The sequence below is a fragment of the Priestia sp. YIM B13490 genome (assembly GCF_042787735.1).
Lineage (GTDB): Bacteria > Bacillota > Bacilli > Bacillales > Bacillaceae_H > Priestia > Priestia megaterium.
In genome coordinates this window covers 1-57,671 of the sequence record NZ_JBHZOT010000010.1, presented here as the reverse complement: position 1 = coordinate 57,671, position 57,671 = coordinate 1, and the positions used below count along the sequence as shown (strand labels likewise).

Genomic DNA, 57,671 nt, shown 5'->3' with positions numbered 1-57,671 from the left:
TTACTCATCATCTCATTACCATTATTGGAAATTTAATTGATAATGCAATTGATTCAGTTTGTCATCAAGCCTCTAAAAAAGTGTCCGTTATGCTTGTTTATAAAAACAATAAACTTACGATTCAAGTCACGGATACAGGCTGCGGCATTCCTTCCGATACAATGAATCAGATTTTCAAGAAAGGTTTTTCTACAAAAGGCACGAGCAGAGGGTTTGGACTGCATTTAGTGAAGCAAACGATTGATGAACTAGGTGGCCAAATCGTCATTGACTCATTTATAAATAGCGGTACCACATTCTATATTGATATTCCGTACGAAACAAGGAGAGATCAAGTTGATTAAAGTATTAATTGTTGAAGATGACCCAATGGTTGCTCAGTTTAATCAAAAGTACATTGAAGAGATAGAGGGGTTTACAGTGGTCGCTGTTGCTCATTCGGGTCATGAAGCCTTGGTGAAGGTAAATGAATATCAAGTTGATTTAGTGCTGCTTGATGTCTTTATGCCTGGGCAAAATGGTTTGAAAGTTTTACAAGAGATTCGAACAAAACAAGAGGAAATAGATGTCATTTTTATCACCGCTGCTTCGGATGCCCAAACGATTCAGCAAGCTCTACGCTACGGAGCAATTGATTATTTGATTAAGCCTTTTACATTTGAACGCTTTTATCAAGCACTTTCGGCTTACAAACAAACATTTCGTACGTTAAAACAGCAACCTCAGCTTAACCAACAGGAATTAGACGGGCTGCTGTCTAATAAAAAAATAAAAGAAGCTCGGGTAGAGCCGTTGCCTAAGGGTTTAACGACAGGAACATTAGAAGTTATCGTAGAAGCCATTGAGCATCTTAAAGATCACCCTTTTTCGACTGATGATGTAGCTGAAAAAACGGGAATTTCAAGAGTATCTATTCGGAAATATTTAAAATTTCTAACAGATATAGGTCTTCTTGGGGAAAGAATGACTTACGGCACAATAGGACGACCTGTGTATGCGTACTTATACAATGAACAAAACCGTCACTTGCTGCATCACTACCTCGTTGACTTTGAAAAATAAAGAGATTGACCTGTTAGAGACGTCCGGTGCTATTTTGTCAGTGTGAGAATATTTTACTGTAGAGTGCGGGTGAGTTAAGTGGTATGGTTGATAATAACAAAGGAAAAAACAAGTCGTTTGACTGAAAAAGAGGTGGTTTCTTGATTGAAAGCATAGAACGCTTGACTGAATTACTGTTATCAGGGAATCAAGATGAAGCTTGGAATATTGTGTGGAAAAAAAGACAGCAGGGTTTCGATACATTTTATATTTTTCAGCAATTCATTTCAGTGTCGATGGCTCAAATCGGTATGATGTGGGAAGAAGATGAAATTTCAGTGGCTGATGAACATTTAGCTACTACTACCTGTGACTATGTTTTGTCACGCTATCAATTGTGTATAGAAAAAGAAGTTATTAAAAATGAAAAAAAAGGTCTGTTTTTGTGTATAGAAAATGAACAGCATTTTTTAGGTTTAAAAATGATTTCCATTCTCTTTGAAGAGCACGGCTGGCAGACGAAACTTTTAGGAGCAGATTCTCCGCTTTTACATGCAACGCACACTGTTGAACAATGGAAACCTGATTTAGTAGGAATCTCGTTCAGTTTAACTCATCATATAGAAAAAGCAAACGAATATATAGAAGGATTACAAAAGACAAAACATCAGCCGCTTATTTTAGTTGGAGGTCGAGTAGTTTCAAGCTATAAGTTTCCTCTTGCTCAAACAAATCAAGTTCGGTTTATTGCACAGTTAGAGGAGTTGAAAGAGTTTTTTCATTATCAATCGATTAGGGGGATTAAGGTTGTCGACTATTAAATATGCTCCGCTTCCTGTTTTTATTATGGATGAGGAAATGAATATTCTAGCGCAATCTGATGAAGCAGCCGCTTTATTTGGAGAGGTTCAACATTTTTTAGAAATTGTTGACGAAGATAGTCAGATCAAAGCTAGAAAACGATTAGGGCAGAAGAAAAAAATAAAAACAGAATTAGTCATGCATTCGCACAAAGCTAAGATGTCTCTTTATACCGTGAATTGCAAATGGGAGCAAGATAAGGCGCATGTGATATGTGTAGAGGAAGATTCTCAAATTAGAATTCTTTCAGAAAAAATCCAACAACATACAGCGCGTTTATCTGAAACAGACTTAGAACTGCTGCTGCAAAAAGAACGATTAGAAAAAGCAATGAACCGAGTTATAGAACTGTCGGGACCGTTTATTCATTTATCGAACAACATGGTGCTTATACCTCTGTTTGGCGATTTATTTGAGGAAGTCATCATGAAAAATGAACATCGGCTGCTCAGACAAATAGATGAGGAAACGGTTGATCGAGTTATCATTGACTTTAATGGAATAGGTCAAATTGATGAACGAGGTGTTGCAGCCCTAGAACATTTAATATGGGAATTTCAGCTAATGGGTGTACAGATTTATTTAACAGGTGTGACACCCGATCATAGTCAATGGCTTCACCAGTATCATTTTCAAGCAAATGTAAAATCTATTAGTAACTTAGGTCAGGCCATTCATCAATTTTTTACAACGGCATGAAATGGCTACAAAAAGTGAACACTTCATATAAAGACAATAAGACAGGGGATCAATATTGATAAACAGGTGATTAAAATTTGGTGAAACACGCGCGTAAAGTAGCTTTAAGAATTTCAATTATATATATCATTATTGGCGCTGTATGGATCTTGATATCTGATAATATATCTAGAACATTAGCGCAAGGTCGTTTTGAAGTATATATTTTTTTTCAACAATACAAAGGTTGGCTTTTTATTTTAGCTACGGGGATTATTTTGTATGGGTTGGTATATAGGAGAGCTTATAAACTAGTGGAGTCCCAGCAAGAGCTCGTAGTGAAAGAACACGAACTTCAAACGAGCAATCAGCACTATCAATCTTTATTCAAACATAATCCCGATGGCGTTTTTGAAATAAGTAAAACGGGTGAAGTTCTTCTTGCTAATCCAGAAGGTGAAGGAATCGTTGGATACTCCAGTGAAGAATTACGAAAAATGAAACCTTCAGCTCTTATCGCAGCTGAAGAGTTTGATATGTGTAAAGAGTATTTTAAAGAAGTGCTGAATGGAAAAGGTGCTAAGTTCGAAATGAATGTGATCAATAGAAAGCGAGAAAGACGGCTGCTTAGGTGTTCATTGCTTCCCATCATCGTTCATAAGCAGGTAGTAGGTGTATTTATGATTGCACGTGATATTACTACATACCGTCAAGATGAAGAGCTTATGATAACCTCGGAAAAAATGTCCGTTATTGGACAAATGGCAGGTGCCGTCGCACATGAAATTAGAAACCCGCTTACTTCTTTAAAAGGCTTTGTACAGGTTATGCAAGCCTCTAAGGAAACAAATGACACATATTTAGATATTATGATGTCTGAAATCGACCGCATCAACTTAATCTCCAGTGAAATGCTCATTCTTGGAAAAAAGCAGCATGTATCTTTTGAAAAGACCAATTTATGCGAGATTTTAAAACAAGTTATTACGCTAATGGAAGCGCAGGCCAATTTAAATAATGTTTCTATTTTATTGAAAGAAACAGCCAAAAGGCCTATTTATGTTTCGGCTGATGCAAATCAATTGAAACAAGTGTTCATCAACGTGATCAAAAACGGTGTAGAAGCTATTATGGAGAAAGGTCATATTACAATAACAGTTGAAGAAAAAGGTACACGAGCATTGATTCACTTTGAAGACAATGGAATCGGAATGAGTCAAGAGAGGATTGAACAAGTAGGAACGCCGTTTTATTCTACAAAAGAAGCTGGCACTGGCTTAGGGCTGGCCGTATGTTACAAAATCATGGAGCGTCATCAAGGTACCATGCATTTTAAAAGCGGTAAAGGAAAAGGGACAACTGTTATTATTGATATGCCAATTATAGAACGAAACAGCCGCCTCTCGTAGCTCAGAGAGGCGGCTGTTTTCTTGAAAAAGAGGAAGTAAGCAGCTGAGCCCTTTGCATCTTAATCCATATAGGACATAAAACCTCCTTCTTATACAAGTTTTCGTCCATAATAAAGAGGATCATATTGTTTTCTATAGAAGCAATAGTGTATCATAGTTGAAGCTATGTTTATTGATGTAGAAAAGTTAAGGTAACAACCGATTTTTCTACTGACGGATTGACAGGGTCCCTTGGGATAAGAAAGGTTTATTTATAAATAGAAATTAAGGTCAGTATTAACGCACATGGCCACTGATACATTCGTTTAATTGAAATGAAAAAAATCGTTTATAATATCGAGAAAAGCATGGAAAAGGAGATAGATATGAGTCAGTTTATAGAGACTTTACAGCCTTTTTTACAAGAGGCGTGGAAAAAAGCAGGGTTCAATGAGCCTACTGCCATTCAAACGAAAGCTATTTCAGAGATTTTAGCTAATAAAGATGTAATAGGAGAATCCCCAACGGGAACAGGAAAGACGCTGGCATATCTGTTGCCTGTCTTACATCGCATTCAGCCGGGACCATCTCATATTCAAGCTGTTATTTTAGCATCTTCCCATGAATTGGTTATGCAAATTCACGGTGAAATTCAAACTTGGTCGCAGGGAAGCGGTATTTCAAGCGCTGCGTTTATTGGCGGAGCAAATATGAAACGGCAATTAGAAAAACTTAAAAAACGTCCCAATATCATTGTTGGTACCCCAGGACGTTTGAACGAGCTAATTAAAATGAAGAAATTAAAGATGCACGAAGTCAAAACAATTGTGATTGATGAAGCGGATCAATTGTTTGTACCTGAGCATGTTCAAACGGTTCAACAGATTGTAAAAATGGCGTTAAGTGATCGTCAAATCCTAGTCTTCTCAGCTACTGTATCAGAACGTACCAAATCGCTAGCGAAAGATATGATGAACTACCCTCTTGAAATAGAGGTAGGAAGAGATGAACTTCCGGCTTCGAAGGTAGAGCATGTATACATCAAAAGTGAAGCTAGAGATAAAGTGGACGTGCTTAGAAAACTAGTTCGTCAAGAACAAATGAAAGCTTTAGCCTTTTTTAAAGGAATTGATACTCTAATCGAGTTTGAAGAAAAATTAACATTTAAGCGTGTAGAAGCAGGTTCTTTACACAGTGAAACGAAAAAAGAAGATCGTGCTACGACGATTAAAGGGTTTCGAAAAGGAGATTTCCCTGTCTTATTAGCAACGGATGTCGCAGCTAGAGGATTAGACATTAAGGGATTGACGCATGTAATTCACATCGATGTTCCTCAAGATGCAGATCAATACGTCCATCGCTCAGGTAGAACAGGCAGATCGGGAGCAGAAGGTACAGTCATTTCTCTTGTGACTGAACGTGAAGAGCGAAATTTAAAACAAATCGCACGTGAACTTCAACTTTCATTAGTGAAAAAAGAGCTTTATATGGGTGAAATAGTGGATGAAGGAACAAAAGAGCAGTCCCGTACAGCTAAAAAACCTTCAAAAAAGCCATTTAACAAGAAAAAGAAACAAAAAGGTCGAATGTAAACTAGGTATTCTTCCTTTTATAACAGCAGTGTCACAACCTAAAAAGCAACGTCTACTGCTTTATTACAGCAGCCTGGCGTTGTTTACTTTCTCTATTTCACCTGTATAAATAAGTAAAAAGAGAGAAATGTAGATATTTTTTCCTAGGTATGAAAATAGTTTGAATGATGGATTTTGTTTTTTGTAACCTTATTTTAACATTACTTTAAGAGACTTCTAATAAAAGAGGAAGAAGGACGTGGGGACATTTTATGGATGCAATTGATGATCTCTTTGACGACATAGAGCGAAGAAGAAAAAGTAAAGAATATAGTCGAGATGCAGATCAATTAGAATCATATTTACATGAAGTTCAACGTATCATGGAATTTCTTGAAGAGGGTATCTATCTGTTTCAAAATTCGCACCAACAATATGCGTCAGATTGGTCAGGGCGTTCTAAGAGCTCATATGAGGATATTTATAATGATATTACGCAATCTACTTTTCATCTGTACGACGTAAGGGATGAATTGTTTCAAACTTTACGCTTAGAAATTTCACGATTAAGAGAGTTAGCATCGGCGTAATAAATAACATTATCGACTCACTCCTTTAGAAAGTGAGTCTTTCCGTATAGGCTTAAAAAATGTTTGGATGATGACTGAAGGCTTACAAGAGATAGGGGGACGGACATACATGGAGATAAAAGTAAATCCAGAGGTGCTGCAGACGTTTGCAGAGCGAATTCAGCACTCTCATTCACAGACGGCTGATGCACTTCAAAAACTAAGCTGGGAAGCTACAAATCTACATTTCTTGTCTGTTGCAGATATTGATAAAGTGCTGGACTTGCAGGAAGAGTTACAGCATATGATTCGCAAACTTGATTCGCTAACGGAAAACGCACATTTATTAGTAAAAGACACTGCAGAACAAATGAGAAAAGCAGATGGAGAGCTAGAAGGCTCTTCAGGCTGGACGGAGTTTTGGTCGAGCGTGTGGAGCGATGGGGGCACCCATTCACAAGATACGTGGAATGACATAAAGAACTTAAAAGAATGGAATACGTATGACAATATGCATAGAACGATTGAAAAACCTTTAGGTACTCTTAATGTTATGTGGAATTCGCTTTCTATGTCTTGGGAAGAAAAAGTAGTGAATGGTTCTACATGCAGTCGAACGGAATTTTTTACTTATGGCGTTATTCAAATGGGGTTGGGCATTTTAAGTCAGGAAATGAATCCTTCAAACATTATGTTTAGTGACAGCACAGAGGAAGTGAAGAGAGAATGAATGAAGTATATGATGGCGCTGGAAGTGAAATGGTACAGTTCCTTACAGGGTTGTCTCGGCAATGAAATATACATTTAACTTATTAGAAAAATCGTTAATTGAAGCAATGAAAGATAATAAGAAAATTGCTCAATTTTATAAAACTTTAATGAATAGCAATTTATGGCTAGTTGTTAGTTCAGAGCATGGAGCATCAGATATATTGATTGCAGAGCACTACGTTCAGACGATGAAAAGCGCAGCGTACCGATATTTACCTGTTTTTTCGTCAAAATATCCGATTGAACAGATGCTGAAAGATGAAAAGACCGTATGCGTATCATTTAAGGATATGCTGCCTGTATTAAATGAAGAAATAGCGATATTACTTAACCCTGACACGCCTCTCTCAAAATTATTCATCCCCGAAGAAATAAGGATGTTAAAAGAAGATCAAAATTATTTTAAGCAGTAGCCAAAAAATAAAAAGCGCATGTGCTTTTTCAAAACATGTCTGAATCTTAAATAAATAGAAGATATATAAAGAGGCAGGGCCTTAAATAGGCTGCTGCTTTTTTATTACTAGTAAATAGTTTTATAGATAATGAACAAAAATGTAATTTAATAGTCTTATAGTTTTTATTTTCCTTTAAATAGGTACCTATAGATCAGATGGAAAAGGTTTAAATGAGAACAAAATCTTGGTTTTTTAGGTTTTATTTGCATTTTTTAGGGGTATTTGTAGATACATATTCTCATTTTTGGAGGCTTTTGCAAGTAACCTTTGACCTTATCACTAGAGTTTCTTACAATAATAGTAAATATATAAACCGAAGGAGAGATATGTATGTCAGGAATTATTCGCGTAACACCAGCAGAGCTTCGCGACATGGCGGGTCGTTATACTAACGAAAGCGGTCAAGTTCAAGAATTAGTAAGTCGTCTTGATACAATGAAAAATCAACTTCAAGACATGTGGGAAGGTGCTTCAAGCGAAGCGTTTGCTGCTCAATACGAAGAATTAAAGCCTTCTTTCGTTGAAATGTCTAACCTACTTACAAAGATTGCTAAGCAATTAGATGACTCTGCAAACGTTCTTGAAGATACAGATAACCAAATCGCTAGCCAAATCCGCGGTTAACTTCATCTAATAATCTAAGTGAAGTAATAAAAGGAGCGCCCTATTCTCAAAAGATGAAGGCGCTTTTTCTATGTTTTGAGGTGATGAAACCCTATGTATATAGAAGTAACAGTAGACTTAAAGCACTATACAGGTGATCGGTTCGATTTGCGACTATCAAACTATCATTCACTCAAAAAAGTAGTCGAGATCGTTTGGCAAGCTAAAAAGATTACTCAATCACCAAAGGACGGTGCGTGGATACGTGTTTCAAATAAAAATCTTATTTTCTCGGGAAATGAGACGATGATTAACTGCGGAATTACCACAGGTGATTGTATCGAAATTCTCTAAAGGAGTCTATTAGAATGTCAGAGAAGAAACCGACTTACTTAGAAGAACAGCTCGAAGCTGTAATGACACGTCATAATAATGAATATACATTTGTTTTTCAAAAAGAAAAAATTCGACTTAATCGTTCTGTTGAAATTGAAATGTTAAAGGATGTAAACACGAATTTTCAAAAAGAAATCATGATGAGCGATGATGAACTTAAAATAACAATTAAGCCTATCTCTGAATTTCAACCTTTTTCAGCATTAAGAGGAAGAGAAGAACAGCAAAAGTGGCTGTTTGCAGATCAGCTTATCAAACAGGTAAAGCAGCATTCTTTTTCAAGGCTGCATTTGTTGATTTGTCCAGAGAATATCATTTTTGATAAAAGTTTAAGTCCGGCTTTTTTACATTATGGAGTGAAAGAAAGTTTACCTCCTTATGAGTCTAACGGGGAACAAAGTTTTCAAGAGTTAAAGGCTACGATAGCAGCAGCCGTTGACTCATCGCATACATTTGAACAGTATTTTAAGTTATATGAGACCTTGCAATTAAAAGAAGACGCTAAAAAAATAATGCATATCAGCAATGAGGAAGAGTTGAGTCAATTTGTTCAGCATAAGCTAACCCAAATTGAAAAGCATCAAAAGACACTTGTTCAACTTCCTCAAAAACGCTGGACCATTTTTAAGTTTTCATCTGTGGGTATACTTGTCTTATTAATTCCAGCTCTTATTTATACTTTTTACTCTTATTTTTTTGCTCAGCCGAAACAAGAAGCATTTGTAGAAAGCAACGAATACTTTCTTGAAAAAAACTACAGCAAAGTAGTCGATACACTTGAAGATTATGACATTGAAAGCATGCCTAAAATTGTGCAGTACGAAATAGCAACTTCCTATCTTGTTAATGAAAAGTTAGGTGAGGAGCAAAAAGCAAATGCTTTAAAGACTATTACGCTTCAGTCAGATCCTCAGTATTTTGCCTATTGGTTTTACATTGGCCGAGGAGACAACAAAAAAGCGCTAGAAGTCAGCAGGTTGTTAGAAGAACGTTCGTTAATTATCTATGCACTAATGAAATACGAAGGTCAGCTAAAGACAGACAACGATTTAGCGGCTGATAAAAAGCAAGAGGAGCTTGATAAAGTAGCGAACGAACTTGAAGAATTTAAGAAAGAAAATGATCAGCAAGAAGCGGAAGCAGCCAAGCAGCAAGAAGAGAAACAAGCTGAGGAGGCACAGGCGGCCAAGCAGCAGGAAGAAGAACAGAAAGCTGCAGAAGCCGAGAAAAAGAAACAAGAAGAGCAGAAAAAACAGCAGGAAGATCAATCGAAGTAGGGAGGTAGTTGTATGAATATGCTTTGGGTAGTTAGTGGGCAAACGTATCAGCAGCTGCCTGTAGATTTTAAAACCTTTCGCCAAGCAACGGTAGGAAACACTCAGCATCAAACTTTTACATTTTCCTATCCGTTTGAGAAAGGGCAAATGACGCTGTCATCTGAAAAAAACGGCCGGCTCTTGATTTCCTACGGAGAAAAAAGGATAGCAGAGCTATCTGTTTCTCAGTCGTTTGTATGGCGAGAACAAGGACATGCTTTAACCTTTGTCCTTACAGACACGGCTGTTAAAGAAGCTGTCTATTATATTGATTACGGCTCAGAAGTCTCGTTTTCCACAAGTGATGAAACAGCTGATGTGTATCAGCAGAAAGAAAAGTGTGTAGTAGAGCCAAAAGAAGGATTTTACTTATCAAAGATAAATGGAAAGTGGAAGGTCTTTTATAACCAAGAACCGCTTTATCTTAACGGACACCGACTAGAAGAGAATACGAACCTTCAGCCCGGAGATCTCATTTTATGGTCTTCTATGACGATTCAATTGATCGAAAAAGATTTGCTGAAGATTCAAAGCTGCTATGATTATGCATCTAAGCTTCCAACTACGGCACAGCCTATTTCTGAAATGAAAAAGAAGTACCCGGTTTATAGACGGACACCGCGCATGATATATGATTTGCCTAATGATAAGGTGAGCTTGTCCTTTCCATCTCAAGACAATGATGAAAATAACCGAAGCTTGTGGCTTACTATTTTACCGCCATTAGTCATGCTTTTAGTCATGGGTACGGTCTCGATTATTCAGCCTAGGGGAATTTTTATTATTATATCTGTCATGATGTTTACGACCACGCTGATTGTATCTACCGTTCAATATTTCAAAGATAAAAAACAGCGCAAGAAGCGGCAGGAGCGTCGTCGTCGAATTTATACCAAGTATTTAGAGAACAAGCGCGAGGAATTACAAGAACTAGTATCAGTTCAACGAGATGTATTATCTTATCATTTTCCGACGTTTGAACGCATGAAATATTTAACAGAACAGATTTCTGATCGAATTTGGGAACGAACTGTAGAAAGCAGTGATTTTTTACAGGTGCGCCTTGGAACAGGAACAGTTCCGGGAAGCTACCAAATTTCTTTGAATAGCGGAGATATGGCTAATCGAGAAATTGATGATTTGCTTGAGCAGTCTCAGCACATGGAAAAGGTCTATCGAGAAGTGAAAAATGCCCCTGTTACCGCTCATTTAGGTTTAGGCTCTATCGGTCTGGTAGGAAAGATGAAAACGGTGAAGAATGAACTGCATCAGCTTGTAGGACAGCTGGCATTTTCCCACAGTTATCATGACGTAAGATTCGTATTCATTTTTGATGAAGAAGAATATAAAGAGTGGGAATGGATGAAATGGCTTCCTCATTTTCAGCTTCCGCATTCTTTTGCGAAAGGTTTCATCTATAATGAACAAACGAGAGATCAGCTTTTATCTTCTATTTATGAAATGCTGAGAGAACGCGATTTAGATGAAGCAAAAGGAGAAGGTGTCTTCTTGCCTCACTTTGTTTTTATTATTACGAATCAGCAGTTAATTGCAGATCACGTTATCTTAGAGTATTTAGAAGGATATCACCCTCACCTTGGGTTTTCTGCGATATTTGGGGCAGAGACAAAGGAAAGCTTAACGGAGCATGTTCATACACTCGTCCGTTATATTAACGAATCCGAGGGGGATATATTAATTCAAAAGCAAAAAGCTGTGAATATTCCATTTCAGCTTGATAAACACACGCTTGATTATAATGAAAGATTTGCAAGGGTGCTGCGGACATTGGATCACCAAGTTGGTATGACCAACTCAATTCCAAATAGCGTTTCATTCTTAGAATTATTTAAAGCAAGAGAAATTGGTGAGTTGGATATCGTGCAAAGGTGGCAAAGCAATGAATCAGCTAAGTCGCTAGCAGTTCCCATTGGTTTAAAAGGAAAAGAAGATATTGTTGAACTAAATCTTCATGAAAAAGCTCACGGCCCTCATGGATTACTTGCAGGTACGACGGGGTCAGGGAAAAGTGAATTCTTACAAACGTACATTCTTTCTCTAGCGGTGAATTTCCACCCCCATGAAGTCGCGTTTTTATTGATTGACTATAAGGGCGGAGGAATGGCTCAGCCGTTTAAAAACATGCCTCATCTGCTTGGAACCATTACAAACATTGAAGGAAGTAAGAATTTTAGTACAAGAGCCCTAGCTTCTATTAAAAGTGAATTAAAGCGACGCCAGCGCTTGTTTGATAGATATGAAGTCAATCACATTAATGATTATACAGATTTATATAAGCAAGGTATGGCAGAAGAACCTCTGCCTCATTTATTCTTAATCTCGGATGAATTTGCCGAGTTAAAAAGTGAAGAACCAGAGTTCATTCGGGAATTAGTCAGCGCGGCGCGCATTGGACGTAGTCTGGGCGTTCATTTAATTTTAGCGACGCAAAAGCCAGGCGGTGTTATTGACGATCAAATTTGGAGTAATGCACGCTTTAAAGTAGCTTTAAAAGTCCAAGATGCCGCTGACAGTAAAGAAATCTTAAAAAATGCGGACGCTGCTTCTATTACGGTGACGGGTCGAGGCTATCTGCAGGTTGGAAATAATGAAGTGTATGAACTGTTTCAGTCAGCTTGGAGCGGTGCCCCGTACATGGAAGATACGTATGGGGCTGAAGATGAAGTCGCCATTGTCACAGATCTTGGGTTGATTCCTTTATCTGATGTATCTACTCAGCAGACGTCATCTAAACAAGCGGAAGCAGAAATTGATGTTGTGGTGCAAAAAATTGAAAAAACGCAGCAGGAACTAGCTATCAAAAAATTAAATAGTCCATGGCTGCCGCCTCTTAAAGAAAGATTGCTTCGCAGTGAGTACAAAGAGAAGCGAGACGGCGTATTCCCAATTGGCTTGATTGATGAACCGGAAAAGCAAAGCCAAACGGTATATAACTATCAGCTGATGGACGATGGAAACATTGGTATATTTGGTTCGTCAGGATACGGTAAATCGTTTACAGTCATGATGTTGCTTCTTAGTCTAGCTGAAAGAAAGAGCCCGGAGCAGCTTCATTATTACATTTTTGACTTTGGAAACGGCACGCTGCTGCCGCTTCGTCAGCTGCCTCATACGGCGGATTATTTCTTAATGGATCAAATGCGTAAAATTGAAAAATTCATGACGATTATCAAACAAGAAATCGCAAGGCGAAAGCAGTTATTTCAACAGCGGGAAGTTAGCAATATCAAAATGTATAATGCTCTAAGTTCAGAAGAGCTTCCTCTAATTTTTATCACGATTGATAATTTTGATCTTGTCAAAGAAGAAATGCAAGATCTAGAAATGCAGTTCACACAGCTCGTGCGTGACGGTCAGTCTTTAGGAATTTATATGATCTTTACCGCGACGCGGGTGAATTCTATTCGTCAGTCGCTTATGAATAATTTGAAAACGAAGGTTGTTCATTATTTAATGGATCATTCAGAAGCGTATTCTATTTTAGGACGTACGCCGTATGCGCTAGAGTCTATTCCAGGCCGGGCTATTATCAAAACGGATCAACCTTATTTTGCGCAGCTGTTTTTACCTGCGGAAGGAAAAGATGATTTTGAAATTTTTGATACAGTTAAGCTGCACATTCAACGATTAAAGAATCAATATGCTGATGCTATTGTTCCGGAGCCTGTACCAATGCTGTCATCAAAACTTGTACTTGCCGAGTTTATAACGGACAGAAGGGTTATTAGGGAAAAAGGAGTCATTCCTCTTGGATTAGATGAAGAGTTTGTTCGACCGGTGCATATGAACTTTAAGAAAAATAAGCATTGCATCGTCATGGGGCAGACGCAAAAAGGAAAGACAAATGTAGTGAAGGTCATACTGCAAACAGCGCTTGAACAAGGCGTGAAGCAAATCGGACTATTTGATTCGGTTGACCGCGGTTTATCAAGTTATGCAGCTGAAGAGCAAGTTGTTTACATGGAAACAAAAGAACAGATTATCGACTGGCTTGATTTAACTGAAGAACGATTGCAGCGACGTGAAAATAAGTATTTGGAAGCAGTGCAGGAAGGAACGGTACACAGTCTTTCATTTTCCCCGATCATGCTTGTAGTAGATGGATTTGTACGATTCCAGCAAAACTTAGACAGCGTCCTGCAGGATCGTATTACAAAATTGATGAAAAATTACAGTCACCTGGGCTTTAACTTGATTGTTGCAGGGAACAACAATGAGTTTTCAAAAGGATTTGACGCCTTAACAACAGAAGTGAAGCAAATTAGCCAAGCCGTGCTGTTGATGAAGAAAACAGAGCAAAGCTTATTTACACTTCCTTATGACCGAAAAGAAGCTGACGTTAACCCTGGCTTCGGTTATTATATTAAAAGTGGAAAAGAAACAAGAATTCAAATCCCGCTATGTGTAAGTGAAAGGAAGATCTTAACATGACCGAACAGCGTAAGTATACACTTAAAGTCATATTAGCTGTTGTTTTAATTTTGGCTCTTCCTTCTTTCTTTTTCCAGTATATTGGAGACAACCCACTGCAAGTCACAGAAAACTCAACAAGAACGATTGCGGTGGTTAACGAAGATAATGGAGTAAAAGAAAATAGTGAAAAAGCGATAGAGTTTGGAGAAAAAGTGACTCCTCTTTTACAGGAGGGGTCGGATTATCAATGGACCGTGCTTGGACGAAGCGCAGCTACAAGCGGTTTACAGAATGGAAAATATGATGCGGTTATCTATATTCCCTCGACCTTCTCACAAAATATTTTATCGTATCAGGAAAAAAAGCCAGAAAAAGCTACTTTGGAATACAAAGTTCAAAGTCAGCTTAACGCAGTTAATAAGGAAAAAGTAGTAGGGGAATTAGAAGATGCTACTACAAAGGTTAATAATGAAATGTCCTCTTTGTACTGGAGTTATGTATCACAGGAAGTGGATAAGGTACGAGGACAGTTCGATAAAATTCTAAATAAAGAAATCGCCTTTCAAAAAACAATGGTCGCTTTTTATAAACCGAATTCAAAAGATTTAGCAGGTGAATTAAATGATCAAAAGAAAATTCTTCAGCAAATCCAAGATAATGTAAATAAAGCAGAAAAAGGTTCGAGTGACAGACAAGGCGACGTAGAACAGGTTGAAAAGAATTTAAACAGCTTTATTGGATATGTAAATCAATATCAAACATATCAAGAAACACAGAAACAAATGCTTGAAAAAACGCAGGCTCAAAGCGTCACTGCGATTCAAGAAGGGCTGTCTTCCCTTGAATCTAATCAGCCAAGCTCTAAGCAAAATTTTAATGAGCAGGCCAATCAAGTGTTTAGTGGCTTATCTTCCATTCAACAGCAGTTGGATCAAAATCAAAAAGCCGTCGGAGAACTTGGAGACCAACAAGCGGATAACGTCAGTGAACAAGAAAAAGCTCTGCAAGATTTGAACGGCCAAATAGTCAGTTCATATAAACAGCAGTCTGAGCAAACAACCCTAAATCAAATTGAAAGTAAGCTAAAGCCGCTTCGTGCGCAGCTAGAGACAGCTTCATCAAATGAGGGTGGCGGAGGCTCAACGGATCCAGGAGAAGACGGCGAAACTCAGCCAGATCCGAATCAAGGCGGAGAGACGCCAACGGACCCTGGGGAAGGTGACGGAACTCAGCCAGATCCGAATCAAGGTGGAGAGACGCCAACGGATCCTGGAGAAGATGATGGAACTCAGCCAGATTCCGGTCAAGGCGAAGGAACGTCAGAACCAATTAAAGTGGATTTATCTCAGCAAACAGCAAAGCTTGATGATATATCAAAAGGCCTTGAAGACTTAGAACAGCAGCTCCAAGGAATGGTGAACGAAACACCTGAAGCACCTGAAGCACCTGAGACATCTGAGGGAACGGAAACGCCTGAAACGCCTGAAACGCCTGAAACATCGGACACATCGGATGCATCAGGTACATCCAATGCTGTGAAAAGTGCGCTTGAAAAAGTGGCTAATCTGAAAACACAGGTACAAGCAGTCAAAGATGAGCTGCAAAATGTAACAGTTCAGCCGGAAGCTTCAGGAGAAAATACGGATGAGCTGAAGCGGAAAATTGCCAGTTTGGAAGCAGACGTTAAGTCTTTGACAGCACAGAAAAACAAAGCAGAGAAAGACTTAGAAGAAGCGACCAAGTCGTCGAGCAGTCAAATTGCTAAGCTTCAAGAAGAAAATGAACGATTAAAAAAAGAGAATGAAAAGTTGAAAGAAGACGGCAAAAAGCCTTCTAAAGGTAGTGTGAATGTAGACAATCTCATTACGATGATTACAAACAAAGAAGATAAAATTTTATCTTCTCCAAACCTTTCAGCTTCTCGCAAGGAAAAGTTGAGCAATACATTCTCAGGTAAGATTCAAAGCAGCAGTGCAGAAGATCTGCTAAAGTACTACGGTGATTTATCGCAGTATGATTTGACTTTAGCTCAGGTAGGAAATACAGACATACAGAACAGCGTCCTTAACAATGACTCTATTAAAGGAAGTTTGCAGCAGGCGTTAGCTGGTACCGTCTCTTCTCAAGATGCACGTAAGCAAATCCAACAAAACCTGTCTCTAACAAAAGAAGAGTTAGCACAGTTCCAAAGTTCAGTGCAAGATTTTGCTGATCAATATGGACAAACAGTTGATGCTGAACAAGCATCTATTATGGAAGAGCTATCAGCTATTCAAGAAAAAGCAAATGCAATGAATCAAGAGCTTCAATCTAGCGCAGGTGAAGATCAAGCATTAGAAAAGAAAGAAGCTCCGGACGTAACGGGCTTAATGACGCTGCAGCAAAGCATGGGTCAAGAGTTGAAGGGAATGAACGAACTCATTTCATCTTTAGGTGAAAGACAAGCAAATGTTGTCACATACACAGATGAATTGCAGAAGCGTGTAAATGAAGTCCAGGATAAAGCTGACACGCTTAACAGCAAGTGGGCCCAAAACGTGGATTCAACGAAGTTGGTTCGCGGCCAGGTATACCGTTTGTTAAATAATACATTAGTAGATGGACAGAATAATGATTACGTTTATCATTATTTAGCCAATCCTCTTCAAGTAAGCGGTGAAGTGCCGGCTGAAAAAGTAAAAGAGGTTCCACCAGTTGTCATTTTGGTTATTATCTTAATCAGCAGCTTACTAATTGGCTATTTCAGTCAATACTACCGACATGCACCTATGCTTGTGAAAGGTACGCTGTTTGGGTTATTGAATTTGATTGTAGGGTTAATGGTAAGTATCTTTAGCCTTAATATTTATTCGTTATCGGGAGACCGGGCAATGGAATGGTCAATCTTTACGATCGTCTTATTGCTTGCTACATCTACACTCGTACGTATTGCTTTCTTATTAGGAAGCTTCGCTGGATGGGTTACGACAGTAGGGTTGATTTTATTTTATATTACCCCGCTTCTTAACTTATCTATGCCAAACTTTAATTACGAAGATCCAGTATCTAAAGTATATATGTCAATTCAATATGATACGCAGTCTCTGTTTGGACAGGCGCTTATTGTATTACTGGGAATGACTGCCGTTTTAAGTGTTCTGCCATCTATTATTCGTGCTTTAAAGACGACTAAAGAGGTTGAAAATGATGAAACCTATAGTGCTTAATAAGAAGATTGGAAGTATTGTTCTTATTTTTTCACTTCTTTGTTTCCCTATAGCAGCAGCGGCTGAAGCTGATGACGGAAACGTTGAAGAGATTAAACCAAATGTATATAAGGATGATCCGATTAACTTGGACCCCGAATCTTTGCTAGAAAATAAAAAAGAAGTAGGAAATATTCCGGAGGAAATAAAGGATCTTACATTTGAAAAAGAGGAAGATGTAGAGAAAGAGAGCTTAAAAGAAAGTCTTTTTGCGAACGCATCAGCTGAAGATAATACGATTTCTGCGAAAGCAAAAGAATATAACTTGTTTTCTTCTAAAAACACTTCCTACAAGAAAGATCGAACAGAACAAACTGCTTCTGAAAAGTCATCAGACCTACAATGGTTTTATTTATTATTGATTGGTGTGGGGGTTGTTGTATTATTTGCGGTTTTAATACCGCGCATTAGCCCTCAACCTTCTGTGAAAAAATGAAAAAACCTCGCTGTTAATCAACAGCGAGGTTTTTGCGTATAGACGCAAGCTTATAGGCGGCGGAAGCCTTCTTCAAACAAATAATCTTCTGCTTCTTCGTAAGATAGAAATGCTGCCTCTAAATTCAAGCCAGAATAAACATTCCACAGATCATCTTCATGAACAAGTAAAAGCGTTGCATTGTCTGGGCCGTTCCAGCGCTGTTCATTTCCATTCCCTACAATAGCTTCTTCTCTAGCTGTATCAGGAAGGGTTGACAAAGATTCAATAGAAGCTTCAATAATTGAGCGGAGCTCTTCTTCTGTATAATCACGGATATTTACAAGACCTTTGTCATTTGTTTCATATCCTTTTAAAAACCCTCCATATACAAATCCATTTCCATTAGGATGCAGATGATGCACAACAACCGTTTTATCGTACACGCTTTCTTCATAATGAAAATTCACGCGTCCTAAAGATACATCTTTTCGATGCAGCTCTGGAAACGATGAAATAATAGCTAATTTTTCGTCAAAACTAAGCATACACAATCCTCATTTCTATTTAAATCATTTCATTTTCTGAAATGGTATAAGCTCTTTTACGATTCGGTTGATTATACCATATATAAAGAAAGACACATAATGCTTTTTCCAATGTGGACTTTTAAAAATATAACCCTTCGCATAAAGTGGCCGTCACTGTAAAGAAGAATACATCTTTTTCACTATAAAACTTAACAAAAAAGAGGCAGGGAATTCACAGTGAAAAAATAATATAAAGAGGTGGAAGAAAACTAGTTTTCAAACCTATCATATAGGAGGAATAAAAAAGTGAAATTATACGCTCTGTGTAAAAAAACATGGGCAATATCCCTGCTTGTTTTTGTTCTTTTAGTGAGCTTAACTCCTGTTAGTCAAGCAGCCGCATTTTTATCTGTTGCACAAGCTCTTGAGAATCAAAACAATAGTGTACAAACGGTTAAAGGATATGTAGTAGGTCAACCTACAGGCACATCTACAGTTATTACGAGCAATTACCCAAGCGATTATGCACTTGCTCTTGCTGACAGTTCAAATGAAACCAATACAGACAAGATGGTGTACGTTCAAATTCCTTCAAATTTGCGAAGTACATTTGGACTTCAAAGTCACTCGGAGTTAAGAGGGAAAAATCTTACTGTTACGGGCACACTCACTCCTTATTTTTCACACCCAGGAATAAAATCAGTTACTTCTATCAGTACAGAAACAGGAGGAACTGATCCGGCTCCAGATCCCACAGAGCCAACCGTTCCAGTAGAAGACTACTATCGTACTGCAGCTAAAAAAACAGGAAACAGCTTAAAGACAGAGCTTCATAACATTATTGATCATCACACAGAACTGTCGTATTCAGCCGTATGGGAAGCTTTAAAGAAAACGGATGAAGATCCAGCTAACGCAAATAACGTTATTTTGCTCTACACAGGGCGTTCACAGGCTAAGAGTACAAATGGAGGCGGAGTGGACGATTGGAACCGTGAGCACGTCTGGGCAAAGTCTCACGGGGATTTTGGAACAGCTATGGGACCTGGAACAGATCTTCATCACTTACGTCCAACCGATGTATCTGTAAACAGTACGAGAGGAAACTTAGATTTTGATAACGGAGGGACGGAACATAGCGAAGCACTCGGAAATTATTTTGACAGTGATTCATGGGAACCTCGAGATGAAGTAAAAGGCGACGTGGCTCGTATGTTGTTTTATATGGCCGTGCGCTATGAAGGCGATGTAAGTGATGAGCCTGACTTAGAACTTAATAACACAGTGAATAATGGTACTGCTCCTTATCACGGGAAATTATCTGTGCTTCTTCAATGGAATACCCAAGACCCAGTAGATGATCGAGAACGACGTAGAAATGACATTATTTATTCAGACTATCAGCATAACCGCAATCCTTTTATTGACCATCCTGAATGGGTGAATGAGATTTGGAACTAATGAAGAAGGCGTCCTGGCGGGGCGTCTTTTTTTTTATAAAAGAAAAAGGAAAAAACTAAAATCCGCCGAATACCTATAGGTGATTTTGAAAAATGGAGGGAAGATATGAAACAGCTATGTAAAAAAGGGTTGGCTTTCGTTTTGATGTTTATTTTTGTTAACGCTTTCATTTTAAGTCCAATTAACGGAGCGGCTGCCGTAGATGGAAAATCAATGAATCCAGGTTACAAAACCTATTTAATGGCGCCTTTAAAAAAGGTAACAGACTATACAACATGGGAAGCGTTTGAGAACGATTTACGCAAAGCGAAACAAAATGGATTTTATGCAGTGACAGTAGACTTCTGGTGGGGAGATATGGAGAAAAACGGCGATCAGCAGTTCGATTTTTCCTATGCGCAGCGCTTTGCTCAAGCAGCTCGTAATGCAGGTATAAAGATCGTTCCTATTATTTCTACTCATCAGTGCGGAGGCAATGTAGGAGATGATTGTAACGTTCCGCTTCCATCTTGGGTATGGAACTTAAAAAGTGATGACAGCCTTTACTTTAAATCTGAAACAGGTACGACAAATAAAGAAACGCTAAGCCCGCTTGCAACGGACGTTATTTCTAAGCAATACGGAGAGCTCTACACGGCATTTGCGCAAGCGTTAGCACCTTATAAAGACGTGATTGCTAAAATCTATTTATCAGGAGGCCCTGCAGGTGAAATTCGTTATCCGTCTTATACAGCAGCAGACGGAACCGGCTATCCGTCTAGAGGGAAATTTCAAGTGTATACATCCTTCGCCAAGAGCAAGTTTCAATCATATGCTTTGACTAAATACGGTTCACTCGCTGGCATTAATCAAGCATGGGGAACCAATTTAACGTCTGCATCGCAAATTTTACCGCCATCAGATGGCTATCAGTTCTTAAAAGATGGTTATTCAACAGCTTATGGAAAAGATTTCTTAGCATGGTATCAAGGAGCTTTGGAAGATCATACAAAACGTATTGGACAGTTAGCTCATCAGGCTTTTGATTCCACCTTTAACGTACCAATCGGTGCAAAAGTGGCAGGAATTCATTGGCAGTATAACAATCCCACGATTCCTCATGCTGCAGAAAAACCTGCTGGATATAATGATTACAACGCGCTTTTAGATGCGTTTAAAACAGCTAAGCTAGATATAACGTTTACGTGCTTAGAAATGACGGACAGCGGAAATTATCCGGAATATTCTATGCCAAAGACGCTTGTACGCCAGGTAGCGGGTATTGCGAATGCAAAAGGAGTTGTTTTAAACGGGGAAAATGCTTTAACTATAGGCAGTGAAGATCAATATAAAAAAGCAGCTGAAATGGCCTTTAACTATAATTTTGCAGGATTTACTTTGCTTCGTTTCTACGATGTTATCAACAATGATACGCTGATGGGGCAATTTAAAAATACGTTGGGCGTTACACCACTTGCGCAAACGGTTGTAGTAAAAAATGCGCCAACTGCATTAGGAGAAACGGTTTATATTGTTGGAGACAGAGCTGAGCTAGGTCAGTGGGATACGTCCATTTATCCAATTAAATTAACATATAATTCATCTACAGCTGATTGGAGAGGCACCGTCTATTTTCCTGCGAGTCAAAATGTTCAATTTAAAGCAATTGTGAAGAGAGCTGATGGATCGTTAAAAGCATGGCAGCCTTCGCAGCAATATTGGAGCGTGCCGTCAACAACAACGACTTATACAGATAATTGGTAAAACAAAACCGCATAGCGTTTGCTATGCGGCTTTATTTTGAACACAAGAATTATTTCCAGTTCGTTTGAATAAATTCATCTCGACCAGACTTAGCGCGGTCTTCTTTATAATGCTTTGGATTTTTCTTGTGAAAATCTTGGTGATACTCTTCGGCTTCATAAAACGTAGAGGCAGGAAGAATGCTTGTTACGATGGGTTTTTTAAAACGTCCGCTTTCTGCGACCTCTAGCTTCGTCTCTTCAGCTGCTTGTTTTTGGTTGTCGTTATGGTAAAAAATTGCTGTTCGATATTGCGAGCCGCGATCTTGAAATTGACCTCCGTCATCTGTTGGATCAATTTGCGGCCAATAAAGATCTAGTAAACGTTTATACGGAAACACTTCGGGGTCAAATGTGATTTGAACCACTTCGTAGTAACCGCTTGTTCCAGATTTTACTTGCTCATAAGTAGGGTTATCCACAGTTCCCCCCATATATCCTGATACAATGCCGTGAATACCTTCTAGCTCTTCAAAAGGTGTAACCATACACCAGAAACATCCACCTGCAAATGTAGCTTTTTCCATACGTAATCCCTCACTTAATCCGTTGTTATGAAGGGTATTATAACAAATTTATATTGAAACAGCTAGAAAAGGGTTTGTAGTCTGTGTAAAAGCTGTGGATAAAGGTGAATATCCACAGCTTTTACACAATAAACTCGACTGTTTTGAAGATTGAAAAATGAAGGAGAGAATAAAGAAAAAATGATAGAATAGATAAGATGTATATATCGTTTTAGAAGAAATTGCACAACAGAAGTACAATCTACGGACTGGACTTTGGGGTGCTGATGGCATCTAGATAAATAAAGTTAGTACGTTAGTAACAAGAGGTAAGAAACAGCATATTCGCGCTGTTAAATAAATATACAAAGATAATAGGAGAGTTGAATATGTTACAAGATAATCTCATCCTAGAGCACTATGGATTAAACGAATTAAATTTTGATACGATCAAAAGCTATCGGGATCGGTTTGCTGAAGTAAAACCAGCTCATCCTTGGAATGCGCTTGAAACAAAGGAGTTTTTATACAAAGTAGGAGCTTGGGGAAAGGTTAGAGATACCCATAAAGAAGGAGTCACACTCGCAGGCCTGCTTTTATTCAGTGAAGAACGGATTATCACAGAAGTTTTACCACAATATTTTTTAGAATACCGGGAAAGTAAAGGGAACGAAGAATGGACAGAGCGCTTTACCTCTCAAGACGGGACGTGGTCAGGAAATATTTTTGATTTTTATTTTCATATTCATGAAATTGTTCGTAATAGCGAACCTCAGCCGTCAATCGCTTCCTCTTTAACAGAAGTTTTGATTAATATGCTTATTCATGCAGATTATAATGGGGAGGGCGGCGTTATTTTAGAAAAGCAACCTTCTCATTACGTTTTTTCTAATCCAGGCCTTTTGTTAGTACCTACAGATTCAGTCTTTAGCAATACCGTTAGTCAGCTTCGAAACCCAAATATCGTTAAGCTATTCAGTTTACTAGGGCTATGTGAACGTTCGGGCTCTGGTTTGAAAAAAGTAAAGCAAAATTGGAGCCTGCATCATTATAAAACGCCAGCTATTGATCAAGATGTTTCTATGCATCGTACAGTGGTCACGTTATCTTTGTCCACTCAAGAAAGACAGGTAAGTTCTTCTGAAAAAGACACTTACAATACGTCCATAACCGATTCGGGAAATAATTTTAAGGATGTCGAAAAATATCAAAATACACCTGAAAACAATGTCGAAATCGACTCATATAATAAAAATAAGTACTCCTATAATAAAGGATTAATAGAGGAGTTTAAGTCATATAATAACGATAATAACTCCTTAAATAAGGAAGATAACTACTATAATAACGAGAGTAACTTATATAATAACGATGATAACTCCTGTAATAATAACCATAACTCCTATAATAATGAGCAAGAAGAGGATTCTTCTAATTTGGTAAATGTAGAGAATATTGATACGAAGCTATGGGATATTGCAGCGTTGGCTCGTGAAAAAAAACGGCTTTCGCCGAATCAGATGGAACATATTATTCTTGAGTTATGTAAAGAAAAACCGCTCATGCTTAAAGAGTTTGCTTATTTACTAGAAAGAACGCCGGATGGAGTACGTAATAATTATTTAACAAAGCTATTACGAAAAGGACAATTACAGTTGAAATATCCAAATCAGCCAAACCATCCAAAACAGGCATATTTATTTAATAAGAAAGATATAGAGAAATAAATCAAGCAACCGATAGAACATATAGAGATTCAGCTGCAAAAAATTGATAAGGAGGAGTTTGCTAAAAGCTACAGATTTAAGGAGGAAATTCACCATAAAGTTGTGCCAAGCTGTCAGACTCTCTTTATATGAGTTCTGGCTCGTATAAAGGAGGAAAAAGAGTGTGAAAAGCAAGTGCGTTCTTATTTTTCTGGTGGTTGTATGGCTGTTTAATATGGGGAAAGGAATAGGATGTGGATCAAAGGTGAATGCAGAGATAAATATACCGCTGTCGACGTGGGTGTGGGATACAAAGAAATGGATGCTGAACCAAGAAGCTATCCTCGAAAAGCTTCAAGAAAAAAAGGTGACAAACGTTTATTTACAAATTGATACTCATCTTTCACCTTCCGTATATCGGCATTTTATCCAACAAGCACAAGCCCAGGGCATAAGTGTTTACGCACTTGACGGCGCTCCTTATTGGATAGGGCCTTCTGGTATAGAAGAGCAGGAAGCATTTTTTAATTGGATAACAGCTTACCAAGCACAAGCAGACGAGCCACAGCAATTTTCAGGGGTTCATTTGGATGTAGAGCCTTATTTGTATAAAAGTTGGGAAAATAATCGAGCGAAAAGTATTCTGCAGTATCAATATGTTATTTCTCAAGCCGCTGTACAGTCACATGAGTTACACTTGCCGCTTGCTGTAGATATCCCGTTTTGGTTTGACGAAGTTCCATTCAAAAATAGCAATGGTTCCGGTTCGCTGGGGCGGTGGATTATTCAGTACGCTGATGAAGTCACAATTATGGCGTACCGGAACCACGCAGATAAAGAAAACGGTATTGCTGAAATAACAGAAAATGAACGCAAGTGGGGACGTGTACTATCCACTCCGATTGAAATAGGGGTAGAAACGATGGCTTCAGATGAAGGAGAATACATTTCTTTTTCTGCTAAAGGAGAAGAAAAGATGATGCAAGAGCTGGGTATGTTGCTTACAAAGTGTCAAGCTGAAAATCCTCCAAGCAGTATAGCTGTTCATTATTTTGATAGCTGGCTTCAGATGAAGCAATGACAACGAAAAGACCGCTGCATCGCTGCAGCGGCCCTTTTGGGTTTAGGGAGTATAGATACAATATAGCCATTTTCTTAAAGGACTATACATAAAAAAAGTAACCATTTAAAAAATGGCTACTCACACAAAGGGGGGGAACTTAATCTTATCATTCCCACTTTTTCTAAAAGATATGCCTCTTTTAACCCGTTTTTTAAAATAATTTAGTCGTCCAAGATTCACAGTTCCACACGTCTGTGACAACATCTTGATAAAATTCAGGTTCGTGGCAAATAATTAAGATACTTCCTTTGTATTCTTTTAAAGCTCGTTTTAATTCATCTTTCGCATCTACATCTAAGTGGTTTGTAGGCTCATCCAGTACAAGAATGTTGGTTTCATTGTTAATTAGCTTACATAGACGAACTTTTGCTTTTTCTCCACCGCTGAGAACTTCTACTTTACTTTCAATATGTTTTGTTGTTAAGCCGCATTTAGCTAAAGCTGCACGAATCTCGTATTGGGTAAAGTGAGGAAACTCATTCCATACTTCTTCAATACACGTATTGTAATTAGCCGTTTTGATTTCTTGTTCAAAATAGCCAATATGCTGGTAATCTCCTTTTTCTACAGAGCCTGAAATCGGTTTGATTTCTCCTAAAATACTTTTTAAAAGAGTTGTTTTCCCGATTCCATTTGCTCCTACAAGGGCAATCTTTTGACCTCGCTCCATTTTTAAATTCAGTGGCTTAGAAAGCGGCTCTTCGTATCCAATGACTAAATCAGATGTTTCAAAAATTAATTTGCTTGAAGTACGAGCACCCTTAAAGTTAAACTCTGGTTTTGGACGCTCCTGAGCTAGTTCAATTACTTCCATTTTATCGAGCTTTTTTTGACGGGACATGGCCATATTTCGTGTCGACACACGGGCTTTGTTTCTCGCTACGAAATCTTTTAAATCTGCCATTTCTTGCTGTTGTTTTTTATAAGCTGCTTCAAGCTGCTGTTTTTTCATCTCATATACTTTCATAAAATCGTCGTAGTCTCCTACATAGCGATTTAACTCTTGGTTTTCCATATGATAAATTAAATTGATCACGCTATTTAAAAATGGAAGATCGTGAGAAATTAAAATAAAGGCATTTTCATATTCTTGCAAGTAGCGTCGCAACCACTCAATATGCTGTTCATCCAAGTAGTTTGTAGGCTCATCCAGTAAAAGAATTTCTGGTTTTTCAAGCAGCAGTTTGGCTAATAATACTTTCGTACGCTGTCCGCCGCTTAAATCCTGTACATCGCGATCTAAGCCGATATCTTCTAATCCTAATCCGCGTGCAATTTCTTCGACTTTCGCATCGATAACATAAAAGTCATTGTTTGTTAAGAGGTCTTGAAGCGTACCGACTTCTTCTAATAGTTTTTCGAGTTCTTCTGGTGATACCTCCGCCATTTTCTCGTAGAGGCCATTCATTTGAGCTTCTAAATCAAATAAGTATTGAAAAGCACTTTTTAGTACATCACGAATAGAAAGGCCGCGCTCTAATGCTGTGTGCTGATCTAAATAGCCAACGCGCACTTTTTTAGACCATTCTACTTTTCCAGCATCCGGTTCTAGCTTGCCTGTAATGATGTTCATAAATGTTGATTTACCTTCGCCGTTTGCTCCAATTAAGCCGACGTGTTCACCTTTTAACAATCGAAATGATACATCGTTAAAAATCGCACGGTCACCAAAACCATGGCTTAGATTTTTTACGTTTAATACACTCATGCTGACACACCTTTTCTTTTAAAATATCTATCGTACGTTTCGTTATAAACAAATTGATTCATAACGATTATAGCGAACTTATATACATAAATCCATATGAGTTTTCCAGCCTTGAAAGTCATATAAAATTCACTCGCGTCTTCCTTTCACTTCATTCATACTATATATATCAATGTAGAAAATCCTTCATGACGAAGGAACGGTTATATCGAATCATTCAAATAGAGTATACAAAAGAATAAAAAGGCAGGGGGAAAAGAAATGAACATTCATACGATACTAGTGGCAGGAAGAATGCATAAAGAGCTGGAGGAGATAATCAAACAAAAGCAGCTGTCTCAGACGTTTCGATTTATGGAAGAGCAAGACGTTACAATTGAAGATTTAAACTGGGCTGACGCGCTTTTATCCTTCGGTCCAACGAATTGCTTTGAAGATCATAGCCTTAAATGGGTTCATTCTCTCGGCGCAGGAGTCGATCGGTTCTTAGAAAGCGGTAATTGGAAAAAGAGTGTGATGTTAACACGTACGGTTTGTTCATTCGGTCAGCGAATCAGTGAATATTGTCTTAGCTATATGCTAGCTGAACTTCAGCACCACGCACAGTTTCAGCAACAGCAAAAACAAAAGCAGTGGAAAGTGGTAGAGCCTAAGCAGCTTTCTACTCAAACGGTCATAATTTACGGAACAGGTGAAATCGGCGGGCGTCTTGCAGCCGTTTTAAAATCTTTTGGTGTACGAGTAATAGGTGTATCTAAAAGTGGAAATGAAAAGCCGTCATTTGATCAAGTGGTCTCGATTTCGAAGGAAAAAGAATTGCTAAAAGAAGCCGAATGGATTATTAGTACAATGCCGCTAACACATGAAACAAAAAGCTACTTTGATCCCAAATGGATGAATGTAGTTGAAAATGCATACTTTATAAATGTTGGACGAGGAGCAACTGTAGATGAAAATGCGTTAGTAGAGGCTATTGAGCAAAAACGTATTCGAAAAGCATACATAGACGTGTTTGAGCATGAGCCGTTAACGAAAGAATCTTCTTGGTGGGATTATTCAAACATCATCATAACACCTCATATTTCAGCGGTGACTACGGCTGAAGAAGCCATTGAGTGCTTTGTTGAAACGCTGCAAAAAGTTGAGCAAGGCGAATTGCCTTCTAACTTGGTTAATATTGAAAGAGGCTATTAAAGCATTATGATGCGCGTTTCCGCTATGAGAATGGTATACTGAAACTTGCTTTTCTTGAACGAAAAGAATGAAATCTGTTCTTCTAGGGGGGAACAAACGTTGAAGCAAGAAGAACTATTTGAACAAGCACGTGTATTTATAGAGACGTGTTACGCTGAACTTGAAAAAAGCGAAGCGGATAAAAACAAGCGGTTAAAAGAAATCCATCAGCAAATTATGTCACTCGGACATTATGATCATACATTTGAAGAGTTAGAGCACGGAGCTCGTATGGCTTGGAGAAACAGCAATAAATGTATTGGACGATTATTTTGGCAATCGCTCAATGTATTTGATAAGCGAGATGCGAACACAGTTGAAGAGGTAAGAGACGCCCTTTTTCACCATATTGAATATGCAACAAATGACGGGAAAATCCGGCCTACTATTACGGTGTTTAAACCGAAAATGAAAGCAAAAGAGCCGGTTAGAATATGGAATCATCAGCTAATCCGCTATGCGGGATATGAGACGGAATATGGTATGGTAGGAGATCCTGATTCTATTGCGTTTACGGAGGTTTGCCAAAATTTAGGATGGGAAGGTGAGAGAACTCACTTTGATGTTCTTCCTCTTGTACTGCAAGTTAATGAAGAGTCACCTCGATGTTTTGAGATTCCCAAACATTTAGTGAAAGAAGTAGCTATTACGCATCCAGAACTTCCTGAATTTGAAGACTTACAGTTAAAATGGTACGCTGTCCCGATGATTTCAGATATGAAGCTAGAAATTGGAGGGATTGATTACGTCGCGGCACCATTTAATGGATGGTACATGGGGACTGAGATTGGGGCGCGAAATTTAGCGGATACGTATCGCTATAATCAACTTCCAAAAATAGCTTCTATGATGGGATTGAACATGGATTACAACGCGACGCTTTGGAAGGATAAAGCTCTTGTTGAATTAAATGTTGCAGTGCTTTCTTCTTTTAAACGAGAAGGAGTTAGCATTGTAGACCATCACACCGCTGCTCAGCAATTTCACTTGTTTGAAGAAAGAGAGCAAAAAAATGGCCGCGAAGTGACTGGGAACTGGACGTGGTTGATTCCGCCCGTTTCGCCAGCTACCACGCATATTTTTCATAAGCCTTATAAAAATAAAGTATTATCACCAAATTATTTTTATCAAGACGCTCCTTATTAAATGAACAAAAAAGAGAGTACGCATTTGTACTCTCTTATTACACGTTAATTAATTTTTGTGTTTATCAAGCAAGTTAGCAAGTACATATGTTTTGTACTTTTCTACTTTGCGGCCTTCGTGGTTGCGAACTCCTCGTTTCTTAAGTTCCTCAACATACCAACCTTTGCTTCCTACGTGCATACTCAAACACCCTTTCGTCATTTTTTTAGGATGAACAGAATGAGGTTCATTGTCTGCTCGAATGGAGACATCTTGTCTTTCCAATACGTGCCTCATTGTAACATCTTTTATTTTATGATGAAAGGGAAAAAGGTTAAAAAAACGAGAATGATTTCAAATGAATTTTAGTTTAATCATTCCTCGTTTTTTTGAGATAGAAGGAGGAGGTTTAATTCATCTTTATTTTGAATTAGATCTTCTAGCGTATATTGATCCAATACCTTAATGAAGGCTTGCATGGCTTCATGTAAAACACTTTTTAACTTACAGACGGGGCTAATAATGCAGAAGTTTCCTTCACAGTCAAAACATTCCACGATATGAAAATCTTCTTCTGTTTGACGTACCACTTTTCCAATATTAATGTCTTTTGGAAGCTGAGCTAAACGAATACCGCCGTTTCGTCCTCGAATCGTTTCAATTAAGCCAAGTTTTCCAAGCTCGTGAATGATTTTCATAAGATGGTTTTTTGAAATATTATACGCTTCAGCAATTTCTTTTATATTGCTTAGTTTATTATTATCGCGAACGCCTAAATATAATAAAACTCGCAGTGAGTAATCTGTATATTGTGTGAGCCTCATCTTTTTACCTCTTCTCTTATCAGCAGCTGATATATCTATAATAGCATGTCTATATCTAAGAAATACAGAAAGAATGCTCTCATTTTTGACGAGGCGAATTTGTGAACATTTCTTTAAATATGTATATAAAATATATCTTTTTAAGTTGGATATGAGTATCATAAAGATGTATTAAAAATATATCTTTTAAAAATGAATCTTTCGGAGGCGAAAGTTATGAAACAAACAACTATTTCTATTGTAAAAAGTACAGTTCCTGTTTTAGAACAGCATGGTCAAGCAATTACCACTCGTTTTTATGAGATGCTTTTTGAACAGTATCCTTCTTTAAAAAATGTATTCAACCAAACAAATCAAAAAACAGGCCGTCAGCAAATGGCGTTAGCTAATACAGTTTATGCCGCTGCGCAGTATATCGATCGGCTTGAAACGCTGCTTCCAGTTGTAAAGCAAATCGCTCATAAACACCGCAGTATCGGCGTAAAAGCAGAGCACTATCCAATTGTCGGAGAGTTCTTATTAAAAGCAATTAAAGATGTTTTAAAAGAAGCTGCGACCGATGAGATTATGGAAGCTTGGAAAGAAGCATACGGTGCCATTGCGGACGTGTTCATAAGTGTGGAGCAAGAATTATATGAAGAAGCCGAAGAAAAAGGATGGAAAGATTATAAAAAACTAATGGTTCATAAAAAAGTAAAAGAAGCAGAAGACGTGTACTCGTTTTATTTAGTATCACCTGATCAAAAAGCGTTGCCTGCTTTTCTGCCAGGTCAGTATGTGAGTGTACGCATTCCTGGTCAAGAGTATTTATCTATTCGTCAGTACAGCTTATCAGGCTATCCAAGTCAACCATATTATAAAATTACGGTGAAAAAAGAAAAGCAAATGGAAGACGGGGTCGTGTCAACTTATTTACATGACCAATTGAAAGAAGGAGACTTGCTTGAAGTCAGCGTTCCAGCAGGAGATTTTGTCTTAAAAGAAAATAGTAAATCAGTATTTATCAGCGGAGGTGTAGGAATTACTCCAATGATGTCAATGCTGCATCAAGCACTGGAAAACAATCAAGAAGTAACATTTATTCACAGTGCTAAAAATGAGCAGTTTCATGCAATGAAACAAGACCTTCAATCGTTGTCAGAGACATATACGTTTGAACAACACGTTTTCTATAGTCAAGCGCAAACAGACCAGCATGATGAACATATAACGTATGGTCGCTTAACTAAAAAAGAGCTAGCTAAATATGCCGGCGATAAACACGCATATTATTATGTTTGTGGATCTTCTTCATTTACGCAAATGGTGTTAGAAGGCCTAGCTGAAATGGGTATTTCCCAAGAAAATATCATGTATGAATCGTTTGGCCCGAAAATGAGTATGACTCCTTCCGCATAAATGTATGGAAAAAGGGTAAAAAGCTAACAGTAGACAATACTGTTAGCTTTTTTTATGAAAGGGAGTTTAAAGATGACAAATAAGCAGTATGACATGGTGGGAATAGGAATAGGACCTTTTAATTTAGGCTTAGCGGCCCTTGCTGAGCCTCTTGATGAAATTGATGCCGTCTTCTTTGATAAAGAAGAGAAATTTGAATGGCATCCGGGCATGTTAATTGACGGCACGGACTTGCAGATTCCGTTTCTAGCAGACTTAGTTACATTTGCGGATCCAACAAGCCCCTATTCTTTTCTAAATTATATTCACAAGCAAAAACGCTTGTATCCGTTTTTTTTCTTTAATCGTTTTGACATTCCGCGTCAAGAATACAACGAGTACGCAAAATGGGTAGCGGAGCAGCTATCTTCCTGCCACTTTTCTTCAAAAGTTGTGGACGTGATACCGAAAAATGAAGAAGAGTATTATGAAGTAAAGGTAGAAACACCTGATGGAATTCAAACGGTAAATGCTAAACACGTTGTAATGGGAACAGGAAGCATTCCACTTGTACCTCCGGCTTTTGAAGAAAAGCTTAATGAGCATATTTTACACAGCAGCGGCTATTTACATAAAAAAGAAGAGATTCAAAAAGGAAAGCATGTAACGATCGTTGGTTCAGGGCAAAGTGCTGCAGAGATTTTTCTTGATTTACTAGAAGAACAGACTGAACATCATTACCACCTTACATGGTTTACAAGATCCTCTAATTTTTTTCAGCTTGATCAATCCAAGCTTGCTCAAGAGTTATTTTCGCCAGACTATGTAGATTACTTTCATTCGCTGCCTTTTGAGGAACGTACAAGCACGGTAGAAGATTTAAATCCTTTACGTCACGGAATTGAATCTTCTACCTTAACGAAAATCTATGATTTACTTTATCATCGTTCACTTAAAGGAAAAGTACCCGTTACGATTCAAGCTTCGACTGAAGTAAGTGATATTCATAAAAAAGGAAATGGATATGAGCTGGAGTGCAAACAATTAAAGGCTGAACGCTCTTTTCAATACGAAGCGGATCGTTTGATATTGTCCACGGGCTATAAGCCAAAAATTTCGCCGTTCATCGAACGAATAAAAGATGATATCGAATGGGAAGATGACAAGCGTTTTAAAGTCACAAAAGATTACCGGCTTGTCTTTAAACAACCTCGTAACCACCACTTTTTTACGTTAACCAATATTGAACATTCACATGGATCTGGCGCAACAAATCTTGGTTTATCCGTTCAGCGCAATCAGCGTATTCTGAACGTGATTGCAGGGAGAGACGTGTACCCAGTTCCAGAAGAGACGACGTTCCAGACATTTAATTTGTTTTGAATTTCTTCTTTATAAAAATCTTCAATGTGGTTTTTGATTATTGTAGAAAAGTTTTTTACCCATAAACTATGTTTAAAAGAATAGTGTACGGGTATTTTATTTATAGAACATTAGTACACAAATCAATTAAGGAGTTGCTTAGAATGAGTAAGAAAATTGCAGTACTAGTAACAGATTTATTTGAAGATGTGGAATATACAGATCCAGCCAAAGCCTTTGAAGAAGAAGGCCATACGCTAACAAAAATCGATGTTAAAACAGGTGAAGTAACAGGTAAACAAGGCGAAACAACATTAACAATTGATAAAGCAATTGCGGATGTAAAACCAGAAGATTTTGACGCATTGTTTTTACCGGGAGGTTTCTCACCAGATATCTTACGTGCGGACGATCAAGTCGTAGCTTTCACAAAATCATTTATGGATGAAGGCAAACCGGTTATGGCTATCTGTCATGGACCACAGCTGCTAATCAATGCTGAAACATTAAAAGGACGTGACGTAACTGGTTTCAAATCAATTGCTATTGATTTGAAAAATGCAGGTGCAAACTTCCATGACAAAGAAGTGGTGGTATGCGGTAATCAACTAGTTACAAGCCGTACACCAGACGATATGGAAGCATTCGTACGTGAATCAGTAAATGTCTTAAAGTAAGTAAATAATATTAGTAAAACTTTCTGTAAAAGGTGATAACAGGGTGGTTTACCACTCTGCTGTCGCCTTTTTTGTATGTAACGATTTTGACGAGGAATTTACAGTTATATTACTGCATTGGATGAAGCGGTTTCTAAAAGAATATGAAAACCTTTTACTATCAATAGATAGAAGCCATGTAACACAATCGAAATATTTTTTACATAAATGAAAGTATAATTTTGGTAGCTTAAAAGACGTTGCGAGTTTCATAGTTTTCATGCAACAATGAGGGTGCATCACGAGATTGGCTTGCTACAAGCTTAGATGCGTTGCGGTTTTACAAAAAAACTTTATTATCACATAGGAGGATTTCAAACATGAAGAAAAGGTTTCGTATTGCCACTGTCGCAGGTGCCGTATCATTAGGATTACTAACAGCAGGACAAGCAAATGCAGCAGCTCCTGATTGCAACACTCCAAAACAAATTAACATTAAAGATGCTCAAGCAGCACAAAATATAAATGTAGATGAGCTATTAAAGAAATTTAACGCTCAAGGACAATCTGCTCAAGCAGCAGCTCCACAACAAGAAACACAAGCACCAGAGCAAGCTGAAGCAGCTCCACAGGAACAAGCACAAGCACCAGAGCAAAGTGAAGAAGCAAAAGCTCCAGAGCAAACACAGCAAAACACAAAAGCTCAACAATCAGAAAATACTGATAAAGCAGAACAAACAAAAGATGCTAGTCAATTCGAACAAAAGGTCGTAGATTTAGTGAACCAAGAGCGTGAAAAACAAGGTTTAAAACCTCTAACACTTAACAAAAAATTAAGTGACGTTGCACGCACTAAATCAAAAGATATGATGGACAAAGGGTACTTTGACCACAATTCACCAACATATGGTTCACCATTTGATATGATGAAACAATTCGGCATTGAATATACAACTGCAGGTGAAAACATTGCAAAAGGTCAGCAATCTCCTGAAGATGTAATGAATGCTTGGATGAATAGTGACGGTCACCGCAAAAACATTCTAAACCCTGATTTCACTGAAATTGGTGTTGGATACGTAAAAGGTGATACTACGTACTGGACTCAACAATTTATCGGTAAGTAATACAAAAAGAGCAGGATATACCTGCTCTTTTTTGCGTTTTTAGCTGTCCAATTTGGGTATAGTAAAGTAAGAACACGTAAAGGAGTGCCTTAAATTGGGACGTATATTAAAAAAAATTCTAGTCGCTGTTTTTCCTATCCTTTTAAAAGAAGGATATCGTCATTATAAAAATCGTAAAACTCGAACTACGCCGTCTAAAGGATATAAATAAAAAGGACTCGAAAGAGTCCTTTTTATTTTATGCTTGAACGGTGATATGCTTAAATTCTTTTACGTTAAATAATCCTTTGTCGGTTAATTTTAGACATGGGATAACAGGCAAGCTTAAGAAAGATAATGTCAGCAGCGGGTTGAATTTCTGTGAAATATCAAGCTCATGAAGAGCCCCGTGAAGCTGCTTAAGTAAGCTGTTTACTTCATTGTAAGGGTGAGGTGACATTAATCCTCCAATGGAAAGAGGGAGGGAGCCAATCACTTCATTGCCTTTTACAATAACAATACCTCCGCCGATTTCTTCAATTGCCGCAATTGCTTTTGCTAAATCTTCATCATTTGTTCCTACGGCTACGATATTATGTGAATCATGAGCAATCGTGGTAGCAATCGCTCCGTCTTTTAACTGAAAACCTTTTACAATCCCAAGACCAATATTCCCTGTTAGATGATGACGCTCAACAACAGCCATTTTTAGCTGATCGTTTTCTACAGAAGACTGAAATTCGTTTTGCTTCACTTGAACTTCTTCTACAATATGATTTGTAATCAGGCTGTTTGGATTAATTTCAATAATATTAGCGCGATTGTGCTGAAGTGGTATCGTAAGTTTTTTAATGGAAAACTCTTTGAGATGAACAGAATTCATTAGTTCTGTTGGAAGATCAATTTGTTCTTCTTGAACAGAAAGCATCTCTCCATTTTCAGCAATAAGCTCTCCGTTTTGATAGACATGTGCTGCAGATATATCGGTTAAGTCGTCTAATAGAATAAAATCCGCTTTGTAACCAGGAGCAACCGCACCTCTATCTTTTAACCCGTAGCATTCAGCGGCATTTAACGAAGCCATTTGAATCGCAATTAGCGGATCCAGCCCGAGTTCAATAGCAAAACGAACATTGTAATCAATAGAACCTTCCGTTAATAAATCATCTAGGTGTTTGTCATCGGTACAGAATAAAAATCTGCGCGCGTTACGTTCATTTACAGCAGGTAATAGTTGTTTCAAATCTTTAGCAACAGAACCTTGGCGGATCAGAACATACATCCCGCGCTGAATACGCTCAATTGCTTCTTCTGCTGTTACGCATTCATGATCTGTTGAAATATCAGCGGTACGATAAATATTAACGCCCGTAGCATCTAGCCCTGAGCCGTGCCCATCAATTACACCGTTTGCATCGTTAGCTGCTTGTAATTTATCGAGCATATCGTCATCGCCATCTCGCACAGCAGGGAAATCCATCACTTCTGCTAATCCAAGCACGCGAGGGTGAGAGAAAAATGGCGCTAAGTCAGCTGCTTTTAAGACGGCTCCAGAGCTTTCAAAAGGAGTTGCCGGCACGCTTGAAGGTAAGTTCACAAATACGTCTAAAGGAATGGAATCCGAGTTTTGAAGCATAAACTCAATGCCAGATTTCCCTGAAACATTCGCAATTTCATGAGGGTCCGTTACGACAGTTGTGACGCCTCTAGGTACAAGAAGTTTTGAGAACTCTTTAGGTGTAACCATTGATGATTCAATGTGAACGTGTCCATCAATGAATGTAGGAGAAATGTATTTTCCTTTTGCATCCACGACGTTATTCCCATCGTATTGACCTATTCCAACAATCACTCCATCAGCAATCGCAATATCGGCTTCAATGATGGAAAGCGTAAAGACATCGATAATTTTCCCGTTTTTCACTACAAGATCTGCAGGTATTTTTTTATTGGCAACAGCAAGCTGTTTTTTTAAGGTTGTTTTTGTATTTGACATGAATGTGACTCCTCTCATTGTATAACTGAATAACAATGAAGGACTATGTAAGGGAGAACATAAAGAAGAATAAAAATGCAGTATGAATGATGTTCAACCCTCGTAGTCCAACTATTTACGGTAGTTCGGTAGAAACTCTTGGACCCTATTTCCAAGACTATACGAGCTTTAGGTATTTCGATACATTCTATAGACAAATAATAAAAACGTCAATTCCTAATAAAAAAGAAAGATTTTTGGGAATATTTCATCTATGTGTATGTAAACGATTTAACTCTTATTTGCTCGCTAAAAGGCGCAGCATTCATGTATAGAAAAAAATGTAGAAAAAACCGTCAATGGCTATTAGTCATTGACGGAGTTGTCATTAAGCTTGTTTACGCAGTGTACCTAATTCTTCCGCGATCGCTTGCATTTCACTTGGGCTAAAAGAATCTTTTCTCATTACCATATCGTATAAGTACTTTAAGTCTTCATACATTTCTTCGTCAAAAGCTTCAGCTTTAATTGCTCCGATATTTAGCATGCGCAGTTTTTCACTAATGCTATCGACCATATGTTTAATATTCTCTGGAGATTTTACTGATAAATCCACTTTGTTCATCCTTCCAGTTGCGTTTTTTTTATTGTAACATGTTTTTATCGTGTGAACACTTTTATGTCAGGTTCTTATCCACAGAAGAGTGGAAACGATATAAATAAAAGAAAACTATTTTTTAGTTTAAAAATGATTGTATATAATGTTTGTAATAAGGGAAAGGAGTCGAGACTATGATTAACGTATTATTCGTTTGTTTGGGAAATATTTGTCGTTCACCCATGGCAGAAGCGGTCTTTAAAGATATGGTGAAGAAAAAAGGGCTAGAAGGACAAATTCACGTAGATTCTGCAGGCACAGGAGGCTGGCACAAAGGCAATCCTCCTCATGAAGGAACGCAATCTATTTTAACGAGAAACAACATTGATTTTAAAGGGCAAACAGCAAGACAAGTGATTCAAGAGGATATAGCTAAATTCCATTATATTATTGGAATGGATGTCGAAAATGTAGGAAACCTGAGAAGGATGGCTGGACATACTAAAACAGGTTATATTGCAAGGCTTTTGGATTTTGTGCCCGATTTACATATTGAAGATGTGCCTGATCCTTATTTTACGGGAAATTTTGACGAAGTATATGACTTAGTTCAAGAAGGATGCAAGGCTCTTTTAGACGAAATTATAGAGAAGCATTTCTCGGAATAAGCGATACTTAAAAAATAAAAGCGGAGGAGAAACGACAAATGGGTAAACGAAATAAGCTAGTAGAAGGTATTGTCATTGGAGCAATTATAGGAGGAGCTGTTTCTTTATTTGATAAAGAAACAAGAAGCTCTGTCATTCAAGGAAGTAAAAAACTGAAAGACAAAACAACAACTCTTATTCAGCACCCTGAACTTGTAACGGATACTGTCAAAGAGAAATATGAAACCATCCGTACGACCATCGAGCAAGTTTCTGAAGATGTATCATTTGTAGCAGGAAAAGTAGAAAAGTTAAAAGAAACAACACCTCAGGTGATGGAAATTGTAAACGATACAAAAGAAGCATTTGTGGAGAAATATGGTGATGAACAAAAATAAATAAGGAGGCACATATGGCTGGAATGTACATAAATAACATCGTAAGGTTTGGCAAAGAACTGATGAGCCGCATTCATCGAGATGAGCTGCCTAGTTTATCAGCTGAATTGGCTTATTATCTACTGCTCTCGCTATTTCCTTTTTTAATTTTCTTAATTACGCTGATTGGATTTTTGCCATTAGAATCAACAGACCTGCTTGACTTGGTCGAAAATGTAGCGCCACAGCAAACGCTGCACATGATTGAAAGCAACGTTTCCCATATCATTGGTTCTCATAATGAAAAGCTATTATCCTTTGGTATCATTGCCACGATGTGGTCTGCTTCAAATGGAATTAATGCGATCGTAAGAGCATTTAACCGAGCATATCACGTACAAGAAAATCGGCCTTTTTTAGTGGCGAGAGGTATGGCAGTTCTCCTTACTTTTGCGATGATATTTGTTATTATTGTAGCGCTTTTACTTCCTGTTTTCGGTCATATGATTGGCCTTTATTTATCGTCTACGTTTGGGTTTTCAGAAACTTTTCTCGCTTTATGGTCTGCTTCCCGCTGGATTATCAGCGGCCTCATTTTGTTTACTGTTTTTACGGGGTTATATTACTTTGCTCCTAATAAAAAACTGCTGATTCGAAATGTTGTAAAAGGAGCGGCTTTTGCTACGGTCGGATGGACAGTGGTATCGATGCTGTTTGCATATTACGTAAATCATTTCAATAACTATACAGCTACATATGGAAGCTTGGGCGGAATTATTATCCTGCTTATTTGGCTGTACCTATCGGGCATGATTATCGTTATTGGAGGAGAAATCAACGCTATTTTCTACGACCGTCGAGTCAAATCTTCATAGTCACAAATTGGGATGAAATCATTCGCAAGATATGAGCATACTAACAAAGTGAAAGGGAGGTTTTACATCATGACAAAGCATACAAAAAAAGACGGAAGCAATACAAAGCAAAATAAAAAGAGCCAGCCAAAGCATAAAACAAGCAACAGCCAAAATGGACAAAACGGTTACCATTAAGGCAGTGATTTCCATAATAAAAAGCCTAACAAATACGTTAGGCTTTTTTGCGTTAAGATTTTAGCAAGCGAAGGCCGTTTAAGATAACTAAAATGGTGCTGCCTTCGTGACCTATAACACCAAATGGCATATCAAGCACTTGGAAAAAATTCGAACAAATTAATAAAAAGATGACGGCAATAGAAAAAATAACGTTTTGCTTCACAATTGAGTTCATTCGTCTGGAAAGAGCTACTGCATCCGAAATTTTTGATAGATCATTTTTCATTAAAACGATATCGGCTGTTTCAAGTGCCACATCCGTTCCTTCTCCCATGGCTACTCCAACGTTAGCAGTAGCAAGAGCAGGTGCATCGTTAATGCCATCTCCCACCATTGAAACGGTAGGGAATTTTTCTTTTAACGCTTTAATTTTATCTACTTTCGCTTCAGGCAAACATTCTGCAATGTATTCATCGACTGCACACTCTTTTGAAATAGCTTCGGCTGTTTTTTCGCTGTCTCCTGTAATCATGACGGTATGAATGCCCTGCTCTTTAAGAGATTTAACAGCGTCTACAGCTTCTGTTCGTACAACGTCTTTTAGCGCAAGCAATCCCACAATACCATGCTGGTCTTTTGCGTACACAATCGTTTTTCCTTCACTGGCAAGTGTAGATGAAATCCCATTTTCAAATTCAGCTGCATCTTCTTTACCTACAAAATCTGCTTTTCCTATTTTCCACGTATCTCCTTGAAGAGACCCAATGACACCATATCCGGGAACGTCTTCAAGCGAATCTGGCTGAACAAGCGTCAATTCCTGCTTATTTTTCACAAAGTCAACAATAGATTGAGCAAGCGGATGATTGGACTGACGTTCAATTGATGCGATTTTAACAAGAAATTCCTGTTCGTTTATATCAGAACGGACAATGACATTTGTTACTTCTGGCTTTCCTTTTGTTAACGTTCCTGTTTTATCAAAAGCAATTGCGCTTAAATGACTTAACCTTTCCAAATGCACGCCGCCTTTGAACAAAATTCCTTTTTTTGCTCCGTTTGAAATAGCAGACAGCGAAGCAGGGGTGATAGATGCAACCAGAGCGCAAGGAGACGCTACAACTAAGAGAATCATTGCACGGTAAAATGTCTCGGTCCAGCTCCATCCAAGCACATAGTGTGGGAGAAATAGCATAACTGCCACAACCGATAGAACAATTTTTACGTATGTGCCTTCAAATCGTTCAATAAACAATTGAGAAGGAGACTTTTCACTTTGAGCCGTTTGAACAAGTTGAATGATCTTTTGAAACAGCGTCTCAGCACTTGGCTTTGTCATTTTAATGGTAATGGCGCCTTTCACATTCACCGTGCCCGCGAATACTTCATCATCGAGCTGTTTTAGTACAGGAACAGATTCCCCTGTAATAGCAGCCTGATCAATCGTTGTTTGACCTGAGACAACAATCCCATCGGATGGCACTCGTTCACCCGGCTTAACTAACAGCAAGTCACCGATTTGTAAATCCGAAATGGATACAATTTCTTCTTGATCTCCAATCAGACGCGTTGCTTCTTGCGGCTGTAAATTCATCAAGGCGCTAATTTCTCGGTTGCTTTTATTCATGGTGTACGTTTCTAATGCACCGCTTAATGCAAAAATGAAAATAAGCATAGCACCTTCTGTCCAGTAGCCAATTACAGCCGCTCCAATGGCTGCAATAATCATTAACATTTCGACATTCAATTCTTTATTTTCAATCGTTTCTTCAATGCCTTCTTTTGCTTTAGCAAATCCGCCTATCACGTAAGCTAATACAAAGAGCGTAATAGATACAGCAGTATCCTGCTGTTTTGACAGCAGCCAGCCGGCTAAAATCAGTACGCCGCTTAACAGTGCAGCAATGAGTTCACCATGTGTTTTTAATCCGTTGACAGCAGAAGATGTTTGAGGCGTTTGTTCTTGTTTTTTAGGTAACGCATTTTCCATACAAATCCTCCTTGAACGATAATTGAGAAGAATAATCACAATCATTACCCCTAAAAAAACACGAAAGCTGCCATCTCAGCGATAGCAGCACATTTTTTCAGTTCTTCTCTTTTAAATTGGGATATTTAGTATAGTATAGCACGGAACAAGCAAGGAGGTAACGACTAACGCCTAAAAAATAAAAACAGAATGCAGCTGGACGTCTGCATTCTGTAAAAAACGTACTACATATCTAAATGTTCTTCATAATATTTATAAGCGGAAGTGTAAATGTGCTCGATATCGGCATCCGTCATGTACATTAAGGTTTCACGGTCAATCCCCTTCATCGTTTCAATAAATGTAATCATGTTTTTGCGTTCTTGTCTGCTCATTTATTATTCTCCTCTCCATCTGTTTTAATACAGTTTATTATATTTAATTGTATTATATAACAGAAAAAGTATTTTGTGTGGATTTTTTTTTAAAATAGGCAAAAAAATTTAAAAAGACGTAAATAATTGACTATATAGAAAAAGGTGTTTTATAATTTATATATGAACATATGCTCATATACTTGCATATAATGAACGGAGAGATGTTATGAAAAAAGATGAACATTCGTTTTTATCGCCTCAAACAGTAGAAGAAGCGTCAAGAATACTAAAAGCTATTTCAGATCCTACGAGAATGAAAATTCTTTATTTGCTATTTCAAGAAGAGTGTTCAGTCGGTCATATGGTTGAAGTGCTTGGTGTTTCACAATCAGCTATTTCACATCAGTTAACTCACTTGCGTCATTTACGTTTAGTAAAATATCGCCGTGAAGGGAATACGTATTTCTATACGTACGATGATGAACACGTTGTTGGAATACTGCATCAAGTAATTCAGCACGTAGAATGCTCACATAACGAATAAAAGGAGGGGCTTTGCATGAGTCATGATCATCACCACCATCATGGTCACCATCACCATTTTGATACACAGCGTGAAGGCAACAAAAAAGGTCTGTTAATTGCACTCATTATCACCGCCGGTATTATGGTTCTTGAGTTTGTTGGAGGGCTTTTTACAAATAGTTTAGCGTTATTATCCGATAGCGGACACATGCTTTCTGATACAAGCTCACTTGCTCTTAGCCTTGTAGCGATATGGTTTGCTAACCGAGCTGCATCGGCTAAAAAAACGTACGGTTATTATCGTTTTGAAATATTAGCGGCTCTTTTTAACGGAGTGGCACTGTTTGTAATAGCAGGATTTATCATCTATGAAGCCTATCAGCGCGTATTAGAGCCGCAGTCTGTAGCAAGCGGCAGCATGATGCTGATTGCTACTGTTGGTTTACTCGCTAATTTAATCAGCGCATGGTCACTTATGAGACAAGGCGATGTAAAAGGAAATGTAAATTTACGCAGCGCTTACTTACACGTACTGGGAGATGCTTTAGGATCTATTGGAGCTATTGTAGCTGGACTTCTTATGATGCTGTTTGGATGGTATATTGCTGATCCTATTATTTCTGTAGTTGTGTCTGTATTAATTTTAAAAAGCGCTTGGGGCGTGCTTGCCCATAGCATTCATATTTTGATGGAAGGCTCTCCTGAAGGGGTAGATCACAGTGAAATAAAAAAACTTCTTGAAAACATTGAAGGAGTCAAAGATGTGCATGATTTACACATTTGGACGATTACTTCAGGACTGGACTCATTGAGCTGTCATATGCGCGTAGAAGATGAAAAAGATTGTCAGCAAATTTTGCAAAAAGCCATTGATTTAGTACATGATCACTGCGGCATTGAGCATACCACGATACAAATTGAAAAATCAGCTCTTCAGCATCGAACGCTAAAAGTTTAAAGAACGAGCGAGAACCTATAGGTTCTCGCTCGTTTTTTGTTGCATAGGCATCTTTTGTCCGAATACAAAAAGAATAATAAAAATAAAGCCAAGCATCCCGCTAATAATATTAAAAAAGCTGATATGGTGAAAGAACTGAATAAACGTGCCACCTATGTAAGGGCCGGCAAGGCTTCCGATACTAAAAGCAATGCCGCATAGTAAATTACCTGTAGGCAGTAGACGAGCAGGAATCAAATCCGTCATATAGCTGATTCCTAAACTAAACGTCGAGCCTACAACCATGCCAGCTATAAATAAACAAGCTACTAATGGAATAGCGGTCTCTTCCAAGAGACTTGCTGTAAAAAATGTAACGGCTCCAATGGATAAAATCCATCCTAATACCAATTTCCGTCCAAATTTATCGCTCAATATTCCGAGAGGAAGCTGAAATACAATAGCTCCAACTGCAAAGGAAGTCAGCAGCAGTGAAATAAACTCTACTTGCAAACCAATTCGTAAGCCATATACAGGAAAGCTTCCGTTCAGTGATGATTCTAAAAATCCATATCCAAAAGGCGGCAAAAAAGCAATCCAAGCATACTTAGCCGCCTTAGAAAATCGCTTAGCCGTTTCTTTTAACGAATTAACCTCCACTTCCTGTAGGGGAAATTCATTTTTTATCAAAAATAAAAACACCCATGTTATGAGGCAAAGAGCTGAAGAAATCATAAAAGGAAGCGCTTGGTTAATTTCAATTAACGGCGTCATTAAAGGGCCAACAGCAAAACCAATACCGAAAAAAAGCCCGTACAATGAAATGTTGCGACCTCGTTTATCAGCAGGTGAAGATGATGTAATCCACGTTTGAGTACCAAAGTGCAGCGCGTGATCTCCTATTCCAATAAATAAACGGAGCACAAACCAAAAAACAACAGATTTCCACAGGGGAAACAAAGCTAAAGATACAATAACTAAAAGTCCCCCTGCTGCGATAATGGGTTTATATCCGTATCTGCGAAGCGGCCCTTCCATGAAAGGAGAAATAAATAAAATACCTAGATACAATCCAGTTGCGTTTAATCCGTTTATAGTAGAAGAAAGACCATCTTTCTCAAAAATAATAGCGATTAAAGGCAGCAGCATACCTTGGCTGAATCCAGAAATGGCGACAAGGCTAACTAAAATCCAGAAACGTTGTTTATGAGTAGCACTCACAGCATTCAACCTCTTTTTATCTATATTTTGTCAATCCAACTGTTTAATCGTACAAGGAAAACGCTTTATTGACAAGGATGTAGACGTGCTGTGCTATTAATTTGACATCTTTTTATAAGGAAAGTAGAATAAAACATGTAAATAGTTACATGTTTTAATTTACAATTAAAAGGCGATCGCTAGAATACAAACAGTGCTTAAGAAAATAGCGACATTCACAATCAATGTCGGTACAACGAGTGTCATTGGTCATACAGGAAGTGCAAAATATAAACGCTTACACAACTGCGTTTTTCTAGGCACTGCTGTGAGACACTTAGATCGCGTTGTGTCAGACATATACGAAGTGTTATAAATCAAAGGAGCGATATAAAAATGGAAAAATTTATTGGGAATCATATGATTTACACATACGAAAACGGATGGGAATATGAAATTTATATCAAAAACGAAAATACAATCGATTACCGTATTCATAGCGGAATGGTGGCAGGACGATGGGTTCGCGACCAGAAAGTTGATATTGTGAAATTAACAGAAGGTGTATATAAAGTATCGTGGACTGAACCGACTGGAACAGATGTATCTTTGAACTTTATGCCTGATGAAAAACGGATGCACGGCATTATTTTCTTCCCAAAATGGGTACATGAACATCCTGAAATTACCGTGTGCTATCAAAATGATCATCTTGATTTAATGCATGAATCCCGTGAAAAATACGAAACATATCCTAAATACGTTGTACCCGAATTTGCTGACATTACATTTATCAAAAATGTCGGAGCGAATAATGAGGAAGTTATCGCTCAAGCGCCTTACGAAGGAATGACAAATGATATTCGCGCCGGAAAATTAATTTAACACAGAGTCATAAAAAAGACTGAGACAAAAGTATTTTAGCTGAAGGAAGATCCGAACGATGAATCGAGATTCTTGATGGAGAATCAAATTCGTTCGGATCTTTTTATGGTGATGGTGTAACAAGTATCCGTATTGAGAGTAGTTGGTTATATAAAAAGCGGTTTATAATGAAGTAAAGGAGTGAAGGAAATGGAATTTAACATGAAAAAAGAGGCGGGATTTACAACAAATCTTCCTTATGGAGAGCTACATATCGCCGGAGATGAAGAATATGGCTTTCGTCCGTATCAGCTAATGGTATCGTCCATTGCTGTTTGCAGCGGAGGCGTGTTAAGAAAGATTCTAGAGAAAAAAAGAATTGCTTTTTCTGATTTACGCATCCAAGCTGGCGTGACGCGAAATGATGAAAAAGCGGGGCGAATCGAAAAAATTCATTTGCACTATATCATTACAGGAGAAGAGCTTCCATTAGACAAAATTGAAAAATCAATTGAGCTAGCACGAAAAAATTGTTCAATGCTACAGTCGGTTATTGACAGTATTGAAGTGACAGAAACCTTCGAAATTAAATGAGGTTGGGACAAAAGTATTTTAGCTGAAGAAGTTCCGAACGATGAATCAAACTCGTTCGGATTTTTTAGGGTGTTGTTACAAGCGGTTCAGCTCTTTGCTCCCATTTGTTCGTCTTTAGATGGAATGGACTTAGCTACGTCTCAATCTCATATTTCCTTCGGTTTGCTGCCGGCTTTATCAAAATAGCGCATGCGTTCAGGAGTCAGCTGAAGAAGCAAATAATTTGGGTCATCTGGACTTTTAATCCACTCTTTTAACTTTTTATTCCAAAATTTCTTTTTTAACTCTTCGTTTGTTTCTACATTTACTTTGGCTTCTACCTCTACATACGGATCACTCCAACCTTGCCCATCATAGCCTAACAAAATATGAACGTAAGGGTTTTTTTCTAGTTCTTCGACTTTATGGGTATCTTTATTGGTAGCGGTGTAGAGCACAAGATCTTCATGAAAAAACATCATAAAGCGTGAATACGGCTTTCCATCTTGAATTGTAGCTAACGTTCCAATTGTATAGTCATCCAGTACGGATAAAATTTGATTTTTCACATCATTATTGCTCATTTTTTCACTCCTTATTATATCTTTTTACCCTTGGTAGTTTGGCTGATTTTTAACTATCTTAATCAAAAATCAATTAAGGGTTTATCATTTATAAAAATAGGTTAAAAATACTAACATTGACGGTGAGTCTATACAAATTCCATTAATTTGATATGATTGATTTTGTTGTCAAAAAATGAATAAGGTAGGTGTACATATCGATGATCAATCGGATTTTTCTTATAGCGGTTATTCTTGGGGTGCCGCTATCTGTTATTGGGCACATGATGCACTGGTCAGATGTTCTTATGTTTATTATTTACTGTTTAACAATCATTGCCCTCGCAGCTTTTATGGGGAGAGCAACAGAGAGTTTAGCTGTTGTAGCTGGTCCTCGAATAGGCGGACTATTAAACGCTACGTTTGGTAACGCTGTAGAATTAATTATTTCTATTTTTGCTCTAAAAGAAGGTCTTACAGCGGTGGTGCTTGCATCGTTAACCGGTTCTGTATTAGGAAATCTTCTTCTTGTAGGCGGTCTTTCATTCTTCATTGGGGGATTAAAATTTAAGCGTCAAGAATTTAATGTCTATGATGCAAGACATAATTCTGGATTATTGATCTTTGCCGTTATCGTTGCGTTTGTTATTCCTGAAGTGTTTGCTAGTGAAATGGACGAAGCGAAGACCATGTCCCTGAGTGTCGGAATCTCCATTATTCTCATCATCTTGTACTTAGCGGCGTTATTTTTTAAGCTGGTAACGCACCGAGGGGTGTATCAGCATAAAAGTGAAGAAGTGGAAGAACATGAGGAGCCAGAATGGTCAATGTGGAAAGCGATTACTGTTCTCTTTTTGTCTACGTTAGCTGTAGCTTACGTATCCGAAAGCTTGGTTAGTACAATCGAAATTGTATCGGAAAGTTTTGGGTGGAGTGAGCTGTTCATCGGGGTCATCATTGTAGCGATTGTTGGAAACGCAGCAGAGCACGCTTCGGCTATTATTATGGCCGTTAAAAACCGCATGGGTGTAGCTGTTGAAATTGCTGTTGGATCCACTTTACAAGTCGCGATGTTTGTAGCACCGATATTAGTGTTAGTTTCGCTGATGTTCGAAAACCAAATGTCTCTTGTCTTTACTTGGCCTGAGTTGATTGCGATGGTAACGGCCGTATTTTTAACTATTGCTATTTCTAATGACGGAGATACAAACTGGTTCGAAGGTGCAACTCTTTTAGGTGCTTATATTATTATGGGAATTGGTTTTTATCTTATTTAAAAAAGAAGAGGCTGGAACAAACCTGTTTTAGTTGAAGGAAGAATCCGAACGATTAATCGTTCGGATTCTTTTTGTGTAAGTGAATAGAAGAATTTCCCTTTTGGTATTCAGGATAAAACAGGAGATGTTTGAAAAAACTATGGTTGCATTCATTAACGATATTGAAAGGAGTTTCTAGATGTTACGTAAATTGCTTTTATTTGTGTTTACCATCATTATTTCATTTTCATGTTCAACGAAGATCGCCATTGCGAAAACAGCTCAGCCTACCATCAACGTGCCTTCTTCAGCTTTAAATATTTCAAAAGAAAATACGTATCCAAATGCTAGTCAAGATACGCCATATTTGCAGCCGAGTGAGTTTACAAAAGAGCTCATTGAAACATCAAATGTAAAAATTGAAAACCCTGATTTAATTCGTATATTAAATGAATCAAACATTTCTAAAACTCCATGGGCAATTGGTTTTAGAGCAACCGTCTTTTTAGGACAGTGGCCATTAAATTACGAATCAACAGAAACAAACGTTAACTGGCAACACCAGCGAATCAATACAAATCATTATGATAACAGAGCAGGAAAAAATCAGTACAAAATGATGTACAGCCAGGAAAATCAAAGTCATGTAAAAGGCGGATTAACAGCAAAAGTGCCTCAGCCTGATCATGTGAAACAAATGATGCTAATTGAAGCAGCTAAAAAAACAAAGCTCACTTTATCATTTCAAACGTTTGTAGGTGCCGGAACGAAAAAAGACCAGGTCTATAACGTAGCTCCTAAAAAAGTAGGTTATCTGTATGCGTATACGCCTGCTGTAAGTGAAAAGGGAAAAGTAACATATGGAGAAGTGTATGTTACAGTAAAAGGCAGCAAGCGCTCAATTGTGGTGAGAAATGTAACGTCTCAAGGAATTGGAGCATGGATTCCAGTACAAGATTATGTTTCCTTAAGCTTTGGGGCTTACGATCAGCCGAGATAATAAAAAAGAGATTCCAGTGGTGGAATCTCTTTTTGTTATTTTGTGATATTCGCTTGGAGTTTGCTAAAATCAGTATCTTGATAATAGCTGTTTTTCACCAAAATATTAGGTCCTAAACAAGACACTGCTGAACAATGACAGCTAAGTTCTTTAGAAATCGTGCTTTGCTGCCACATATCAAAAGCGTCTGTAAGCTTTGTATCTTGAATGTTGCCAAGAGGAGGCGTATCACCAAAATCCGTTACGATAATATCTCCGTCGAAAATATTTACATTTAGGCGAGAGCGCCCGTCTGGATCGTTTCGAACGGTTACATTTTTACTGCTATACAAGCGCTGTAAAAGCGATAAGTCTTCCTCATTATTACTGCATGCATAAAACGGCAGCGTGCCGAATAGCATCCACACATTTTCATCTCGAATATCAAGAAGGTGATGAATAGCTTTACGCATTTCAGGAAGAGATAACGTTTCTAGAGTGCTAGCAAAGTCACTTGGATACATAGGGTGTACTTCGTGACGCTGACAAAGCATTTCATCAACAATTTGACGATGAATCTTTTCCATGTGAGGAAGCGTACGTTTATTTAACATCGTTTCAGCTGATACGGTTACACCCGCTTTTACAAGCGCGCGGCTGTTTTCAATCATACGGTCAAAATATTTGGCGCGCTGCTCATAAGTAGGCTTTCGCTCCATCATTGCAAAGCCAGCTTCCACAAAGTCGTCCATCGTTCCCCAGTTGTGAGAAATATGTAAAACATCTAAATAAGGAATGATTTGTTCGTAACGTGCAAGATCCAATGTTAAATTTGAATTAATCTGTGTACGGACACCTCGTTCATGTGCATACTTTAATAAAGGCACCACATAATTTTTCACAGAAGATAGAGACATCATCGGCTCTCCGCCTGTAATGCTTAAAGCTCGAAGAGTTGGAATTTCATCGAGACGTTTTAAAATTAAATCAAGCGGCAGTGCGTTTGGGTCTTTTGGCTGCAGCGTATATCCAACTGCGCAGTGCTCACATCGCATATTACAAAGCGTCGTTGTGGTAAATTCAACGTTTGTAAGCGTCGGTTTGCCATATTGTTTCATATCTAAATACGCTTCCCACGGATCGAACTCCGGGGTAATTCGTTGTAAAGTGGCCATAAAAAAACTCCTTTTATTTTTCCGTAAAGTGAAATGATGATGAAAACATCTCACGGTCCGTCCTGCTAGACTAAATTATACGTCTCATTCAAAACGGACACCAGTGACTATTATGGATTTTATTGCTTTTAGTTGTCAAATATGAAAGTATTCGTTAGGATATAAGGAAATACGAATGAAAAGCTATATCAGGAGGGTTTAAAATGGGAAACGCCGTTCGAGATAAAGGTTCACAAGTACGTTATTTAAAAGATCGTTTAAATATGTTTGTACACGTATTAGACTCTATGGAGCCTGAAAACACAGACCTAGAAGACATTGACCGTTTGATTACGATGATTGATGACCTCGAAGCAAAATGTGAGCAGTTTAAAAAAGATAAAGAATGAACAAAGAAAAAAGCGCTAGAAAAACTAGCGCTTTTTTGCTTGAAGTGGAAATCCTCCTATAAAGGTCTTTCGAAACAATTTTTGAAGGAGTATAATAAATTTTGAAAGTTGTACGACAGATAGATAAATACATACATTAGCGGGATATGGGAGGAATTAAGTGATGATTGAAGCTTTAAAACAAAGCATGTACGATTTAATTGTTGAAACATCTACAAAATTGCCAAAAGACGTTCGACGTGCTATCGCAAAGGCAAAAGCGCGTGAAAATGCAGGAACGCGTGCGGCAATGTCTTTAGCGACCATTACCAATAATATTAAAATGGCGGACGATAACTTGTCGCCAATTTGTCAAGATACAGGTATGCCTACATTTAAAATTAAAACCCCTGTAGGAGTGAATCAGCTTCAAATTAAAGAAGCGATTTATTGGGCAATTGAAGAAGCAACAAAGCACGGAAAGCTTCGCCCTAACTCCGTAGATTCGTTAACGGGAGAAAACAGCGGTAATAATTTAGGCGGCGGCACGCCGGTTATTAAGTTTGAGCAGTGGGAAAATGACTATATTGATGCGCGTCTTATTCTAAAAGGCGGCGGCTGTGAAAATAAAAACATTCAGTACAGCCTGCCTTGTGAAGTAGAAGGTTTAGGTAGAGCTGGCCGTGATTTAGACGGTATTCGTAAATGTGTGATGCACTCTGTGTATCAAGCACAAGGTCAAGGCTGTAGTGCCGGCGTCATTGGTGTTGGAATCGGTGGCGACCGTACAACAGGCTATGAATTAGCAAAAGAGCAGCTGTTCCGAAACTTAGATGACGAAAATCCAAATGCTCAGCTGAAAGAATTAGAAGAGTATGTAATGGAAAATGCTAATAAGTTAGGAATCGGCACGATGGGTTTTGGCGGAGAAACGACATTACTTGGCTGTAAAGTCGGCGTAATCAATCGTATTCCTGCTAGCTTCTATGTGTCAGTTGCGTATAATTGCTGGGCTTACCGCCGCTTAGGTATTAAAATCAACGCCGATACAGGAAGTGTTCAAGAGTGGCTGTATCAAGAAGGCGAAGAAGTAGATTTTAATAAAAATGCAGGCGCCGAAGAGAAGCAAAATGCGGATGAAACAAAAGAAGTTGTATTACAAGCACCTATTACAGAAGAGCAAATTCGTGAATTAAAAGTTGGCGACGTGGTGCGCATCAACGGCATGATGTATACAGGACGCGACGCTATCCATAAACATTTAACAGATCACGATGCACCAATTGATTTAAATGGACAAATCATTTATCACTGTGGTCCGGTTATGTTAAAGGACGAAGACGAAAAATGGCACGTAACCGCTGCAGGACCAACAACAAGTATCCGTGAAGAACCTTACCAAGGGGATATTATGAAGAAATTTGGTATCCGCGCGGTTATCGGTAAAGGCGGTATGGGTCCTAAAACGCTTGCTGCTCTTCAAGAGCATGGCGGTGTATACTTAAATGCGATCGGAGGAGCTGCACAGTACTATGCTGATTGTATCAAGAGCGTAGAAGGCGTTGATTTGATGCAGTTTGGTATTCCTGAAGCAATGTGGCATTTAAAAGTAGAAGGCTTTACAGCTGTAGTGACGATGGATTCACATGGAAACAGCTTGCATGCAGATGTAGATAAGTCTTCATTTGAAAAGCTTGAGCAATTTAAAGAACCGGTATTTAAATAAACATACATCAAAAGCGTATGGTAAAAAGTAACGTTCATGAACGAGAAAATTGAGTGGATACTAAGCGTAAAATGACTTCCGAAAGGAGCTTCTTATGCGCCGGTTCACCTTTTTTCTCGTTTTTTTATTCGTGATGTCAATAGGCATAGCATCTGTTGAAGCACAAATGTATCCAAACAATCCGATCAGCTGGGGATTTCAAAAAAGTAAAAATCACAAGCCTGCATCCGCAGGTACAGCTTATGAACAAATTCTTGCTAAGTATGATGCTTTTTACCTCGGAGATACAAATAAAAAAAATATTTACTTAACGTTTGATAATGGTTATGAAAATGGTTATACACCGCAGGTATTAGACGTGCTCAAAAAAAGAAAGGTTCCTGCCACATTCTTTGTAACAGGACACTATTTAAAAGAAGAGCCTAAGCTTATTAAGCGAATGGTAAAAGAAGGGCATATTGTCGGGAATCATTCATGGCATCACCCTGACTTAACTCAAGTGGATGACGCACGTTTTAAAGAGGAATTGCAAAAAGTAAAAGATGAATACAAGAATATTACTGGTCGTGATGAAATGAAATACCTTCGCTCACCTAGAGGGGTATTTAGTGAACGAACGCTAGCTCTTTCAAAGCAAGAGGGCTATACGAATGTATTTTGGTCACTTGCATTCGTTGACTGGAAAGTGAATGAACAAAAAGGCTGGCGCTACTCATACGACAATATGATGGCTCAAATACATCCAGGTGCAATCATGCTTTTGCATACCGTTTCAAAGGATAACGCAGATGCGTTAGATCAAGCGATTGTGGATTTAAAAAAGCAGGGCTATACGTTTAAAAGTATTGATGATTTAATGAACGAACGCAAACAAATGAAGAAAAGTCCTTCTAAAACGAAATAAAGATAAAAACCGATGGGAATGTTTCTCCTGTCGGTTTTTTGCTGTTGAAGTGTTATAATATGCGTTGATGTCTTTTTTAAAGCGATACGGTCTAATAGGTTTTAAGCAGATAAAGACCGTTAATAACTATATAAAGAATTTAAACTAATCGGAGTTGGTCTCATGAATAAACCAAAAACTGAAATGAAAGTTCAAAAAGGACAAACGTTTCCGTTGACGATAAAAAGACTCGGTATTAATGGAGAAGGCGTAGGATATTTTAAGCGCCAAGTCGTCTTCGTGCCGGGAGCATTACCAAATGAAGAAGTGGTTGTAGAAGCAACAAATGTCCAGCATAAGTTTGCGGAAGGGAAAATCAAGCGAATTCGCAAAAAATCTCCTCATCGCGTAGATGCGCCCTGTCCTATTTACGAACAGTGCGGAGGCTGTCAGCTTCAGCACTTATCCTATGAAGGTCAGCTAGAATCGAAGCGTGATATTGTTCTGCAAGCGTTCGAACGTCACAGTTCATTAAAAAAAGTAGAGGAAAAAACACGCCAAACAATTGGCATGGAAAATCCTTGGGGCTATCGTAATAAATCACAATTCCAAGTAGGTGTGGATAAACAAAAAGTCATCGCTGGTTTGTATGGACTGAACTCTCATCGACTGATTGACATTGAAAACTGTCCTATTCAGCATGGAGCCACGAATCACGTGACAAAAGAAATAAAACGAATTTTACAAGATCTTCAAATTCCTATCTACAATGAACGCAAACGCCGTGGTATTGTACGTACCATCGTATCTCGAGTAGGCTTTGAAACGGGTGAAGTGCAAATTGTCTTGATTACGGCTAAAAAAGACATTCCGAAAAAAGAGTTGCTGATTAAAGAAATTCAGCGCCGCCTACCGGAAGTGAAATCACTTGTACAAAACGTAAACGGTCAAAAAACATCGCTTATTTTTGGAGACGAAACGTTTACACTTGCTGGAAAGTCGGTGATTCAAGAAACGTTAGGAGATATCTCGTTCGAACTTTCAGCGCGTGCATTCTTCCAGTTGAATCCTCTTCAAACCGTGAAGCTATACGACGAAGTAAAAAAAGCAGCTGCGCTAACAGGCAGTGAAAAAATTGTAGATGCTTACTGCGGAGTAGGGACAATTGGCTTATGGCTTGCTAAAGATGCCAAAGAAATTCGCGGAATGGATACGATTGAAGAATCGATTGTAGACGCAAGAAAAAATGCCCAAGATCATGGGTTTGAGCATGCTACGTACGTAACGGGTCCGGCTGAGAAATGGATGCCGCAGTGGGTAAAAGAAGGCTGGAAGCCAGACGTTATCGTCGTTGATCCGCCGCGAACAGGCTGTGATGACAAGCTTCTAAAAACGATTTTACAAGTGAAGCCAAAGAAAGTGGTTTACGTTTCTTGTAATCCATCCACATTAGCCAAAGATGTGCAGCAGCTGTCGAAGGCTTATCATGTTGATTACATTCAGCCTGTTGATATGTTCCCTCATACGGCGCACGTGGAGAATGTGGTGAGTTTGACGTTAAAGAAATGAATAGAAAAAGAGTAAAGGGCAGATTTGATTCTGCTCTTTTTTCTTTGAGCTGTACTCTTATTAATGGAGAAAGGTGTTAAAATTCCACATCTGTTCTTTTAGTGTAAAAAATATCTTAGTATAGTGAGATGAAATTCTCATAAAGTCTATTCTTGGAAAGTGTTACATCGCTAAAGAGAGATTACATAAGAGGGTTAATGCCTTTAATATAAACTATAATGACGTCTTTTATACAAATAATAAACGCAAACTCTATCCCAAAACCCAAACCTTTAACCACCTCGATAATACTATAGTAATAAAACTACTAAAAAGTATGTACAAAGGAGCAGAGGTCAGATGGACTCAATGTTTTTAAAAGGGCTTACGGGAGAAGTGGTAACGCCAAAAGATCCCATTTATGAGGAGGCTCGTCAGGAATGGAATCGCGCTGTTAATAAATTTCCGCTTGTGATTGTGTACTGTGAAAAAAAGCAGGATGTTGTGAATGCGATCCGCTGGGCGCGCAAGCATCGTGTTGAGATTCGTATTCGATCTGGCGGTCATCATTATGAAGGATATTCTACAGGTGACTGTGTAGTAGTCATTGATATTAGTCGATTAAATAGGTTGAAATTAGATAAAAAACGGAACATTTTAAAGATGGAAGCAGGAGCGAAAAATACGGAAGTGTATGATTTCATCGGTTCGAACGGATATGTGTTTCCAGGAGGAACGTGTCCGACTGTTGGCGTGTCGGGCTTTACGCTCGGAGGAGGCTGGGGACTTTCGAGCAGACTTTACGGGTTAGGATGCGACAGCTTGATAGAGCTAGAATTAGTCAATTATGAAGGAAGGCTCATCAAAGCAAACGAATCGTGTAAAGCTGATCTTTTTTGGGCATGCCGCGGTGCCGGTGGCGGTAACTTTGGCGTTGTAGTAAGCATGACGTTTCAGCTTCCAAAGCCAACGAACAACTCTGTGACGCTCGTTCGATTCTTTTATGTAGGTACTACAAAAGAAAAGCAGACACAAGTGATGAATATATGGCAAAACTGGCTGCCCGAACTGGACAAACGTATGACGCTAGTTGCAAGCTTTTATAATGCAGAAGGAGAAGGGTTAGGCATATTTGCAAACGGATTCTTTTACGGCTCCCCAGAAAGAGCTCGGAAGATTTTGCAGCCTTTTGCAGAAGGAGAAGGGTTTCGAGTAGAGCTGGAATCATTATCTTTTCTTGAAGCGGTAAAAAAAATAGAAGCAACCTATCCTCCGTCTGAAAAATTTAAGTCAACGGGAAGATTTGTGCACAGAAGCTATTCACGTGGTGAGCTTGAAAATCTTACAGATCTCATACAGCGTCCGGCAGAAGGGTCCGTTTATGCCGCGATTTCTCTTTATGCACTAGGAGGAGAAATCCGCAGTGTTGGTAAAAGAGAAACGGCTTTTTTCTACAGAAACGCCAGATATATTATGGGGTTTCAGTCTGTATGGACAGAAGATGCATTTGCAAGAGCAAACAGAGATTGGCTTCGCAAGCGATTTGAATATATTAAAAGTATTACGATAGGCTCCTATGTGAATTTCCCTATCAGTAACCTTAGAAACTACGAGCATGAGTATTTTGGAGAAAACGCAGAGAGATTAGAAAGAGTGAACAAAAAGTACGATCCGTTTAATGTGTTCAGGTTCGCGCAAGGACTCAGGTAGCGTGAGGAAAAGGATACTAAGTTGACGATTGAAAATGTTCGATTACCTTTTTTCGAAGAAGGTAAATAAATGAAAGTAATCTTTCCTGTTGACAAAGTATCCAACTGGTATTAGAATAAACAACTATTCGACAGTCATTCTATTGATTGAAAAATTTAATACGTAGAAAGCTATGATTGCTATGGATCACACTATAGCAGGAGCAGCTTCTGGAGAGATCGCGATAGTTTCGCGACGCCGAAGGGTTCACAATCTCAGGCAAAAGGACAGAAGAGTACCGGATATTTATTTGGCATGTTACTAATTGGTAGCATGTACTTTAATATTTGTTATTCTTATGACCATGAGATTGGAGCGCATCCAATCTCTTTTTTTATTGGACTTTATTTGTAGTCCGCACGATCGCATCAAAGGTTTTATTGTTAGGAGGAGTTAGAGTTGGAACAACGAGAATTAAAGAGGGATTTATCCAATCGTCATGTTCAGCTAATTGCGATTGGGGGAACCATTGGTACGGGCTTGTTTTTAGGTTCTGGTAAAGCAATACAGCTTGCAGGTCCCTCTATCATCTTTGCTTATTTAATTGTTGGTATTGCGCTTTTTTTTGTGATGAGAGCGCTAGGAGAACTACTGCTGTCTAAAGCAGGTTATCAATCGTTAACTGATATTGCTGAAGAGTATCTTGGACCATGGGCGTCATTTGTAACGGGATGGACCTACTGGTTTTGCTGGATTATGACAGCTATGGCTGATGTGATTGCAGTTGGCGTATATGTGAAATATTGGTTCAATATTCCTCAGTGGATTCCGGCACTTATTTGTGTAATCATTTTATTAGGTCTTAACTTATTAACCGTAAAATTATTTGGAGAATTAGAGTTTTGGTTTGCTTTAATAAAGGTTATTACGATTCTTGCATTAATTATTATTGGCGTTATTTTGCTGGTAATGGGATTTAAAACAGATGAGGGATCTGTTACTGTTCAAAACCTTTGGAATCATGGAGGGCTGTTTCCAAATGGGGTTTCAGGTTTCTTACTTTCATTCCAAATGGTTATATTTGCATACGTCGGGGTTGAATTGGTAGGGGTATCGGCAGCAGAAACATCAAACCCCCAAAAAAATATTCCATCGGCCATTAATAAAATTCCGCTGCGAATCTTATTTTTCTATGTTGGAGCGCTTATCGTTCTGTTGTTTATTAACCCGTGGATGGAATTAAATGCAGCAGAAAGCCCATTTGTTAAAACCTTTAGTTTAGTCGGAATTCCGCTTGCTGCTGGAATTATTAATTTTGTTGTACTAACTTCAGCCGCTTCTGCCTGTAATAGCGGAATGTTTTCAACAAGCCGTATCTTATATAATTTAAGTAAAAATAACCAAGGGCCATCTAAGTTTGCAAAACTGAACAAAAACCACGTACCAAGCAACGGATTGTTCGTATCTACGCTGGTCATCTCAGCGGGAGCTCTTTTAAGCAAGCTTATACCAGACCAAGCTTTCGGCATCGTCACGACCATTAGCGCTATTTGTTTTATTTGGGTGTGGAGTATCATTCTCATTTGCCATCTAAGGTATAAAAAGACGCGTCCGCAGCTGCATGCAGCATCAGCATTCAAAGCACCGTTAACACCATTCATAAACTATGTTGTGTTAGCTTTGTTTGCGGTGATTCTTGTTATTATGCTGTTTTCTGACGCGACGCGCCCAGCCTTATTGTTGACGCCCGTTTGGTTTATTCTCTTATTTATTTTTTACTGGACTAGAAGGAAAAAGAAAATAAATCTTTAAAGGCTAGAAAATCAGCAGGGAACAAACATGATTTTTTATAAAAGAATATAGTAAATTTCTGACCTCATCACTCCGTGATGAGGTCTTTTTAGTGGAGAATAAATAATTGATTTCTCCTGCATGAATAAAATGCAGGAAGCAAAGTTTATAGAAGAAAACTAAAAATTTGTTCTAACAGAAAACACAGCGAGAAAGCTCGTAGTTTTCTGATAGGAATGTAGAACAAATTGCTTTTCTTCTGTGTCTAAAGATGGAATTCCGTCATTTATATGGAAAAGTTTTCATTTTGCAGTACAATGGAGGTAGACTTCATTAGATTAAGGTGAACAAACATGAAATGGTTTAAATCTCATAC

At 38.3% G+C, this 57,671-nt stretch carries 52 protein-coding genes, 1 pseudogene and 2 riboswitches (1 of these 55 running past the window's edge); of the genes and pseudogenes, 40 read left to right on the top strand and 13 right to left on the bottom strand.

Annotation, left to right across the window (positions count from 1 at the left end; all coding sequences use genetic code 11):
• A protein-coding gene (gene dcuS, locus ACFX4R_RS23245) for a DcuS/MalK family sensor histidine kinase (protein WP_322552482.1) crosses the window boundary here: on the top strand, window positions 1-344 show its final stretch. The gene continues 1,243 nt to the left of window position 1, outside the view; only the last 344 of its 1,587 coding nucleotides appear in the window; its start codon lies beyond the left edge, outside the window; its stop codon occupies window positions 342-344.
• Window positions 304-669, top strand: a pseudogene (locus ACFX4R_RS23240) (response regulator); the annotation flags it as partial. The gene dcuS and the pseudogene ACFX4R_RS23240, both read left to right, overlap by 41 nt.
• Before the next feature lie 241 nt (window positions 670-910).
• Here ACFX4R_RS23240 and ACFX4R_RS23235 read toward each other — a convergent pair.
• A complete protein-coding gene (locus ACFX4R_RS23235; protein ID WP_377560525.1) occupies window positions 911-1,006 on the bottom strand; it encodes a hypothetical protein in 96 nt (31 codons plus the stop codon).
• Window positions 1,007-1,202: 196 nt separating this feature from the next.
• Between ACFX4R_RS23235 and ACFX4R_RS23230 the strand changes: the two genes are divergently transcribed.
• The 13 genes from ACFX4R_RS23230 to essA all read left to right on the top strand — a co-directional run bounded on the left by ACFX4R_RS23230 (window position 1,203) and on the right by essA (window position 17,764).
• Complete coding sequence (locus ACFX4R_RS23230; protein WP_043975734.1) at window positions 1,203-1,862, top strand: cobalamin B12-binding domain-containing protein; 660 nt, start codon at window positions 1,203-1,205, stop codon at window positions 1,860-1,862.
• On the top strand, window positions 1,849-2,601 hold the full coding sequence (locus ACFX4R_RS23225) for an STAS domain-containing protein (RefSeq protein WP_043975732.1): 753 nt from the start codon (window positions 1,849-1,851) through the stop codon (window positions 2,599-2,601). Before ACFX4R_RS23230 ends, ACFX4R_RS23225 begins: the two co-directional genes overlap by 14 nt.
• An 80-nt stretch (window positions 2,602-2,681) precedes the next feature.
• The gene (locus tag ACFX4R_RS23220) at window positions 2,682-3,989 is read left to right on the top strand and encodes an ATP-binding protein (protein WP_230184708.1); all 1,308 of its coding nucleotides are present in this window, start codon (window positions 2,682-2,684) and stop codon (window positions 3,987-3,989) included.
• A gap of 365 nt (window positions 3,990-4,354) precedes the next feature.
• Window positions 4,355-5,560, top strand: a complete 1,206-nt coding sequence (locus ACFX4R_RS23215; protein ID WP_043975728.1) for a DEAD/DEAH box helicase — start codon at window positions 4,355-4,357, stop codon at window positions 5,558-5,560.
• A 251-nt stretch (window positions 5,561-5,811) separates the two neighbouring features.
• Window positions 5,812-6,129: a hypothetical protein gene (locus ACFX4R_RS23210; RefSeq protein WP_013055102.1), complete on the top strand. Its 318-nt coding sequence runs from the start codon at window positions 5,812-5,814 to the stop codon at window positions 6,127-6,129.
• A gap of 109 nt (window positions 6,130-6,238) precedes the next feature.
• Entirely contained in the window at window positions 6,239-6,838 is a 600-nt protein-coding gene (locus ACFX4R_RS23205) for a WXG100 family type VII secretion target (protein WP_043975725.1), read from the top strand.
• Window positions 6,839-6,899: 61 nt separating this feature from the next.
• Window positions 6,900-7,292, top strand: a complete 393-nt coding sequence (locus tag ACFX4R_RS23200) for an SseB family protein (protein WP_013055104.1) — start codon at window positions 6,900-6,902, stop codon at window positions 7,290-7,292.
• Window positions 7,293-7,664: 372 nt separating this feature from the next.
• A complete protein-coding gene (locus ACFX4R_RS23195) occupies window positions 7,665-7,958 on the top strand; it encodes a WXG100 family type VII secretion target (RefSeq protein ID WP_013055105.1) in 294 nt (97 codons plus the stop codon).
• A 93-nt stretch (window positions 7,959-8,051) separates the two neighbouring features.
• Entirely contained in the window at window positions 8,052-8,291 is a 240-nt protein-coding gene (gene yukD, locus ACFX4R_RS23190) for an ESX secretion system protein YukD (protein ID WP_013055106.1), read from the top strand.
• Between the two features lie 14 nt (window positions 8,292-8,305).
• Complete coding sequence (essB, locus tag ACFX4R_RS23185; protein WP_377570477.1) at window positions 8,306-9,610, top strand: type VII secretion protein EssB; 1,305 nt, start codon at window positions 8,306-8,308, stop codon at window positions 9,608-9,610.
• 12 nt (window positions 9,611-9,622) lie between these two features.
• Window positions 9,623-14,101: a type VII secretion protein EssC gene (gene essC, locus ACFX4R_RS23180; RefSeq protein ID WP_377570475.1), complete on the top strand. Its 4,479-nt coding sequence runs from the start codon at window positions 9,623-9,625 to the stop codon at window positions 14,099-14,101.
• Entirely contained in the window at window positions 14,098-17,289 is a 3,192-nt protein-coding gene (gene esaA / locus ACFX4R_RS23175) for a type VII secretion protein EsaA (RefSeq protein ID WP_322551677.1), read from the top strand. The genes essC and esaA overlap by 4 nt, the downstream gene beginning before the upstream one ends.
• Complete coding sequence (essA, locus tag ACFX4R_RS23170; protein ID WP_043975714.1) at window positions 17,267-17,764, top strand: type VII secretion protein EssA; 498 nt, start codon at window positions 17,267-17,269, stop codon at window positions 17,762-17,764. The genes esaA and essA overlap by 23 nt, the downstream gene beginning before the upstream one ends.
• Window positions 17,765-17,814: 50 nt before the next feature.
• On the opposite strand, the gene ACFX4R_RS23165 is transcribed toward essA, so the two are convergent.
• Window positions 17,815-18,291, bottom strand: a complete 477-nt coding sequence (locus ACFX4R_RS23165) for a hypothetical protein (RefSeq protein WP_013081504.1) — start codon at window positions 18,289-18,291, stop codon at window positions 17,815-17,817.
• 288 nt (window positions 18,292-18,579) lie between these two features.
• On the opposite strand from ACFX4R_RS23165, the gene ACFX4R_RS23160 reads away from it, so the two are divergent.
• Both ACFX4R_RS23160 and ACFX4R_RS23155 read left to right on the top strand, forming a co-directional pair.
• On the top strand, window positions 18,580-19,734 hold the full coding sequence (locus ACFX4R_RS23160) for an endonuclease (protein WP_043975712.1): 1,155 nt from the start codon (window positions 18,580-18,582) through the stop codon (window positions 19,732-19,734).
• 105 nt (window positions 19,735-19,839) lie between these two features.
• The gene (locus ACFX4R_RS23155; RefSeq protein ID WP_043975710.1) at window positions 19,840-21,477 is read left to right on the top strand and encodes a family 14 glycosylhydrolase; all 1,638 of its coding nucleotides are present in this window, start codon (window positions 19,840-19,842) and stop codon (window positions 21,475-21,477) included.
• A gap of 49 nt (window positions 21,478-21,526) precedes the next feature.
• Here the strand turns inward: ACFX4R_RS23155 and msrA are convergent, their stop codons facing one another.
• A complete protein-coding gene (gene msrA / locus ACFX4R_RS23150) occupies window positions 21,527-22,042 on the bottom strand; it encodes a peptide-methionine (S)-S-oxide reductase MsrA (protein ID WP_043975708.1) in 516 nt (171 codons plus the stop codon).
• Between the two features lie 368 nt (window positions 22,043-22,410).
• Between msrA and ACFX4R_RS23145 the strand changes: the two genes are divergently transcribed.
• Window positions 22,411-23,748 carry an ATP-binding protein gene (locus tag ACFX4R_RS23145; protein WP_377570472.1) on the top strand — a complete coding sequence of 446 codons (1,338 nt, stop codon included), beginning with the start codon at window positions 22,411-22,413 and terminating at the stop codon, window positions 23,746-23,748.
• A gap of 163 nt (window positions 23,749-23,911) precedes the next feature.
• Window positions 23,912-24,808, top strand: coding sequence for a hypothetical protein (locus ACFX4R_RS23140; protein ID WP_043975703.1), 897 nt, complete (start codon window positions 23,912-23,914; stop codon window positions 24,806-24,808).
• Between the two features lie 193 nt (window positions 24,809-25,001).
• Here the strand turns inward: ACFX4R_RS23140 and ACFX4R_RS23135 are convergent, their stop codons facing one another.
• A complete protein-coding gene (locus ACFX4R_RS23135; RefSeq protein ID WP_013055117.1) occupies window positions 25,002-26,558 on the bottom strand; it encodes an ABC-F family ATP-binding cassette domain-containing protein in 1,557 nt (518 codons plus the stop codon).
• 261 nt (window positions 26,559-26,819) lie between these two features.
• Between ACFX4R_RS23135 and ACFX4R_RS23130 the strand changes: the two genes are divergently transcribed.
• Entirely contained in the window at window positions 26,820-27,752 is a 933-nt protein-coding gene (locus tag ACFX4R_RS23130) for a D-2-hydroxyacid dehydrogenase (RefSeq protein WP_043975701.1), read from the top strand.
• A gap of 99 nt (window positions 27,753-27,851) precedes the next feature.
• Window positions 27,852-28,937, top strand: a complete 1,086-nt coding sequence (locus tag ACFX4R_RS23125) for a nitric oxide synthase oxygenase (protein ID WP_043975699.1) — start codon at window positions 27,852-27,854, stop codon at window positions 28,935-28,937.
• A 48-nt stretch (window positions 28,938-28,985) separates the two neighbouring features.
• On the opposite strand, the gene ACFX4R_RS23120 is transcribed toward ACFX4R_RS23125, so the two are convergent.
• Together ACFX4R_RS23120 and ACFX4R_RS23115 are read right to left on the bottom strand one after the other, a co-directional pair.
• On the bottom strand, window positions 28,986-29,117 hold the full coding sequence (locus ACFX4R_RS23120; protein ID WP_016762840.1) for a YflJ family protein: 132 nt from the start codon (window positions 29,115-29,117) through the stop codon (window positions 28,986-28,988).
• Between the two features lie 173 nt (window positions 29,118-29,290).
• Window positions 29,291-29,740 carry an Rrf2 family transcriptional regulator gene (locus tag ACFX4R_RS23115; protein ID WP_013055121.1) on the bottom strand — a complete coding sequence of 150 codons (450 nt, stop codon included), beginning with the start codon at window positions 29,738-29,740 and terminating at the stop codon, window positions 29,291-29,293.
• A gap of 216 nt (window positions 29,741-29,956) precedes the next feature.
• Here ACFX4R_RS23115 and hmpA point away from each other — a divergent pair, with 216 nt between their 5' ends.
• The 4 genes from hmpA to ACFX4R_RS23095 all read left to right on the top strand — a co-directional run bounded on the left by hmpA (window position 29,957) and on the right by ACFX4R_RS23095 (window position 34,262).
• The gene (gene hmpA, locus ACFX4R_RS23110; protein ID WP_043975696.1) at window positions 29,957-31,138 is read left to right on the top strand and encodes an NO-inducible flavohemoprotein; all 1,182 of its coding nucleotides are present in this window, start codon (window positions 29,957-29,959) and stop codon (window positions 31,136-31,138) included.
• Between the two features lie 72 nt (window positions 31,139-31,210).
• Window positions 31,211-32,500, top strand: a complete 1,290-nt coding sequence (locus ACFX4R_RS23105; protein WP_043975694.1) for a lysine N(6)-hydroxylase/L-ornithine N(5)-oxygenase family protein — start codon at window positions 31,211-31,213, stop codon at window positions 32,498-32,500.
• A gap of 143 nt (window positions 32,501-32,643) precedes the next feature.
• A complete protein-coding gene (locus tag ACFX4R_RS23100; RefSeq protein WP_013081517.1) occupies window positions 32,644-33,156 on the top strand; it encodes a type 1 glutamine amidotransferase domain-containing protein in 513 nt (170 codons plus the stop codon).
• 359 nt (window positions 33,157-33,515) lie between these two features.
• A complete protein-coding gene (locus ACFX4R_RS23095) occupies window positions 33,516-34,262 on the top strand; it encodes a CAP domain-containing protein (RefSeq protein ID WP_013055125.1) in 747 nt (248 codons plus the stop codon).
• A gap of 238 nt (window positions 34,263-34,500) precedes the next feature.
• Here ACFX4R_RS23095 and ade read toward each other — a convergent pair whose 3' ends face one another.
• Both ade and ACFX4R_RS23085 read right to left on the bottom strand, forming a co-directional pair.
• Window positions 34,501-36,237 carry an adenine deaminase gene (ade, locus tag ACFX4R_RS23090; RefSeq protein ID WP_043975688.1) on the bottom strand — a complete coding sequence of 579 codons (1,737 nt, stop codon included), beginning with the start codon at window positions 36,235-36,237 and terminating at the stop codon, window positions 34,501-34,503.
• 83 nt (window positions 36,238-36,320) lie between these two features.
• Window positions 36,321-36,422, bottom strand: a riboswitch (purine riboswitch).
• Window positions 36,423-36,604: 182 nt separating this feature from the next.
• A complete protein-coding gene (locus tag ACFX4R_RS23085) occupies window positions 36,605-36,832 on the bottom strand; it encodes a DUF1128 domain-containing protein (protein ID WP_013055127.1) in 228 nt (75 codons plus the stop codon).
• A 176-nt stretch (window positions 36,833-37,008) separates the two neighbouring features.
• On the opposite strand from ACFX4R_RS23085, the gene ACFX4R_RS23080 reads away from it, so the two are divergent.
• The 3 genes from ACFX4R_RS23080 to ACFX4R_RS23070 are packed head-to-tail and all read left to right on the top strand — an operon-like array spanning window position 37,009 to window position 38,713.
• Complete coding sequence (locus ACFX4R_RS23080) at window positions 37,009-37,482, top strand: low molecular weight protein-tyrosine-phosphatase (RefSeq protein ID WP_043975685.1); 474 nt, start codon at window positions 37,009-37,011, stop codon at window positions 37,480-37,482.
• A gap of 38 nt (window positions 37,483-37,520) precedes the next feature.
• Window positions 37,521-37,859 (top strand): hypothetical protein, encoded by a 339-nt coding sequence (locus ACFX4R_RS23075; RefSeq protein WP_013055129.1) that lies wholly within the window; start codon window positions 37,521-37,523, stop codon window positions 37,857-37,859.
• A gap of 14 nt (window positions 37,860-37,873) precedes the next feature.
• Window positions 37,874-38,713: a YihY/virulence factor BrkB family protein gene (locus ACFX4R_RS23070; RefSeq protein ID WP_377570469.1), complete on the top strand. Its 840-nt coding sequence runs from the start codon at window positions 37,874-37,876 to the stop codon at window positions 38,711-38,713.
• Between the two features lie 229 nt (window positions 38,714-38,942).
• Here ACFX4R_RS23070 and ACFX4R_RS23065 read toward each other — a convergent pair whose 3' ends face one another.
• Both ACFX4R_RS23065 and ACFX4R_RS23060 read right to left on the bottom strand, forming a co-directional pair.
• Window positions 38,943-40,862 carry a heavy metal translocating P-type ATPase gene (locus ACFX4R_RS23065; protein WP_043975683.1) on the bottom strand — a complete coding sequence of 640 codons (1,920 nt, stop codon included), beginning with the start codon at window positions 40,860-40,862 and terminating at the stop codon, window positions 38,943-38,945.
• Window positions 40,863-41,086: 224 nt separating this feature from the next.
• Window positions 41,087-41,236 (bottom strand): BH0509 family protein, encoded by a 150-nt coding sequence (locus ACFX4R_RS23060; RefSeq protein WP_013055132.1) that lies wholly within the window; start codon window positions 41,234-41,236, stop codon window positions 41,087-41,089.
• Between the two features lie 208 nt (window positions 41,237-41,444).
• On the opposite strand from ACFX4R_RS23060, the gene ACFX4R_RS23055 reads away from it, so the two are divergent.
• Together ACFX4R_RS23055 and ACFX4R_RS23050 are read left to right on the top strand one after the other, a co-directional pair.
• A complete protein-coding gene (locus ACFX4R_RS23055) occupies window positions 41,445-41,762 on the top strand; it encodes an ArsR/SmtB family transcription factor (protein ID WP_097824770.1) in 318 nt (105 codons plus the stop codon).
• A 15-nt stretch (window positions 41,763-41,777) separates the two neighbouring features.
• Window positions 41,778-42,701: a cation diffusion facilitator family transporter gene (locus ACFX4R_RS23050; RefSeq protein WP_377570467.1), complete on the top strand. Its 924-nt coding sequence runs from the start codon at window positions 41,778-41,780 to the stop codon at window positions 42,699-42,701.
• A gap of 15 nt (window positions 42,702-42,716) precedes the next feature.
• Here the strand turns inward: ACFX4R_RS23050 and ACFX4R_RS23045 are convergent, their stop codons facing one another.
• Window positions 42,717-43,901, bottom strand: coding sequence for an MFS transporter (locus ACFX4R_RS23045; RefSeq protein WP_013081525.1), 1,185 nt, complete (start codon window positions 43,899-43,901; stop codon window positions 42,717-42,719).
• Between the two features lie 375 nt (window positions 43,902-44,276).
• On the opposite strand from ACFX4R_RS23045, the gene ACFX4R_RS23040 reads away from it, so the two are divergent.
• On the top strand, window positions 44,277-44,765 hold the full coding sequence (locus ACFX4R_RS23040; RefSeq protein ID WP_043975666.1) for a phenolic acid decarboxylase: 489 nt from the start codon (window positions 44,277-44,279) through the stop codon (window positions 44,763-44,765).
• Window positions 44,766-44,954: 189 nt separating this feature from the next.
• Window positions 44,955-45,338 carry an OsmC family protein gene (locus tag ACFX4R_RS23035; protein ID WP_016762854.1) on the top strand — a complete coding sequence of 128 codons (384 nt, stop codon included), beginning with the start codon at window positions 44,955-44,957 and terminating at the stop codon, window positions 45,336-45,338.
• 146 nt (window positions 45,339-45,484) lie between these two features.
• Here ACFX4R_RS23035 and ACFX4R_RS23030 read toward each other — a convergent pair whose 3' ends face one another.
• Window positions 45,485-45,901, bottom strand: a complete 417-nt coding sequence (locus ACFX4R_RS23030) for a pyridoxamine 5'-phosphate oxidase family protein (RefSeq protein ID WP_043975663.1) — start codon at window positions 45,899-45,901, stop codon at window positions 45,485-45,487.
• 200 nt (window positions 45,902-46,101) lie between these two features.
• Between ACFX4R_RS23030 and cax the strand changes: the two genes are divergently transcribed.
• Both cax and ACFX4R_RS23020 read left to right on the top strand, forming a co-directional pair.
• Window positions 46,102-47,157, top strand: a complete 1,056-nt coding sequence (cax, locus tag ACFX4R_RS23025; protein ID WP_016762856.1) for a calcium/proton exchanger — start codon at window positions 46,102-46,104, stop codon at window positions 47,155-47,157.
• Window positions 47,158-47,335: 178 nt separating this feature from the next.
• A complete protein-coding gene (locus ACFX4R_RS23020) occupies window positions 47,336-48,136 on the top strand; it encodes a YfkD famly protein (RefSeq protein ID WP_043977853.1) in 801 nt (266 codons plus the stop codon).
• A gap of 35 nt (window positions 48,137-48,171) precedes the next feature.
• Here ACFX4R_RS23020 and yfkAB read toward each other — a convergent pair whose 3' ends face one another.
• On the bottom strand, window positions 48,172-49,290 hold the full coding sequence (yfkAB, locus tag ACFX4R_RS23015; RefSeq protein WP_377570464.1) for a radical SAM/CxCxxxxC motif protein YfkAB: 1,119 nt from the start codon (window positions 49,288-49,290) through the stop codon (window positions 48,172-48,174).
• Window positions 49,291-49,493: 203 nt separating this feature from the next.
• Between yfkAB and ACFX4R_RS23010 the strand changes: the two genes are divergently transcribed.
• The 6 genes from ACFX4R_RS23010 (at window position 49,494) to ACFX4R_RS22985 (ending at window position 57,316) form a co-directional block, all read left to right on the top strand.
• Window positions 49,494-49,679 (top strand): SE1561 family protein, encoded by a 186-nt coding sequence (locus ACFX4R_RS23010; RefSeq protein WP_162215190.1) that lies wholly within the window; start codon window positions 49,494-49,496, stop codon window positions 49,677-49,679.
• 163 nt (window positions 49,680-49,842) lie between these two features.
• The gene (locus ACFX4R_RS23005) at window positions 49,843-51,384 is read left to right on the top strand and encodes a fumarate hydratase (RefSeq protein WP_016762857.1); all 1,542 of its coding nucleotides are present in this window, start codon (window positions 49,843-49,845) and stop codon (window positions 51,382-51,384) included.
• A 94-nt stretch (window positions 51,385-51,478) separates the two neighbouring features.
• Window positions 51,479-52,288, top strand: coding sequence for a delta-lactam-biosynthetic de-N-acetylase (pdaA, locus tag ACFX4R_RS23000; RefSeq protein ID WP_043977856.1), 810 nt, complete (start codon window positions 51,479-51,481; stop codon window positions 52,286-52,288).
• 162 nt (window positions 52,289-52,450) lie between these two features.
• Entirely contained in the window at window positions 52,451-53,836 is a 1,386-nt protein-coding gene (rlmD, locus tag ACFX4R_RS22995) for a 23S rRNA (uracil(1939)-C(5))-methyltransferase RlmD (RefSeq protein ID WP_377570462.1), read from the top strand.
• A gap of 339 nt (window positions 53,837-54,175) precedes the next feature.
• On the top strand, window positions 54,176-55,525 hold the full coding sequence (locus tag ACFX4R_RS22990; RefSeq protein WP_377570460.1) for an FAD-binding oxidoreductase: 1,350 nt from the start codon (window positions 54,176-54,178) through the stop codon (window positions 55,523-55,525).
• A 199-nt stretch (window positions 55,526-55,724) separates the two neighbouring features.
• A riboswitch (glycine riboswitch) is annotated at window positions 55,725-55,805 on the top strand.
• Window positions 55,806-55,963: 158 nt separating this feature from the next.
• Window positions 55,964-57,316, top strand: coding sequence for an amino acid permease (locus tag ACFX4R_RS22985; protein ID WP_377570458.1), 1,353 nt, complete (start codon window positions 55,964-55,966; stop codon window positions 57,314-57,316).
• Window positions 57,317-57,671: the final 355 nt, after the last annotated feature.

Excerpts from the sequence above, each read along its gene's own strand:
- ACFX4R_RS23215 (WP_043975728.1), top strand. The coding sequence starts at position 4,355 with ATGAGTCAGTTTATAGAGACTTTACAGCCTTTTTTACAAGAGGCGTGG.
- ACFX4R_RS23210 (WP_013055102.1), top strand. The coding sequence starts at position 5,812 with ATGGATGCAATTGATGATCTCTTTGACGACATAGAGCGAAGAAGAAAA.
- ACFX4R_RS23205 (WP_043975725.1), top strand. The coding sequence starts at position 6,239 with ATGGAGATAAAAGTAAATCCAGAGGTGCTGCAGACGTTTGCAGAGCGA.
- ACFX4R_RS23200 (WP_013055104.1), top strand. The coding sequence starts at position 6,900 with ATGAAATATACATTTAACTTATTAGAAAAATCGTTAATTGAAGCAATG.
- ACFX4R_RS23195 (WP_013055105.1), top strand. The coding sequence starts at position 7,665 with ATGTCAGGAATTATTCGCGTAACACCAGCAGAGCTTCGCGACATGGCG.
- yukD (WP_013055106.1), top strand. The coding sequence starts at position 8,052 with ATGTATATAGAAGTAACAGTAGACTTAAAGCACTATACAGGTGATCGG.
- essB (WP_377570477.1), top strand. The coding sequence starts at position 8,306 with ATGTCAGAGAAGAAACCGACTTACTTAGAAGAACAGCTCGAAGCTGTA.
- essC (WP_377570475.1), top strand. The coding sequence starts at position 9,623 with ATGAATATGCTTTGGGTAGTTAGTGGGCAAACGTATCAGCAGCTGCCT.
- esaA (WP_322551677.1), top strand. The coding sequence starts at position 14,098 with ATGACCGAACAGCGTAAGTATACACTTAAAGTCATATTAGCTGTTGTT.
- essA (WP_043975714.1), top strand. The coding sequence starts at position 17,267 with ATGATGAAACCTATAGTGCTTAATAAGAAGATTGGAAGTATTGTTCTT.
- ACFX4R_RS23165 (WP_013081504.1), bottom strand. The coding sequence starts at position 18,291 with ATGCTTAGTTTTGACGAAAAATTAGCTATTATTTCATCGTTTCCAGAG.
- ACFX4R_RS23155 (WP_043975710.1), top strand. The coding sequence starts at position 19,840 with ATGAAACAGCTATGTAAAAAAGGGTTGGCTTTCGTTTTGATGTTTATT.
- msrA (WP_043975708.1), bottom strand. The coding sequence starts at position 22,042 with ATGGAAAAAGCTACATTTGCAGGTGGATGTTTCTGGTGTATGGTTACA.
- ACFX4R_RS23145 (WP_377570472.1), top strand. The coding sequence starts at position 22,411 with ATGTTACAAGATAATCTCATCCTAGAGCACTATGGATTAAACGAATTA.
- ACFX4R_RS23135 (WP_013055117.1), bottom strand. The coding sequence starts at position 26,558 with ATGAGTGTATTAAACGTAAAAAATCTAAGCCATGGTTTTGGTGACCGT.
- ACFX4R_RS23130 (WP_043975701.1), top strand. The coding sequence starts at position 26,820 with ATGAACATTCATACGATACTAGTGGCAGGAAGAATGCATAAAGAGCTG.
- ACFX4R_RS23120 (WP_016762840.1), bottom strand. The coding sequence starts at position 29,117 with ATGCACGTAGGAAGCAAAGGTTGGTATGTTGAGGAACTTAAGAAACGA.
- ACFX4R_RS23115 (WP_013055121.1), bottom strand. The coding sequence starts at position 29,740 with ATGAGGCTCACACAATATACAGATTACTCACTGCGAGTTTTATTATAT.
- hmpA (WP_043975696.1), top strand. The coding sequence starts at position 29,957 with ATGAAACAAACAACTATTTCTATTGTAAAAAGTACAGTTCCTGTTTTA.
- ACFX4R_RS23105 (WP_043975694.1), top strand. The coding sequence starts at position 31,211 with ATGACAAATAAGCAGTATGACATGGTGGGAATAGGAATAGGACCTTTT.
- ACFX4R_RS23100 (WP_013081517.1), top strand. The coding sequence starts at position 32,644 with ATGAGTAAGAAAATTGCAGTACTAGTAACAGATTTATTTGAAGATGTG.
- ACFX4R_RS23095 (WP_013055125.1), top strand. The coding sequence starts at position 33,516 with ATGAAGAAAAGGTTTCGTATTGCCACTGTCGCAGGTGCCGTATCATTA.
- ade (WP_043975688.1), bottom strand. The coding sequence starts at position 36,237 with ATGTCAAATACAAAAACAACCTTAAAAAAACAGCTTGCTGTTGCCAAT.
- ACFX4R_RS23080 (WP_043975685.1), top strand. The coding sequence starts at position 37,009 with ATGATTAACGTATTATTCGTTTGTTTGGGAAATATTTGTCGTTCACCC.
- ACFX4R_RS23075 (WP_013055129.1), top strand. The coding sequence starts at position 37,521 with ATGGGTAAACGAAATAAGCTAGTAGAAGGTATTGTCATTGGAGCAATT.
- ACFX4R_RS23070 (WP_377570469.1), top strand. The coding sequence starts at position 37,874 with ATGGCTGGAATGTACATAAATAACATCGTAAGGTTTGGCAAAGAACTG.
- ACFX4R_RS23065 (WP_043975683.1), bottom strand. The coding sequence starts at position 40,862 with ATGGAAAATGCGTTACCTAAAAAACAAGAACAAACGCCTCAAACATCT.
- ACFX4R_RS23060 (WP_013055132.1), bottom strand. The coding sequence starts at position 41,236 with ATGAGCAGACAAGAACGCAAAAACATGATTACATTTATTGAAACGATG.
- ACFX4R_RS23055 (WP_097824770.1), top strand. The coding sequence starts at position 41,445 with ATGAAAAAAGATGAACATTCGTTTTTATCGCCTCAAACAGTAGAAGAA.
- ACFX4R_RS23050 (WP_377570467.1), top strand. The coding sequence starts at position 41,778 with ATGAGTCATGATCATCACCACCATCATGGTCACCATCACCATTTTGAT.
- ACFX4R_RS23040 (WP_043975666.1), top strand. The coding sequence starts at position 44,277 with ATGGAAAAATTTATTGGGAATCATATGATTTACACATACGAAAACGGA.
- ACFX4R_RS23035 (WP_016762854.1), top strand. The coding sequence starts at position 44,955 with ATGGAATTTAACATGAAAAAAGAGGCGGGATTTACAACAAATCTTCCT.
- ACFX4R_RS23030 (WP_043975663.1), bottom strand. The coding sequence starts at position 45,901 with ATGAGCAATAATGATGTGAAAAATCAAATTTTATCCGTACTGGATGAC.
- cax (WP_016762856.1), top strand. The coding sequence starts at position 46,102 with ATGATCAATCGGATTTTTCTTATAGCGGTTATTCTTGGGGTGCCGCTA.
- ACFX4R_RS23020 (WP_043977853.1), top strand. The coding sequence starts at position 47,336 with ATGTTACGTAAATTGCTTTTATTTGTGTTTACCATCATTATTTCATTT.
- yfkAB (WP_377570464.1), bottom strand. The coding sequence starts at position 49,290 with ATGGCCACTTTACAACGAATTACCCCGGAGTTCGATCCGTGGGAAGCG.
- ACFX4R_RS23010 (WP_162215190.1), top strand. The coding sequence starts at position 49,494 with ATGGGAAACGCCGTTCGAGATAAAGGTTCACAAGTACGTTATTTAAAA.
- ACFX4R_RS23005 (WP_016762857.1), top strand. The coding sequence starts at position 49,843 with ATGATTGAAGCTTTAAAACAAAGCATGTACGATTTAATTGTTGAAACA.
- pdaA (WP_043977856.1), top strand. The coding sequence starts at position 51,479 with ATGCGCCGGTTCACCTTTTTTCTCGTTTTTTTATTCGTGATGTCAATA.
- rlmD (WP_377570462.1), top strand. The coding sequence starts at position 52,451 with ATGAATAAACCAAAAACTGAAATGAAAGTTCAAAAAGGACAAACGTTT.
- ACFX4R_RS22990 (WP_377570460.1), top strand. The coding sequence starts at position 54,176 with ATGGACTCAATGTTTTTAAAAGGGCTTACGGGAGAAGTGGTAACGCCA.